We start from the raw sequence: 42,962 nt of genomic DNA, 5'->3' as shown, positions 1-42,962 counted from the left end.
GGATGCGCTCGCACAGGGCTGCCTCGTCCTGATCCGGATGGGCCAGGACATGGTTCTGGTAATAGAACGTACTGCGTGACAGCTCCGCCGCTTCGAGCAGAAGCGACAGCGTATGAACCTGCCTCAATCCTTGGATGGCTTTCGCTTTGCGTCTTGCGCCGCCTGCTCTTCCCGGATCAAGGCATCGAGTTTTTTTAGGTAGTCGGTCTCCGCACGCAGATAGGCGACTTCCTTGAGCAGCTCATCGCGGCTCATTTCCTCAGGTGGCTTGGACGAACGGGTCTTTTTCATCGGCTTTCGGGGCAGCGGCGGAGGCGGTGCCAACGCTTGGGCACCGCCTTGAGCATACAGGCGCCGCCATCGCCCCACCGCGCCGGCATCACCGATCTGGAAGTAGGTGGTGGCCTCCCGCCCGGACATACCGTCCTGGCTCATTTTTTCCAGGACAGCCAACTTGAACGGGAGGTCATAGAACCGGGCCTGGCGATGAAATCCGCGCCAACCATACAGCCGATAGGTCGCCACCCAGCGCCTGACCGTGGAGGCCTCCAGGCTGTGGCGACGAGCAACGGCTTTGACTGATGTGGAGGTCTTGCAGGCCTCTTTGGCGACCTGCAGTTTGAAACGAGCGTCGTATCTGTTCATGTATCCCTCGGGGTTGGATCTGGCGTCCAACTCCCGGGGGTCACTTCATCCCTGGGGGCTTGGCCGCGGCATCCATGCCGCGGACACTCCCGCAACCGGACCCACCCCGCCTTCGACAGTTTTCCGCGATCTGTTGGAAATTCTCTTTGGGTCAGATCCGTTTTCCGGAGGAAAACGGATCTGACCCAGATCGATTTCGATATCTGACAGATGTGTCGACCAAGGTCGACACCTACCAACAGTCGCGAAGATCTGTCAGAGGTGGGGCGGTGTGGGTGGGCAGGACCGTTGGCGCCATGGATGGCGCCATCGAGCCCCCATGGATGGGTTTACGGCGTGTCCTGCCCACCCACACCGCCCCGCCATCCCACGGATAGCCCGCTGTTGCTGTTGCTTTCGCTGTTGCCGTTGCCTCTGCAGGTGCAGGGCTGCAGGCCCTGCCGAACCCCCTCAAATGTCTGTGGGAGCCAGCCCGTACTGCTCGGCGAAGCGCTTGCTGAAACTCGCCACAGACCGATAGCCCGCGCGTGCGGCCACGGTCTTCAACGGCAGGTCCGTGGTGTAGAGCAGCTGCATGCCATGCGCCAGCCGGGCCTCGGTGAGCAGCTGGCGCAGGCTGGTGTCCTCGGCCGCCAGGCGACGGCGCAGGGTCGCGCCGCTCAGCGCGAACAGCGCTTCCACATCACGCGATTGCCAGTCGCGGGCCGGTTCGGCGGCGATGCGGTCGCGGATCTGTTCGCCCAGGCTCGGCGCCTGCGGCAGCAGCAGGTTGCCGTGGCCCTGCCGGCACAGGGTCAGTACCAACGAGGCCAGGGCCAGCCGCGCTTCGCTGTAACGGCCGTCCTGCAGCGATTGCCGCCACTGGCGCAGCACCGCGCCATGATCGATCAACGGCAGTCGCGCCATCGCATGACCAGCGGCGGGAAGCTCCCCGCTCCACAGCGTGCGTGCGGCCGCCAGCACTTCGGCACACAGCGGCACGATGGCGCTGAGGTAGCGGCCACTGCGTGGGTCGGGGGTGTTGACTACATCGATGCGGCATCGCTGGGTCAGCAGCAGGATGTCGCCGGGGATGAACTCCAGCGACTGGTGGGCGGTACGCACCTGCTTGCGGCCTTCCAGCAGGATCGCGAACTGGGGTTGCGGAATCTCCACCGAGCTGGCGCCATGTTCGCGCCGAGCGGTGATGCACGCATAACCTTCGGCGCGTGCGCAGCCGGCCAGACTGGCCATCTCGGCCAGCAGTGCGGTAACTGGCGGCAGCATGCCGGTCATGTCACCTGGGCGCCGAACAGGCGACCGACGCCTGCAGCGGCGGCCATTGCCAGTGCACCCCAGAACATCACACGCAACGCGCCGCGTACCGGCGGGGCGCCGCCGGCCTGGGCTGCCACCGCGCCGGTCAGGCACAGGCCGAGCAGGGTACTGGCCGTGGTCATCATCGCGACCTTGTCGACCGGCGCGAGCAACGCGGTCAGCACCGGCAGTGCCGCACCGCAGGTGAAGGCGCCGGCAGAGGCCAGCGCTGCCTGCAGCGGGCGCGCGCGCAGGGTATCGGTGATGCCCAGCTCGTCGCGCGCGTGGGCGCCCAGTGCGTCGTGGGCGGTGAGCTGTTCGGCCACCTGCCGTGCCAGCGCCGGCTCCAGGCCACGGTGGCGGTAGATCGCGGCCAGCTCTTCCAGCTCGCTGTGCGGATCTTCGTGCAGTTCGCGCTTTTCCATTGCCAGGTCGGCGTCTTCGGTGTCGGCCTGGGTCTGCACCGAGACATACTCGCCGGCGGCCATCGACATCGCGCCGGCCACGGTGCCGGCCACGCCGGTGGCCAGGATGGTCGCAGCGGAGGCGCCGCTGGCGGCCACGCCGACCACCAGGCCGGCCACCGAGACGATGCCATCGTTGGCGCCCAGCACGGCGGCACGCAGCCAGCCGACGCGCTCGGAGCGGTGCAGTTCGGGGTGTCGTGAATGGCGGCTCATGACGTTGAGTGTACGAGGGTCAAGAGGGCGTCGGTAGGATGCTGAAACCCGTCACCGTCGCATGACGCGACGGGGTGCCACGCTATAGTGCGCCCTTGCGATGGAAGGCCGCGAGCCCCACATCCCCCGCCACCGTCCAGCGAGCCTCTCCCTTGTCGAGCCCCAGCCACGTCGCCGATACCCCCATTACCGACCGCTCGCAGCTGGTGGAGGTGATCGCCTCCGGCGAGAAGCCCCGCGCGCAGTGGCGCATCGGCACCGAGCACGAGAAGTTCGGGTTCCGCCTGGATGACCTGCGCCCGCCGACCTTCGAGGGCGAGCGCGGCATCGAAGCGCTGCTCAACGGCCTGGTCCGCTTCGGCTGGGAGCCCGTGCAGGAGAACGGCAGCACGATCGCCCTGCTGCGCGATGGCGCCTCGGTGACGCTGGAACCGGCCGGCCAGCTGGAACTGTCCGGTGCGGCGCTGGAAACCATCCACCAGACCTGCGTGGAAACCGGCACCCACCTCAATGAAGTGGCGCAGGTGGCCGGCGAACTGCAGCTGGGTTTCCTCGGCATGGGCTTCCAGCCGAAGTGGAAGCGCGATGAAATGCCGTGGATGCCCAAGGGGCGCTACAAGATCATGCGCTCGTACATGCCCAAGGTCGGTTCGCTGGGCCTGGACATGATGACCCGCACCTGCACGGTGCAGGTGAACCTGGACTACGCCACCGAAGCGGACATGGTGAAGAAGTTCCGCGTGTCGCTGGCGCTGCAGCCGATCGCCACCGCGCTGTTCGCCGATTCGCCGTTCACCGAAGGCAAGCCGAACGGCTACCTGAGCTACCGCTCGCACATCTGGACCGACACCGACGCCGACCGCACCGGCATGCTCGACTTCGTGTTCGAGGATGGTTTTGGTTACGAGCGCTATGTCGACTACCTGCTCGACGTGCCGATGTATTTCTCCTACCGCGATGGCATCTACCACGACGCCAGCGGGCAGAGCTTCCGCGATTTCATGCAGGCCAGGCTGCCGGTGCTGCCGGGTGCGCTGCCGACGCTGCGCGACTGGTCGGACCACATGACCACCGCGTTCCCGGAAGTGCGCCTGAAGAAGTACCTGGAAATGCGTGGTGCCGATGGTGGCCCGTGGAGCCGCCTGTGTGCGCTGCCGGCATTCTGGGTGGGCCTGTTGTATGACGACACCGCACTGGATGCCGCCTGGGACCTGGTGCGTGACTTCACCCTGGCCGAGCGCCATGCGCTGCGTGACGGCGTGCCGAAGCATGCGATGAACCTGCCGTTCCGCAATGGCACCGTGCGTGACCTCGCCGGCGAGGCGGTCAAGATCTCGGTGGAAGGCCTCAAGCGTCGCGCCGCACGCAATGCCGATGGCCAGGACGAGAGCAAGTTCCTGGACGTGCTGCAGGAGATCGTCGAATCCGGCCTGACCCCGGCCGAGCGCAAGCTGGCGCTGTTCCATGGCCGCTGGCACGGCGACGTCGATCCGGTGTTCCGCGAATTCGCGTACTGAGTGGATTGCGGTAGTGCCAGGCGGGGGCGCCGGCCAGCGGCCGGCACTACCAGAAAAAAACCCCGGCATTGCCGGGGTTTTTCTTTTTCGCATCTGCCCTGGATCAGGCCGCGTTCTTCATCGTCGCCATGTCGATCACGAAGCGGTAGCGCACATCGTTCTTCGCCATGCGTTCCCAGGCTTCGTTGACGTTCCTGATGTCGATCATCTCCACATCGCTGACGATGCCGTGCTCGGCACAGAAGTCCATCATTTCCTGGGTTTCGGCCATGCCGCCTATCGCCGAGCCGGTCAGGTGCTTGCGGCCGAAGATCACGCTGCCACCGGTCAACGGCGGGTCCAGTTCGGTCAGCACGCCGACCAGGCACATGGTGGCTTCGCGCTTGAGCAGGCCCATGTACGGATTGGTGTCATGGCTGACCGGGATGGTATTGAGCAGGAAGTCGAAGCTGCCGGCGTGCGCCTTCATCTGCGCCGCATCGCGCGAGACCAGCACCTCATCGGCGCCCAGGCGCTTGGCATCGGTGCCCTTTTCCGGGGTGGTGGTGATCATCACCACGTGCGCACCGAGCGCCTTGGCGAACTTCACGCCCATGTGGCCGAGGCCGCCGAGGCCGATCACGCCGACCTTCTGGCCCGGGCCGACCTTCCAATGGCGCAGCGGCGACCACGTGGTGATGCCGGCGCACAGCAGCGGTGCGGCCGCCTTCAGGTCGAGGGTGTCGGACACCTTCACCACGAAGCGTTGCTCGACCACCACGTGGTCGGAATAGCCGCCGTAGGTCGGTGCGCCGCTTTCGCGTTCACGGCCGTTGTAGGTCCAGGTCGCGCCCTCGGCGCAGTACTGCTCCAGGTCGTGCTGGCAGGCGTCGCAGTGGCGGCAGGAGTCGACCATGCAACCCACGCCGGCGTGGTCGCCGACCTTGAAGCGGGTGACGTTGCTGCCGACCTCGGTGACGCGGCCGATGATCTCGTGACCCGGCACCATCGGGTAGATCGAGCCACCCCAATCATCGCGGGCCTGATGCAGGTCGGAGTGGCAGATGCCGCTGTAGAGGATCTCGATGCGCACGTCGTTGGGACCGACCGCACGGCGTTCGAACTCATAGGGGACCAGCGGGGCGGTATGGGAATGGGCGGCGTAACCACGGGCGAGGGACATGGGGAATCCTTGGCAGGGTTTATCGAAAGGCGTTTTACAATACGCCCCGTTCCCAGCGGCAGGAATCGCGGATATCGGCATGATTCATCAAGTGGAACTGCACAATCATGGCCACTGACAACCTCACCCACCTGGCCGCGTTTGCCGCGGTCGCCCGCCACCGCAGCTTCCGCCGCGCCGGTGCCGAGCTGGCGCTGTCGACCTCGGCAGTGAGCTATGCGATCCGCGCGCTGGAAGAACGGTTGGGGGTGGGCCTGTTCCATCGCACCACCCGCAGCGTGGCCCTGACTGAGGCCGGGCAGCGCCTGCTGGAGCGCCTGCAGCCGGCGCTGGGCCAGGTGCATGACGCGCTGGAAGAGATGAACCAGTTCCGTGCCGCGCCGGCCGGCCTGCTGCGCATCAACGCCACCCGCGCGGCGGTACCGACCCAGTTGGGGCCGCGACTGGCGCGCTTCCTGCACGCTCACCCCGACGTGCGGGTGGAGCTGACCGAAAACGATGGCCTGGTCGACATCGTCGCCGAGGGCTACGACGCCGGCGTGCGCCTGCACGAGTTCGTGCCCGAGGACATGGTGGCGGTGCCGATGGGGCCGCCGTTGCGCGGGCTGATTGTCGGCTCGCCGGATTACCTGCGGCGGCGTCCGGCGCCGCAGCATCCGCGCGACCTGGCCGCGCATGAGTGCATCCGCTTCCGCTTTGCCAGCGGGCATCTATACAAATGGCAGTTCGAGCGTAGCGGGCAAGCGCTGGAGATCGACGTGCCGGGCCGGCTCACATTGAGCGAGCAGGGCACCGTGGTCGGTGCAGTGCTAGATGGCATCGGCCTGGCCTACGTGCTGGAAGACACGGCAAGGCCCTACATTGATTCGGGGCAGATGGTGGCGGTGCTGGAAGACTGGAGCGAGCCGTTCGCCGGCTTCGCTCTGTACTACCCGAAGCAGCGGCAGATGCCCGGTGCGCTGCGCGCGTTCGTGGATATGCTGCGCGAATGAGTTGCGATGGATGATGTGGTGCCGACCAACGGACGGCACCCACCACCCACTGTCGTCCATGCGCGGATGGGGCAACCCTACGGCACCCGCAACACCGGCGCCAACAACGCCATGCACTCACGCAGGTGCACCTCCACCGGCGCATCCTCGGCCACCACGCCGATCACGCGTTCGCGCAGCGGCTCGGCCACGGCCATTGCCAGGATCAGTCGCGCCATGCGTGCGGAATCCCCCTCACGCAGCAGCCCACGCTGCTGCTGCCGTTCCAGCCAGTCAGCCAGCAGCGCTCGGCCGCGTTCGATGCCATTGTCCAGATAGGCCTGCAGCAGCGCGTCCTTGCCGGGGAAATCGGTGGCCAGCAGGCGGAACACCTGCACCGCCTGCGCCGACAGCGCCTGCGCGCAGACCGCCTGCAGGATGTCCTGCAACAGCGGCACGACCTCTTCGGCATTGCGCGCATCGCGCTGCAACTGTGGCGCGAAGCCGTCGGTCCATTCGCGCACCGCAAACCCAACCAGTTCCTCGCGATTGCTGGCGTGGCGATACACCGTCTTCTTCGCCACCCCGGCGTGCGCCGCCACCGCTTCGATGGTGGTGGCCTCGTAACCCTGTGCCAGCAGCAGCTCCAGGGTGGCCTGCAGTACCGCGTGGCGGACTTCCGCCTCCGGGCGCGCAGGGCGGCCGCGGCGGCGGGTCGGCGTTGTGGACTCGGACAGGGTCGTGCTGTTCATTGTGCCCATCTTACCGCATCCGGCTAATTGAGAAACGAATAACGTTTCCGTATTGTCGGGTCTCCCAACACCGCAGGAGACCCCGATGGATACCGCTGTGAACGCACGCGCCTGGCTGGACCACCACGATCTGCTCGACCCGGCGCCGATGCACCTGGAGACCGGCATCCAGCGCCGCGAAGACGGCACCCTGCTGGTGGCGGTGCGTAGCGATCTGCACGGCTGCAGGGGCCGCATGCTGGACTGGTGGTTCACCTTCTTCGAGACCACCCAGCACATCCGCTGGTGGCATCCGGTCGATCATGTCGAGCATCGCGGCTGGGACGCGGCGTGGCAGCGCGGGCGCAGCTACCACGGTGCCAGCATCCATGCGGTGGAATCGCTGGCCGACATTCCGCCGGTGGCGGCACGCCTGAAGTTCCATGACCCGCGCACGCTGCTGGTGCCCCAGCGCCTGCAGGCGGCACAGGATGCAGGCGATGTATCGGCGGTGATTGCCGCGCGCATCGGCTTCGGCGACCACGTCCGCCTGGATGCAAACGGTGATCCCTGCGACGGGCAGATGCTGCACGTGGCGCGTGATACGCCGTTTGGCTGTGTGCTGCGCAGCCGCTTCGTGCTCGGCCTGGACAGCGCCGATCCGCACCGCGAGGCCGGCGATGCGGTCGGCCTGGGCCTGCTCAAGCACTGCTATACGGAGTTCAGTTTCCTCTCGCGCTTGCTGCCGTCGCTGTACTACGGCGAGCGTGCCAATGGCGAGGCAGTGCCTTTGCCGTGGTGAGTGGTGCAACGGTCATTCGACCAGCGCGTCGTAGCCTTCAGCACTGAACTGGATCAGGCAGAAGCCGTGGCCGAACGGATCGGCCAGCACGGCGATGCGTCCCCAGCGACGCTCGCGCAAGGACTGCTCGAGCGTCGCTCCGGCTGCGACTGCACGTACCAGCGCGGCGTCGATGTCATCCACTACCCAATCCAGGTGCAGCGGCGTCCAATGGCGCTCGTAGTCGCGCACGTCGCCGTCTTCGGTGGCGGCGCTGCCGGCGTCGTTGTGCAGCAGGTAGAGCGGCGTTGGCCCACCGAGCAGCTCCACGGCACCCGGGCCTAGACGGCGGCCGATGCGCAGGCCGAAGGCCCGGATGTAGAAGTCTTCGGCGGCGGCCAGGTCGGGGACGTCGAGGTTGACGATGAAGCTGTGGGCAGTGGCGTTCATGGCAGCGATGGGCGGCATCCGGTGGTCGCAGTCTAGTCCTGCCGCGTGCTGTGGCCGGTTCATCTCCTGCGCGGATTCGGGCAAGCTGGGCGGTCTCTATCGACAAGGACATCCATGAGCGCGCTATCCGGCATCGAACAGGCCACCGGCCAGTCCTTCCCGCCCCTGTTCAAGCAGCTGCATGCAGCGGGTCGGTTGAGTTGGGGTGCTCCCCATCCGGAATGGTCCGAGGTGGTATTCCCGACGCTGCAGGCGGATCCGCCGGTGCTGCTGTACGCCCAGGACTACGAGCCGTTGGAACACGACGAGCTGCTGGAGGCGTGGCAGGAGCTGACCGCCGAGGATCATTACAATCCCCTGCGTCCCGACCTGCAGCTCCTGCCGTTTGCGCGGACCGGCGGCGGCGACAGCTACTGCTTCTGGAGCAACGCGCCCGGCTTTGCCGAGCCCCCTGTCGTGCTGGTGTGGCATGACGATGATCGTGCCGATGTGCTGGCCGCCAGCTATCAGGATTTCCTGTTCCGCAAGATGGTCGAAGCCGTTGCTGACTACCAGGCGCCGTACACGCTGCTGTCGCACGGCGAGCTGGCCGGCAACCTGCGGCGCTGGCTGCAGTCCCACCAGTCCTTCCTGCGCGGCGACCAGTACGCGGCGTTGCAGCGGCTGTTCGCCCGCGTTGACGATATTGAGGAAGGAAACATCAGCGACGACGACGTACAGGCCATCGTCGCTGAAGTGATCGGTTTCGAGCGTTTGGACGAGTCGTTCGCTTACGTGCGTGAGGATGCCTGAGGGCATGGGTCGGAGCCCCGCCGGCGGCGGGGATCCGACCCCGTGCGTGATCAGCCTGCGGCCGGGTAATCGAGGTAGCCTGCCTCGCCGCCTCCGTAATAGGTGCTGCGGTCCGGCGTGGCCAGCGCGACGTTGCGCTGCAGGCGCTCGACCAGATCCGGGTTGGCGATGAACGGCTGGCCGAACGCGGCCAGGTCGATGGTGCCCGCTTCGACCAGCTGCAGGGCGCGTTCGCGGGTCATGCCACCTGCCAGGATGACGGTGCCGCCGTAGGCCTGCTTGAACTGCCGCAGGAACACCTCGCCTAGTACCGACTGGCCCGCCTGCAGGTTGTCGTTGAGATGCACATAGGCCAGGCCGCGCGTGCCCAGTTCCTCGGCCAGGTACAGGTAGGTGGCCTCGTTGTCGGGGTAGAACGGCATGTCGAAGGTGAGGTTGTTCGGCGCCAGACGCACGCCGATGCGCTGCGCACCGATGCGCTGGGCCATCGCATCGACGGTCTCCAGGATCAAGCGCGCACGATTTGGCAGCGAGCCGCCATAGCGGTCCTCGCGCTGGTTGATGAGCGGGTTGAGGAACTGTTCGAACAGGTAGCCGTTGGCGGCATGCAGTTCGATGCCATCGAAACCGGCGGCGATGGCGTTGTCGGCGCCGCGCGCGAAGTCGTCGACGATGCCGGGGATCTCTTCGGTGGCCAGCGCACGTGCCGGGGTGGGATCGGCGTGGCCGCGGCTGCCGTCGTCCAGATAGACGAACGAGGTGTTCTTCGGTGCGCTGGCGACCGGCCGGGTACCGGCGCTTACCGGTTGACCACCGTCGGGCTGCAGCGAGTAATGCGACATGCGGCCGACGTGCCAGAGCTGGGCGAAGATCGTGCCCTGTGCGGCATGCACCGCCTCGGTGACGAGCTTCCACCCGGCAACCTGCTCGGCCGACCAGATACCCGGCACGTCGATGTAACCCTGGCCCTGCGGCGAGACCGGGGTGCCTTCACTGATGATCAGGCCGGCGCTGGCGCGCTGCCGGTAGTACTGCGCGGTGAGTTCATTGGCCACCGCGCCGGGGTTGCGGGCGCGGGTCATCGGGGCCATCACGATGCGGTTGCGCAGGGCGATGCCTGCCAGATCGAAGGGGCGGAACAGGGCGGCGGTCATGTCGGTCATCTTGGTGCGGGGAGGAGGCGCCAGCGGCGCGATGCACACAGAATGGAGTTGACATGCAGACGCATAAAGAGCTTCGATCTCCCCAGGTGCGGGACTATTTGTCCCCAATGGAGCGCGATAGATGCTGCCGCTGGAATCATTGAATGGCCTGGTCACGTTCGTTACCACGGCCCGCTCAGGCAGCTTCACCGAGGCTGCCGACGCGCTGGGCATCTCACGCTCGGCGGTGGGCAAGGCCATCGCCCGGCTGGAAGCGCGGCTGGGCGTGCGCCTGTTCCACCGCACCACGCGGCGCATCGCGCTGACCACCGACGGCGAAGCGTACTACGCATCGTGTGCGGCGGCGCTGGAAGAAATCTCCGCCGCCGAGGCCTGCCTGGGGTCGGCCGGCCTGCCCAGCGGACGGCTGCGCATCGACATGCCATCCTCGTTCGGGCGCCTGGTGGTGCTGCCGGTGCTGCTGCGCCTGTGCCGGCAATACCCGGACCTGCAACTGACGATGACCTTCACCGATCACTTCGTCGATCCGGTCGAAGAGGGCATCGACCTGCTGATCCGCTTCGGCGGATTGCACCAGGCCGAGCATCTGGTCGCGCGCCGGCTGGGTCGCCAACGACTGGTCACCTGCGCATCGCCAGAGTACCTGCAGGCGCATGGCGTGCCGGCCTCCGTGGAGGATCTGGCGCAGCACCGCAGCGTCGTTGGTTTCCGCCACGGCCAGCCGGTGGCGTGGCGGATCGGCAGGGACGATGCCGAGGGAACGTTCATCCCGAATGCGACCTACCAGCTCAACGATGGTGACGCGGTGATCGATGCGGCCATCGCTGGGCTGGGCATCTGCCAGATGCCCGTTTCACTGGTACGCCGTCATCTGGAATCCGGGGCGCTGCAATCGGTGCTGGATGCGCACATGCAGCGGCATATCGACATCCATGCGCTGTGGCCACCGACCCGCCACCTGCGGCCCAAGGTGCGCTACGTGGTGGATGAGCTGGCGCGGTTGGCGGCTCAGGGCGTGTTTGATTGAGCGTAGGGCATCAGTAGTTGATGGTCCGGGCGGACGTGTCTTCGCCTTCCTGAAGTGCTTCAAACACCTCGGCCAGAAGCGCGATCAGATCGTGCCCATGTGAGGTGACGAAGTAGGTCGCCAGGCTGTCGATGTCGCCAGCGATATCGTCTCCCCACGGTGGACGCTGGGTTCTATCCTCGAACGACCATATGACACGGGCTGGCGCAAGCTCGGCCAGCTCTCGGCGGACCCTATGTAGTTCGGCCAGCGCGGCGGCAGCATCTGATTGCTGCAGTCTGCCGGCGTATAGCTGATTCAAGAGGATTGGGAATCGACTTCCCCAGCCATTCGGCTCCAGGTTGCCGGATATGGTCGAGAAGAAGGCATAGAGAAACGCGCCACTGCCGATCTCATCGGTGATGCGCCCGAGTTGGATGCCAACACCCATTGTCTGGTTGCTGATTCTGCCGATCCTACAGCATGCCCCGATGCATTAACGGTAGAAGCGCAATTTCTGTAATTGATTGATATGAAAGGATTCAACGGCACTATTGCGGAGGCGGGAGATGCCATTTCCGTCACTTTGCCAATACACATGTATACTATCCCCCAGTATAGTTCCGAACTGGCCCGCCATGCCGCATTCCCCCGAAGAGAAGAAGAAGGTCCTGGCCCGCGTGCGCCGCATCCGCGGCCAGTGCGATGCGCTTGACCGCGCGCTGGAAGCCGGCGCCGACTGCGGGCCGGTGCTGCAGCAGATCGCCGCCATCCGTGGCGCGGTCAACGGCCTGATGTCCGAGGTGATGGAGGCCCATCTGCGCGAGGAATTCGGCCAGCCCGCCGCCTCCGAAGAACAACGCGCCGAACGCGTGCGCGACATGAGCGCGTTGATCCGCTCGTACCTGAAGTAAACGACGGCGCAACATGGCGCCGCCCATCCTGTCATTGCCTGTCTCTGGAGAGTCCACCCATGAAATCCCGTGCCGCCGTCGCCTTTGGTCCCGGCCAGCCGCTGCAGATCGTCGAGATCGACGTCGCCCCGCCGAAGAAGGGCGAAGTGCTGGTGAAGATTACCCACACCGGTGTCTGCCACACCGATGCGTTCACCCTGTCCGGTGATGACCCGGAAGGCCTGTTCCCGGTGGTGCTGGGCCATGAAGGCGCCGGCATCGTGGTGGAAGTGGGCGAGGGCGTGACCAGCGTCAAGCCGGGCGACCATGTGATTCCGCTGTATACCGCCGAGTGTGGCGAATGCCTGTTCTGCAAGAGCGGCAAGACCAACCTGTGCGTGGCCGTGCGCGCCACCCAGGGCAAGGGCGTGATGCCCGACGGCACCAGCCGCTTCAGCTACAACGGCGAGCCGCTGTACCACTACATGGGCTGCTCGACCTTCAGCGAGTACACCGTTGTGGCCGAAGTCTCGCTGGCGAAGATCAATCCGGACGCCAACCCGGAACACGTCTGCCTGCTCGGCTGTGGCGTCACCACTGGCATCGGCGCGGTGCACAACACCGCCAAGGTGCAGGAAGGCGACAGCGTGGCGGTGTTCGGCCTGGGTGGCATCGGCCTAGCGGTGATCCAGGGTGCGCGCCAGGCCAAGGCCGGCCGCATCATCGCGGTGGACACCAATCCGTCCAAGTTCGAACTGGCGCGCGAATTCGGCGCCACCGACTGCATCAACCCGAAGGACTTCGACAAGCCGATCCAGCAGGTCATCGTGGAAATGACCACCTGGGGTGTGGACCACAGCTTCGAGTGCATCGGCAACGTCAACGTGATGCGCGCGGCGCTGGAATGCGCGCATCGTGGCTGGGGCCAGAGCGTGGTGATCGGCGTGGCCGGTGCCGGGCAGGAGATCTCCACCCGCCCGTTCCAGCTGGTGACCGGGCGCAAGTGGATGGGTACCGCCTTCGGTGGCGTGAAGGGCCGCAGCCAGCTGCCGGGCATGGTCGAGGACGCGATGAAGGGCGATATCGAACTGGCGCCGTTCGTCACCCACACCATGGACCTGGACAGGATCAACGACGCCTTCGACCTCATGCATGAAGGCAAGTCGATCCGTTCGGTGGTCCATTACTGAGCCGCGTCATGGGCTGGTTCGATGCCCTGCGCCGGCCGCGTGCGGAAGACCCGCGCGCGGCCTTGGTGGCGCCGATCGAGCAGGCGTTGCGCGCGCTGGGCTGGGTCGACGGCGAGGTGGGGCCACCGCGTGCGGTGACTTCGGCCTTCGGCAGCGACGATGGCATGCCGTTCGAGCAGTGGCTTGCGCAGGTATTCCTGCCGCGCCTCTACGAGGCCCGCGCCGACGGTCAGTGGCCACCGCGCAGCGACGTGGCGGTGGCGGCGTATCGCAACCTGGACGGCCAGCCTGGCGTCGAATCGTTGCTGCGCCTGCTGGCACAGCTGGATGAACTGATCAACCAAGGCATCCACGCCGGGCGTGGATAAGCCGACCAAGGTCGGCATCTACCAGAAGCACGCGTGCGCTGACGCGCCGCGCAGGAGAGCACCATGGAACGCATTGAACACCGCGCCTGTTTCGGCGGCTGGCAGGACGTGTACCGCCATCATTCGACCACGCTGGGCTGCGACATGCAGTTCGCCGTGTACCTGCCACCGCAAGTGGAAACACAGAAGCTGCCGGTGCTGTACTGGCTGAGCGGCCTGACCTGCACCGAGCAGAATTTCATCACCAAGGCCGGTGCGCAGCGCTATGCAGCCGAGCACGGAGTAATCATCGTTGCGCCGGATACCAGCCCGCGCGGCGATGATGTGGCCGATGCCGAAGGCTACGACCTCGGCAAGGGAGCGGGGTTCTACCTCAACGCCACCCGTGCGCCCTGGGCGGAGCACTACCGCATGCATGATTACGTGGCGCAGGAGCTGCCGGCGCTGATCGAGGCGAACTTCGCGGTCACCGATGCGCGCGCGATCAGTGGCCATTCGATGGGCGGCCATGGCGCGCTGCTGATCGCGCTGCGCAACCCCGGGCGCTATCGCAGCGTGTCGGCGTTTTCGCCGATCGTCGCGCCCAGCCACGTGCCGTGGGGGCAGAAGGCCTTCCATGCCTATCTGGGCGACAACCCGGCCGACTGGGCGCAATGGGATGCCTGCGAGCTGATCGCTATGGCTGACGAGCGCCTGCCGCTGCTGGTCGACCAGGGCGAGGCGGACGAGTTCCTGCAGACCCAGCTGCAGCCGCAGCGCCTGCAGCAGGCCTGCGCGGCCGCCGGCCATCCGCTGACCCTGCGTCTGCAGCCGGGCTACGACCACAGCTACTACTTCATCGCCAGCTTCATCGGCGAGCACATCGCCCACCACGCCCGCGCCCTGCAGGGCTGAGCGCGTTCCGGTGGTGCCGGCCGCTGGCCGGCACCACCGGAACGCCCAGGGATTCCCCGGGATTGCCGGCCAGCGGCCGGCACTACCATGGTGACGCACGCGGAGTGTCGTTTTGCCGCAGTGGATCACGCCGCTGTGGCGTGCCGGAGCGCTATCGTGCGCTCAGACGGCCTTGCGGATCGGGGGGATGCATGCCGGTAGTGCTGGCGCTGCTGTATGTGCTGTGCCATGGGCTGGTGCTGGCCCTGTGGCCCGGTCCCGCCGGGGCGGGTTCCTTCGTTTTCCTGACCGGCGCCCCGCTGCTGGCTGCGGTCGCCTGCCTGTGGCGGGCCCGCCGCGACCGCGCGGCACTGGGGTGGCGCGCCACGGCGCTGGCCCTGCTGCTGTGGGCCGGCGGCATGGCGTTCAACATGATTGATGCCCTGGGCGCCGGGCGTGCCGATTTCACCCCGCGCGCAAGCCTGTTCCTTTACGTGCTTTACGGTGTGCCCCTGGTGTTCATCCTGGCCCGGGCGCGCCGGGAACGGGTCAGCATCAGCCTGATCGATGCGGCGATGGCGGCGCTGTTGGGCGTGCTGTTCTTCGTGCACGCGCAGTCGTTTGCCGCCCGCGTTGACATCGACGACCACGCGCTGGCCAACATGCAACGCATGTTCGATATCCAGAACCTGTGTATCGCCGCGTTCGCCGTGGTGCGATGGCTGGCCGGCGACGTGCCCGAACGGCGCAGGTTCTTCCGTGCACTGGCGTTGTACGCACTGGCCTATCTGCTGGTGGCCTACTACATCAACCACTACACCTCCGATGATGCGTTCGGTGCGTTCAACGACCTGCTGATCGACGTCCCTTTTCTGCTGATCGCCTGCCTGGCGCTGGACACGGCGCCGGACACAGGCACCACGGCACACCCGCGGCTGGCGAGGACGGTGCAGGCCGCCGGTCCGATCATCCTGCCGTTGCTGCTGCTGGTGGTCGGCACGCTGGTGGTCGATCATGCGCGGCCGTTGGCCGTCGCGGGCTTCGTCGTAGCCACCCTTGGTTTCGGCCTGCGCAGCGTCCTGCTGCAGACCGATCTGCTGGAGCGTCAGGCGGCGCTGGATCAACTGGCGCGGCAGGATGGCCTCACCGGCGTGGCCAATCGCCGCGAGTTCGATGCGCGGCTGACCTCCGAGTGGAATCGCGCGCGGCGCAGCGGCACCGAGCTGGGCCTGCTGCTGGTGGATATCGACCACTTCAAGGCCTTCAACGACCGGCACGGCCATCCGGCCGGTGATCGTTGCCTGCAGGCGGTGGCCGGGGTGCTGAAGGGCGTCGCAGTTCGCGGCGGTGACAGCGTTGCGCGTTATGGCGGTGAAGAATTCGCTGTCATCGTGCCTGGAAGCCCACTGTCGGGCGTGCTGGCGCTGGCCGAGCGCCTGCGCGAAGCGGTCGAAGCGCTGCCATTGCCGGAAGGCCCGGTCAGCATCAGCGTCGGCGTGGGTTACCTGCATCCGCCGGCGCTGGCCAGTGCCGATCAGTTGCTGGCAGACGCCGATGCCGGCCTGTATGCCGCCAAGCGGGCTGGCCGCAACCAGGTGTTCCTGCACGCACACGTGCTGGATGACGAGGGCAACGCGCACGGAACGATGGACTGCTGAGCGGACCAGCCCATGGCGTGCCGCCCGTCCAGGGACATCGCACTGGGTAGTGCCGGCCGGTGGCCGGCATCTCCTCGGTTGCCGGCCAGCGGCCGGCACTACCACGGCGTGGCCTCAACGCACGTCGCGCAGTTCCCAGTGGCTGCCGGCCAGCAGGCGCAGGCGCTGCTTGAACACATCGCTGTCGATGCGGGTGGTGGCGACCAGGTTGATGCGCAGATCCTTCTGTTCGCCGGTCACGGTGGCCTCCGGATCGGTCACGCCCCATTGCGGTTCCACCGCATCCGGGTCGGGTTGCTTGGCCTTCCAGCGCTCGAACAGCGCGCCGCTGCGCAGCGCGTCCTGCAGTTCCTCGGCGAAGCCGGCGGCGCCCTGCGAATGGAAGGACAGGTCAGGGTCGTTGCCGCGGGCCTTGGAGGGATCGGGCAGGCTGATGTGGTACTGCGCAGGCATGGCGTTCTCCTTGAAGTGCGGCAAGACTGGCACAACCGCAGTGGAATCGATGTGCAGATTCCGGCCGTGGCCAGCGCTCATTCGAACCGATGCGGCCCATCGGCGAAGCCTACGGTGACCGCGCCCTTGCCGACGTTGACCATGCCGGTCAGGCTCATCACCGATTCGTACACGGTCACGCCATGGGTGGCGCAGACCTCTTTCAGCTGTGCGTAGCCGGGCAGCGTGCGCAGCTCGTCCAGTTCTCCGCCGTAGCTGACGCACACCGTCGGTGTCATCAGCCCGGCACGCACGCGCTGGCCGACCACCGCGAACAGCTTCTGCACGGCATTGTCGAAGCCCTTGATCTTGGCCACCGGCCCGGTCTCGCCGCGGTAGCCGTGCAGCACCGGCTTGATGTCCAGCGCGCTGCCCAGCGCCGCACTGAGCAGGCCGACACTGCGGTCGCCCTTGTGCCGTGCGCGCGCACGCATGTAGTACAGATCACGGGTGACCATATAGCCGTGCACGTTGCCGGACAGTTCCTCCAGCCGCTCGCGGATCTGCTGCACGCTGGCGTTGCTCTCGCGCAGGCGCACGGCTTCCACCGCCGTAACCGCCTGCGCGGCGAACAGGTTCTGGGTATCGAGCACGCGCAGCGCGAACGGTGAGTTGTAGCCTGCCGCCTGGCGCACCGGCTTGTAGTCGTTGAGGATGGCGAAGCTGGCCTGCAGCGCGTTGTCATGGATCGGGCTGCGGGTCTTGGTGATGGTCATGCAGAACACGTGGTCGTAATCGATCACCAGCTGCTGCAGGAACAGGTCGCGGATCTGGTTGACGCTGAAGGGAATGGTTTCCGCCTCGGCGCCGTGTTCGGCCACGTGCGCGTGCAGGAAGCTCAGCGTGGCCTGCTCATCGCGGTGATCGGCCAGCACGGCTTCGCCGATGCGGACGGTGATCGGCAGCAGCACGATGTTGTGCTCGGCAATGAAGTCCTGCGGCAGGTCGCAGGCCGAGTCGACGACGATTCCGATGCGCATCCGCGGCTCCCCTCCAGGGCGGTTGTAGGTTCGGAAACGTGAAATCTATCTCAAATTCTGGCGTGGCGCGCGAGGGAAATGCGCCAGGCCCTGTTCAGCGACTGCGCTGCACGGCCACCGGAAGTTCGGCCAGGCGCTGCCACTCGGGCTGCTGCAGCAGGGCGGGATCGGCCAGCACGGCGGCCATCAACGGATGGGCGTCGTTGCCCCAGAACAGTTCGTCATCGATGGCCAGGGTTGGTACGCCGAACACGCCGGCAGCAATGGCGGACTCGGTGTTCCTCCGCAGCTGCTCCTTGGCCGCGGGGGCCGCGATGGCGCTGGCGACATCCTCGATCCCCAGCCGCGCAGCCGGTTCGCGCAGGGCCTCGGCGCTATCGGCGGCATTGCCGTCGCGCCAGATCCAGTCGAACAGCACGTCCACCGCCTGCACGGCGCCACCGGCGGCCAGGCACAGCCGCAGGGCAGACAACGGGTTGAACGGGTGGCCCGGCGGGAACCGCAGCGGTGTTCCTTCGGCCTGCGCAGTCCACAGCAGCTGACGGTACATGAAGCGGCGCTTGGCCGGAATCTCGGCCGGCCCGAGGTTGCCCAGGTGATGCAGCACGGCACCGAAGGCGATCGGCACGGTCTGGATCTGTGCGAACTGGGGTAGCTGCTTCAGCTTCTGCCAATGCAGGTAGGAATAGGGCGAGACGAAGTCGAAGTACCAGCGCAGGGTGGCCATGCAGGTTTCCTTGAATAACTGGAGGTCAGGGCTGCGCGTTGCGCTGCAGGTAGCGGTCGCGCAGTTCGGTCTGGCGCGAGCGCATCGGCATCGCCCGGCCGCCCAGCCAGACCTGTTCGGCATAGTGCGCCACGTCCAGCGGGTCGCCCTCCCACAGCACCAGGTCGGCACGCTTGCCCGGCTCGATGCTGCCGATCTGGTCGGCCACGCCGAACGCCTGCGCCGGCACCCGGGTCAGGCCGGCCAGGCCGTCGGCCCAGGGCAAACCGTTGGCCACGGCATTGCCGGCCAGCTGGCGCATCTTGCGGGCGTTGTGCGAGGCGTCGCCACGCTGCAGGAACGAGACCGCCACGCCGGAACGTTGCAGGCGTGCCGCATTTTCCAGCGTGGCGCCGATCTGGTCGAAGCTGGCCGGCAGGTTGGACAACACATCGACGAACACCGGTACCTGTGCGGCGGCCAGCTCCGGCGCCAGCTGCCAGGCTTCGCTGCCACCGGCGATGGCGATCTTCACCTTTTCGCGGGCGGCCCAGCGCAGCAGCTGGCGAATGTCCGCCGCGCGGTCCACCTCCACCACGATGCGGCCGTGCCCGGCCAGGTAGCGGCTGAGCGTGCGGCGCCCGGCCGGCGTCAGCAGCGCGTGCGGTGAGTCCGCGGCAACCTGGCCACGCGCCTCGTCCACCATCTGCTGCAGCAGCATCCATTGCGCTGCACGCGACTGCCCGGTCAGCTCCACTGCGGCCGACCCCAGGCGCAGGAACAGCGCGCGCGGCCCGAGGGGATCGGCGCTGCCGTCCAGCCGCATCACGCCACCCTGGCCTGCAACGAAGCCGCCGCCGGTGGCCGCCCCCAGGGCGGTGAAGCCGATGCCGTCCAGGCGTGCCACCGGGATCAGCACCGAGGCCGGGTTGTACGCCAGGGTGACATCGAACTCGGGGCGCAACGGTTGTTCGCCGATCTTCAACGTGCTGTCGACCGTGCTCGCTTCACCGGAGACCTCTTCGATGCCGATCTCGGTGATGCCCCCGAACAGCGCCGGTGTCAGCGGGCGGCCATCGGCCTCGACCACGCTGGCCCCGGCCGGGGCGGACAGCCCGCTGCCGACTGCGCGGATGATCCCGCCCTGCACCAGCACATCGGCGTGCTTCAGGCTGCCGCGCGTGCTGGCCGTATGCACGGTCGCGTTGCGCACCAGCAGGTCCTGCGCCTGCGCGGATGCGGAGAGGCAGGCCAGCACCATGACCGTAGCGCCGAGCCATGCCCGGCGACGCTTGTTCAACGCGCCCATCAGTGCACCTCCTGGCCAAGCTGGAAGTCGGAACGTGGCGTGGCCGCAGGTGCGCTGCGGTCGTACAGGCGGCGGCCGTCGATGAAGACCTGCTCGGCCAGCGCGTACGAGCTGAAGGGGTTGCCGTTCCACACCACCACGTCGGCCATCTTGCCCGCCTCCAGAGTGCCGGTCTGGCCTTCGATGCCCAGCGCCTTGGCGGCGTTGGCAGTCATCCAGGTGATGGCGTGCTCGGGGGTGATCTCCGGCATGTGGGCGCGGCGCGCGGCGGCGATCACCTTGGCCGCTTCCTGGTTCAGGCGCTGGATGCCTTCGGGTGAATCGGAATGGACGATGGCGCAGCTGTTCTTCGGCCGGTCGACCAGCGCGATGTTCTCGGGAATGCCGTCGAAGGCTTCCATTTTGAAGCCCCACCAATCGGCCCAGAGTGCACCGCAGACGCCGTCGGCGGCCAGCCGGTCGGCCAGCTTGTAGGCCTCCACGCCGTGGTGGAAAGCGGCCACCTTGAAGCCGAATTCCTTGGCCAGGTCGAGCATGGTGGCCATCTCGTCGGCGCGGTAGCAATGGATATGCACGCGGATGTCGCCCTCGATCGCACCGGCCAGCGTGTCCAGCTTGAGATCGCGCTTGCCGCCAGCATCACCGGCGCTGTCGCCCTTGTCGCTGCCGAACCAGCTCCTGCGCTTGGCCGGCTTCGGTTTGTTCTTGGCGATGTAGTCGGCGGCATCGATGAAGGCGGCGCGGTAACCGGCAACGTTGCCCATCCGCGTGGCCGGAGCGACGCCCTTGCCTCCGCCGTACACCCGCTTCGGGTTCTCGCCGCAGGCCATCTTCAGTCCCCACGGTGCGCCGGGAAACTTCATCGCCTGGTAGGTGATGGCGGGGACGTTCTTCAGGGTCACACCACGACCACCGACCAGGTTGGCCGAGCCCGGCAGCACCTGCATGCTGGTCACGCCGCCGGCCAGTGCGGTGGCGAAACCCGGGTCCTGCGGCCACACCGAGTGCTCGGCCCAGACGTTGGCGGTGACCGGCGCGGTCATCTCGTTGCCGTCGCTGTGCGCGCCGACGCCCGGGCTGGGGTACACGCCCAGGTGCGAGTGCACGTCGATCAGGCCGGGTGTGACCCACTTGCCCTGCGCATCGATGCGGGTGACACCGGCATCGGCCTGCAGCTGGCGGCCGACGGCAACGATGCGGCCCTCGCGCAGCAGCACGTCGGCGTTGTCCAAGCGCTGGCCGGTGCCGGTCAGCACGGTGGCGTTCTGGATCAGCACCGGTGCATCGGGGTGTGCCTGGTAGGTGCTGGGGTAGGGATCGGCGACGAAGCGCGAGGCGCCCACCGCCGGTGCCGTGCTCAATGAAACCAGCGCCAGTGCCACCCCGGTGCGCAACAACGTCGATGCCATGCAGTTCCCCTCGCCAGAAACATGAATCCACCGACGCTAGCCGGGGCCGGTGTGGCTTGCCAAGTGACCTTGGACAGGGGCGTGGGGGGTAGGAATTTTCTGATGGAGGATTTGTGAAGGAAATATTAACGTTGGATGAAGCAATGGGCTGATTACGTCTTGCGCTGACCTGTGTCACCAGCTTACGCACCTGCTCCAACGAGGGAGCCGGGCCCGTACCTCTCATGGAATCAAGGACGCAACCGATGACTGCTGCAAAGCTCCGCCGTTCGACCGTTTCGCGCCGTTCCTTCCTCCCCTCGCCGCTGGCGTCGGCCATTGTCGGTTCGTTGCTGGTGGCCACCGCACTGCCGGTACTGGCCCAGGACAGTGACGACGCCCTGGCCCGTTACCAGCTGCAGCGCAGCCTGCAGTCGGCGTTCGCCGCGCAAAGCGGGGTGAGCGCCTCCGCTCCCGCGATGATCGCTCCCTCGGTAGCGATTCCGGTGGCGGCGCTGGCTCCCAGCGCCGGTGCTTCCGCGGAGCCGGTCATGGGCAAGCCCGGCGACGCTGCGAGCTGGCGTACCAGTGAATTCGAACTCGACTGGGGCCTGGCTGCGATCAATGCCGACGTGGCCTATGCGCGCGGGTTGACCGGTGCGGGCATCCGCCTGGGCGTATTCGACAGTGGCACGGGTCTGGACCATCCGGAATTCGCCGGCAAGGACAACCGCAGCATCCGCATCGCCGATCTGATGGCTGACGGCACGCGCTGCACCAACACCACCGCAGTGCGTGGGCCGGCGGCCTGCTTCGCCAGTGATGGCGATGACGTCCAGATCAGCTATGTCGGGTACAACGCCAACGTGCCCGACAACATCCGCAGGATCATCGAGTCGGGCCCCTATGTGCAGCCGGGGATGCAGTTCGAGATCCATGGCACGCACGTTGCTGGCACCATCGCGGCGAACCGGGACGGAAGCGGCATGCACGGTGTGTCCTTCGGTTCGGACCTGACCGTTGGCCGGCTGTTCTCCGACAGCATCCGCGAGTGGCAGCGCACGGCGACTGGCTACTCGGTCGTGACACTGGGCGCGATCGGCCCGAAAGTCAGCGCCTTCCAGGACCTGTATGCCCAGATGAACGCGCAGGGCGTGCGTGCCATCAACCATAGCTGGGGCCTGGTCACGGAACCGACAACAGCGACGGACATGGACGCGATCTACAACGACCCGGACGACCGCCAGTACCTGAACACCTTTGCCGACGGATCGCGTGCGCGCGGGATGATCCAGGTGTGGGCGGCCGGCAATACCAGTTCGGTCATTCCGACGCCTGCGCAGAGTCCCATCGCCGGCCTCTACGCCACGCTGCCGCGCGCATTCGCCGACATCGAGCCGTACTGGTTGAGCGTGGTCAACGTCGGTACCAATCTGACCCTGAGCAATCGTTCCAACAAGTGCGGCCTGAGTGCCAACTGGTGCCTTGCCGCACCGGGTTCGGACATCGTATCGACCGCCTATGGTGATGATTCCAGCCTGGCCGGCAGCGTCGGCATCGACGCCAACGGCAACGTCAGCCTGGACATCCAGCAGCGCGTGCCTACCTATGGCTATGCGCTGCTGAGTGGAACCTCCATGGCCGCGCCCCACGTCACCGGCGCGCTGGGCCTGCTGTTTGAACGCTTCCCCTATCTGGACAGCGCTCAGGTGCGCGATGTGCTGCTGACCACGACCACCGATCTGGGCGCGCCCGGCATCGACGACATCTACGGTTGGGGCCTGTTGAACCTGGCCAAGGCCATCGAGGGTTACGGTTCGCTGCGCGTGGACACCGACGTGGTGATGAACCAGCGTGCCGGTGGCCTGAAAGTGTGGGAAGGCGATGCCTGGGACAACTGGACCAACGACATCGGCGGCCCCGGCAAGCTGACCAAGAGCGGCATCGGCTGGCTGCGCTTGAGCGGCGACAACAGCTTCAACGGTGCGCTGGTGCGCGAGGGCGTGCTCGAACTGGATGGCGTCAATACGCTCACCGGAGCGGTGGACGTGGCCGGCGGCAGCTTCCTGCTCAATGGCACGTTGAAGAACACCGCGCTGAACAGCCAGGGGGGCGCCAGCCACATCAACGCACGCGGTGTGCTGGATGGCTCCGACCTGAACGTCAACGGTGGCGTGGTCATCTTCGACGGCGTGCAGCGCGGCGCCCACACCTCGGTGGCCGCGCAGGGGACGTTCGAATTGAACGGAAGGCTGGAAAACAGCGCGTTGACCAGCCTGGGCAACAGCCGTGTGAATGCAGGCGGGTTACTCGCAGGCTCCGACCTGACCGTCAACGGTGGCGTGCTGTCGTTCAACGGTACGCAGAGCGGTGGTCACACCCTCGTTGGCCGCAACGGCACACTGAAGGGCATCGGCCAGCTGGGCGATACCACCGTGGCCGGTATCGTTGCACCGGGCAACTCGATCGGCACGCTGACCATCAACGGCGACTACGTGCAGACCGCCACCGGTGTGTACCAGGCCGAGCTGGCCCCGGGCGGGCACAGTGACCAGTTGCGCGTCACCGGTACCGCCACCCTGGGCGGCACCCTGATCGCCCTGCCGGAAGCGGGCACCTATTACCTGGGTGAGCAGTTCAACTTCATCCGTGCCGAGGGCGGAATCCGCGGCCAGTTCGCCACCACCGACTTCAGTGCGTTCTCGCCGTTCCTGAAATTCGGGCTGTCCTATGGCACCGGTGGCGCGCGCATTGAAGTCACCCGTGGCAATCCGCTCGCCAGTGCCGCCAGTACCGACAACCAGCGCGCGGTGGCCACTGTGGCCGACCGGCTGGCGGTCAACCAGGGCCTGCCGCGCCCACTGACCCTGCTGTTCCCTCAACAGGTAGGCGCTGCACTGGACGGCCTCAGCGGCGAGCTGCATGCGGCCACCGCGATGGCCCTGGTCGAGGGCAGCCGCTACGTGCGTGATGCCGCACTGTCGCGCCGCGTCGGTGTGCGCGCGCCGGGAGCAGACAGCGACGCCGCCACGGGGGTCTGGGTACAGGCCCTCGGTGGCAGCACCACGCTGGACGGCAATGGCAACACCGCACGCACCGAAGCCAACAGCAGCGGCCTGCTGGTAGGCGTGGACCGCGAGATCAACGGCTGGCAGGTGGGCATGCTGGCCGGTACCGGCCGTACCGATGCCAAGCAGCAGGAAGGACGCCGTGCGCGTGCCAAGGTCGACAATACGCACCTGGGGGCCTATGCCAGTCACGATTGGGGCGCCTTCGGCCTGCGGGGTGGCCTGGCCTGGAGCGAGCATGAGGTGAAGAGCACCCGCGAGCTGGCCTTCTCCGGTTACAGCGATACGCTGGCGGCACGCTATGACGGCCGCACCCGCCAGGCGTTCGTCGAGGCGAGCTACCGCTTCGGCGGCCGCGAGGCGGGGTTGGAACCTTACCTGCAGCTCGCACGTGTGGAAGTGGACATGAAGCGCGTCAACGAACGCGGCGGTGCGGCTGCACTGCAGGGTGAGGTGGACGATCTGCGTACCACCGTGGCCACGGCCGGCCTGCGTTTTGACAAGGGCCTGAAGGCTTCGTTCCAGCAGGACAGCTGGCTGCACCTGCGCGGTGGCGTCGGGTACCGCCATGCCAGCGGTGACCGCGACCCGGCGGCCCGCTTCGCCTTTGCCACCGGCAGCGACAGCTTCGTGGTCAGCGGTGCCCCGTTGGCTGACAGGACGGTGGTGGCCGAACTGGGGCTGTCGGCATGGTTGACCACACGCCAGCAGCTGGAGCTGGGCTATAGCGGCCAGTTTGGCGACGAAAGCCGTGACCACAGTGCCAACCTGCGCTGGTCGGTGCGCTTCTAAGCCACCGGTTCCCGCAGGGAAACCAGGAGGGCGGCCGCAGGGCCGCCCTTCTTCGTTGCCGGCCCAGGTGTGGGTTGGCCCGTGCACGCCTACAATGGCGGCCCCCACGCCGTACCGGACCGCCCATGAAGAGCAAGCAGGAAATCGTCGACAACTGGCTGCCGCGCTACACCGGCGTGCCGCTGGACCAGTTCGGCCAGCACATCCTGCTGACCAACTTCGGCGGCTACCTGCACACCTTTTCCGAGCTGACCGGTGCGCCCGTCATCGGCCTGGACCGGCCGATGGCCAGCGCCACCATCGATGGCATCACCATGATCAACTTCGGCATGGGTAGCCCCAATGCCGCGATCATCATGGACCTGCTGTCGGCAGTGATGCCCAAGGCGGTACTGTTCCTGGGCAAGTGCGGTGGCCTCAAGCGCAAGAACCAGCTGGGTGACCTGGTGCTGCCGATCGCAGCGATCCGTGGCGAGGGTACCTCGGGCGATTACCTGCCGCCGGAAGTCCCGGCGTTGCCGGCGTTCGCGCTGCAGCGTGCAGTCTCGACCATGATCCGCGACCTCGGCCACGACTACTGGACCGGCACCGTCTACACCACCAACCGCCGGGTCTGGGAGCACGACGAGGCCTTCAAGGAGCGGCTGCGGGCGATGCGCTGCATGGCCATCGACATGGAAACCGCCACGGTGTTCGCGGCCGGTTTCGCCAACCACATTCCCAGTGGCGCGCTGCTGCTGGTCTCGGACCAGCCGATGATCCCCGACGGGGTCAAGACCGAGGCTTCCGATGCCAAGGTCAGCTCCCAGTTCGTGGAAAATCATATCCAGATCGGTATCGAGGCGCTTAAGCTTATCCGGCGCAACGGCAAGTCGGTCCGCCACCTGCGCTTCGATGAATGATGATGATGGCCTGGCGCGGCGCGCCGGCCCTGGGGAGTAGGTGATGGACGTTGCCGCGCAAGTGGTGGATTTCTGGAAAGAAGCGGGCCCTGCGAAGTGGTTCGCCCGCGACGATGCGTTCGACGCGCAGTTCCGCCAGTTGTTCCTGGATGAGCATTTCGCCGCCGCTTCGCGTGGGCGTGAACACTGGCTGGGCAGTGCCGAGGGCGCACTGGCGCTGATGCTGCTGCTGGACCAGTTCCCGCGCAACTGCTTCCGCGGTACTGCCCATTCCTATGCCACCGATGGCCTGGCCCGGCACTACGCCATGCGCGCCATCGAGGAAGGCCTGGACCTGCAGCTGGTGCCGAAGCTGCGCGCCTTCATCTACCTGCCGTTCGAGCACTCCGAGGACCCGTTGGACCAGGACCGTTCGGTGGCGATGTTCGATGTGCTGGGCGACAAGGAATACCTGCAGTACGCCGAGCTGCACCGCGACATCATCCGTCGCTTCGGGCGCTTTCCGCACCGCAATGCCGTGCTGGGCCGCATCCCCACCCCGGAAGAACTGGATTACCTGGCCGAAGGCGGTTTCGCCGGCTGAAAAAAGGGGACGGAGGGGATTAAGTCGTTTGTGGCATAAACGACTTAATCCCCTCCGTCCCCTTTTTTTGGGGGCCAGATCCGCTTTCCTCAGGAAAGGGCGCTGACCCCGCGCCGTCAATCAGTACTTCGGCACGCCGTTGTCGACATCTTCCGACCAGGCATTGATGCCGCCGGTGACGTTGAACACCTTGGTGAAGCCCAGCGCACGGAACTGTTCTGCGGCCTGCGCGCTGCGGCCACCGTGGTGGCACATGAAGGCCAGTGCGGTGTCCTTGGGCAGGGCTTCCAGCTCGGCACGGCCGTTGCCGTCGAAGGTCTTGAACGGCACGCCCACCGCAGCGATCTCGCGCTCGTCGGCCGGGCGCACGTCCACCAGGGTGATGTTGCCGGCACGCACCAGGTCGTCGGCATCGCGCACGCTGATTTCCTGCACCGGCTTGGGCGCATTCGGGTTGTCGATGGCCAGGCCCTTGCCGCGGATGTCGTCCACCCAGTCGATGGTGATGCCGTTGGCGCGACGCGCGCTGGCCAGGTCGAACTGCACGCGCAGGCCGTTGGACTCGGCGGCGATGGCGCTTTCGTCGTGGGGGGCCAGCTGGAAGTTGGGCTGGAAGCGGGCGTCGATGGTCAGCTGCAGGGCCGCGCCCGGGGCATCGGCCAGCGCGCCCTTGAGCATTTCCACGGCCGCCGGCGTGACGGTGATGCTCGGCGGGGTACGGTCCGGTGCCGGCAGCCCCAGCACGCTGCTCAGCTCGCCGCTGGCGGCCATCTGCAGCACGATGTCGCTGCCGCCGACCAGTTCGCCGTCGATGTACAGCTGCGGAATGGTCGGCCAGTCGCCATAGGCCTTGATGCCTTCACGGATTTCCTGGTCGGCCAGCACGTTGACGTGGGCGAACTCAACGCCCAGGTCCTGCAGGGCGCCGACGGCCTTGGCCGAGAAACCACACTGCGGCATCGACGGCTGGCCCTTCATGAACAGCACGACGCGGTTGGCGTTGAGGATGGATTCGATGCGCGAACGCAGGGCGGGATCGAGGGACATGGACGTCGGGGTTCCGGGAATTCGAATCATCAATTCTACCCCTCATGGCATCATGGGGGATGAGCAACGCAGGAACATTGCATCGCATCCCGACCCGGCCCTGGCGCTGGCTGCCCTGGCTGGTGGCGTCGCAGCTGGCCGTGATCCTGGTCTGGTCGCTGGCGGGCTGGCGGTGGGGCCTGCCGCTGATGGTGACCAGCCACGCGCTCTTTCTGGTGCCGGTGTTCCTGCCCAACTGCCACTTCTACGCACCGGTGCTGAGCCGGGTACCGGAGGCCGGCAACAGCGTCTGGTTGACCATCGATGACGGTCCCGGCCCGGAGACCCGGGCCGTGCTCGATCTGCTGGATCGCCACCAGGCACGTGCCACGTTCTTCTTGGTCGGCGAGCGGGCGCTGGCGCAGCCGGAGCTGGTGCAGGAGATCCTGCGCCGGGGCCACGACCTGGGCAACCACAGCCACAGTCATCCACAGGCGCGCTTCTGGCGGCTGGGCCCGGCAGCGATGCGTGCCGAGATCGAGGGCTGCCAGCATGCGCTGCAGGCGGTGGGCGGTCGCCCGGTGCGCTGGTACCGCTCGGTGGTGGGCATGACCAATCCGTTCGTGGCGCCGGTGTTGAAGGCGCTGGGACTGGTGCGCGTGGGCTGGAGCGCCCGTGGCTACGACGGTGTCGGCTGCACGCCGGAGGGCGTGCTGTCGCGGCTGCTGCCGGACCTGCGCCCGGGCGCCATCGTGCTGCTGCATGAGGGGGCCGCCCACGGCCACAACCTGGCGATCATCGAACGCGTGCTGCAGGCGCTGGACGAGCGGGGGCTGAAGGCGCGGCTGCCGGTTCCGTAACGCCGGGCCCTGGTGGTGTAGAGCAGCCGAGCATGGGCTCGGCGCTACAAGGGGTGGCGATCATCCTGTAGCGCAGCGCCGGCACATACTGCACTCGGCGCTACAACGCGGGGCGTTCGGCCACCAGCAACCAGCTGTTGAACGGCGTGCGCCCATGCAGGGGACGCGGGGGGGGCACCTGTAATCCGGCTTCGACCAGCGTTGCCTGCAGCGCCTGCGGATCCGGGTAATGACGGGGGCGGGTGCCCATCCAGCCGATCAGCCAGGCCAGCCGGTCCGCCACCCGGGTAGTGCGGTCGCGGCCATCGCCGGTAGCGAGCGGCGTGCGCAGCAGCAGGCGGCCACCGCGGGCTACCCGTGCACTGGCCTCACGCAGCAGTGCCTGCTGTGGGCCCGCGTCCAGGTACTGCAGCACATCCAGCAGCAGCACATGCCCGGCCTGCGCCGGCAGCGGCGCCTGCACGTCCAGGCAGTCGAAGCGCACAGCGGGCAGGCCGGTGGCGGCACGCTGGGCGCGGGCGATCTTGCCGGCATCCACGTCCACGCCCAGGTAGGGCTGGGAGCCACCGCGCTGGCGCAGCACGTGGGCGAACAGGCCCAGCCCGCAGCCCAGGTCCAGCACGGGTTGCCCGTCGCCAGGCAGGTGCTGCAGCACGCCGTCATACAGCGGGTCGCTGCCCAGCTTGCTGCGGGTGTAGTAGTAGTCGCGGCGGCTGGCCCAGGCGTGCGCGGGGCGGAATGCCTCGGCGATCGCACGGGCCTGCGGTGCGGCCAGGGGAGTGCAGGGCAGGGGCGGGCCGTTCCGTGGCGTGCCGTCCATCGCCTCAGTCCGTTCCGCCGAGCAGGTGGGCGGCGACCGGCAGCGCGCGCGCGCTCCACAGCGCGTACATCCGTGCTGAAGGGTGCAGGCCGTCGTCGGCGATCATCGCCGGGTTGTCGCCCTGGTCACGGCTGATATCGGTGATGTCGACGAAGGCCACGCCCTGCTGGGTGCTGATCACTTCGGCAGCGGCATTGAACTCGTCGGTCTCGATCTCGATCGCGGCCAGGTCACGGCCGCTGCCGATACCAAACGGGGTTGCACCCCAGTCGGGGAAGGACAGCACCAGCACGCGCCCGGCATCACCGCCGGCGAAGCCGATCGCCCGCTCCAACAGGGCCCGGAACTGGCTGCGGTACTCGTCCAGAGGACGCCCGCGGTACTGGTTGTTGACGCCGATCAGCAGGCTGACGAAATCGAACGGCCCCTGCGGCGCGGCCGCATCGATGCCGGCATCGAGTTCGTCGGTGGTCCAGCCGGTGGTTGCAATGGTCTGCGGATCGGACAGCTCAATGCCCTGCGCACGCAGGGCGGCGGCAAGCTGGTGCGGCCAGCGGCCTTCGACGGCAACCGCTTCTCCGATGGTGTACGAGTCGCCCAGCGCCAGGTAGGACAACGCCACGGCTCAGGCCACCGAACGGCGCGGCTTCAGCGGCACGACCTTGGTGGCGTCCTCGGCACGGCGGGCCAGCACGCGGTCGATGCGTGCGAACACATCGCGCATGACCGAGGCTTCCGGCAGCAGGGTCACGCGGAAGTGATGGCGGTAAGGCACGTTGAAGCTGGAGCCGGGTACGACCAGCACGCCTTCGTTGTTCATCAGGTCCAGGGCGAAGGTGTGGTCGTCGAAGCCCTTGGCGGCGGCACCGACCACGGCCGGGAACGCGTACAGCGCGCCGGCCGGGGCAACCAGCGAAAGGTGTTCGCTGGCCTCGCAGGCCTCGATCACCGCGCGCCGGGTTTCATACAGACGGCCGCCGGGGGCGCACAGCTCGGAAATGGTGTCCGGGCCGTTCACTGCCGCGTCGATGGCGTACTGGCCCGGCACGTTGGCACACAGGCGCAGCGCGCTCAGCAGGTCCAGCGCGGCGCGGAAATCGCCCAGGCGTGCGTCATCGCCACTGAGGTGCGCCCAGCCCACGCGCCAGCCGCAGGCGCGGTGCACCTTGCTCAGGCCGCTGAAGGTCAGGCACGGATGGTCGCCGGCCAGCGGCGCGACCGGCTGGAACACCGCGTCGTCGTACAGGATCTGGTCGTAGATCTCGTCGACCAGCAGCAACAGGTTGTGGCGGCGCGCGATCTCGACCACGCGCTCCAGCAGTTCGCGCGGGTAGCTGGCGCCGCTGGGGTTGTTCGGGTTGATCAGCACGATGGCGCGGGTGCGCGTGGACACCAGCGTCTCGATCTCGGTCGGGTCGGGCTGGAAGCCGTTTTCCGGCGCGCAGCGGTAGTACACCGGGCGGCCGTCGTTGAGGATGGCCGCGGCCGACCACAGCGGGTAGTCCGGCGAGGGCACCAGCACTTCATCGCCCGGGTTCAACAGCGCCCGCAGCGACAGATCGATCAGTTCGCTCACGCCGTTGCCGACGAACACCCGGTCCGGATGCGCATCGGGCGCACCGCGGCGCGCATAGGCGGCGGCAATGGCTTCGCGTGCGACCGGCAGGCCCTGCTGGTGGGTGTAAGGGTCGGTACGGCCCATGTCATCGGCAATCGCGCGCTGCAGGTGCTCGGGCGCACGGAAACCGAAGTTGCCCGGGTTGCCGATGTTGAGCTTGATCAGCTTGCGGCCCTGCGCCTCCAGTTCCCGGGCTCGCCGCGCCAGTTCTCCGCGGATTTCGTAGCGCACTTCGGAAAGGCGCTCGCGGATGGCCAGGGGCTTGGGCGAAGGGGTGGACATGGGGAATGGGCCGTCAAAAGGCATGGGGCTTCCATCCTACCGGAATTGCTGCAATGCATGGCAAGGGCTCCGGGCCCGCCATTGCTGGGCTGGCAGGGCGTCGGCACAGGTAGAATGGCCGCGATGACCCAGACCCCCGATTTCATCGCCCTGCAGACCATTGGCTGGCCCTGGCCGGGCCCGGCGCAGCAGGCCGACTGGCAGGCCGCGATGGCCACGCATCCGCAGGCCCGCCCGGCGCGGGTGATCGAGCAGCACCGCACCCACTACGTGGTGGCCGATGGCCCGGATGCGTCGATCAAGGCCGAGTCGCTGCCGGAATGGCAGCGCCCGCGCTTCCCCAGCCATGAACGGCCGGCGGTGGGCGACTGGGTGCTGCTCGATGGCATCCGCATCGTCGCCCTGCTGCCACGGCGCACCGCGATCAAGCGTGGTGCCGCGGGTGAGCACTACCACCAGCAGGTGATCGCGGCCAACATCGATACGGTATTCATCGTCTGTGGCCTGGACGCTGACTTCAATCCGCGCCGCATCGAGCGCTACCTGCTGCTGGTCGGCGGTGGCGGTGCCGAACCGGTGGTGGTGCTGACCAAGGCCGACCAGACCGAATACAGCGAGGACGCGCTGGCGGTGCTGGAAGAACTGGAGATGCAGGGCATTGCCTTGCATGCGATCAACGGCCTGGACGCCGACAGCGTGGCGGTGCTGCAACCGTGGCTGGGTCCCGGCCGCACGGTGGTGCTGGTCGGCTCCTCCGGTGCCGGCAAGTCCACGTTGACCAACACGTTGCTCGGCGAGCAGCGGATGAGGACCAACGCGGTGCGTGCCAACGATTCGCGCGGGCGCCACACCACCACGCACCGCGCGCTGATGCCGCTACCGACCGGTGCCTGCCTGATCGACACCCCCGGCATGCGCGAGCTGAAGCCGACCGGTGAAGAGACGCTGTCCGAAGGCGGCTTCGCCGATATCGAAGCGCTGGCCGCACAGTGCCGCTTCAACGACTGCAAGCACCAGCAGGAACCGGGCTGTGCTGTTCGCGCAGCGATCGACGCGGGCGAGATCGAAGAGAGCCGGCTGCTGAACTACTTCAAGCTGAAGGAAGAAGTGGCCGTGGCCGCAGCGAAGCTGGCCGTACGCCAGGCCGAGACCGCGCAGGAACGCGGCGGCAGGAAGGGCAAGGGCCAGCAGTTCCGCCCGGCGGGCAAGCCGCGTAGGCGGTAACAAGGCAGCCGAGCATGGGCTCGGCTCTACACTTGGTTCGCGGTGGAATCATTCCCTGTAGCGCCCGGGCCGATGCTCGGGCGGCGGCGCACGGCGCCGGACACGGCAGGGCGTTATAGTCCGCGCATGGAACCGACTGCGACGCTGGACCGTGACGTGGCCCACCATGCAGCGCTCGATGCGCGCCTGGTCGAGGCCGTGGGGGGCATCCGCCTGCTGGGCCTGACCAGCTGGCCGGCCACGGTGCAGGCCCCGTTCCTGGAAAGCGTGGCGCGCGGCCAGCCGGTGCTGCCGAAAGTGGATTACCCCCGGCTCGACTTCAGCGAGGAGCGCCGTGCGCTGGCCGCGATCGCCGGCGACTGCGATGACAGCCACCCGCTGGGCCACTATGTGCAGCAGTCGGCGCAGAGCTGGGATCTGGCCGCGCAGCTGTTGGAGGGGCTGGGCACTGCGGCAGTCGATACCTGTTCGGTGCAGCTGTTCGGCGCACCCGAGCAGCCGCTGCCGGGCAATGGTCCGAGCACGCGCGACGCAGCGCGCCACTTCATCCAGATCGCTACCGAACTCGATCACGAACTGCTGGCGCCGGAAGAGCAGGTACCGGTCTCGGCCATTGCCCTGCAGCTGCAGCTGCAGAACGATCTGGATGCGTTCTTCGAATCGCGCATCATCCAGGTTCAGCTGGATCCGGAGCTGGTGTCCAAGGCCGCTGCCGGACCGACCCGCATCCGCCTGCGTACCAGCGCGCGCTTCAGCGCTTACGACCGCGCGCAGCTGTTCCACCATGAAGCGCTGGTGCATTCGCTCACCGCATTGAACGGTCGCGGCCAGCCGGTATTGCCCAGCCTGGCGTTGTCCTCGCCGCGGGTGACGGCCACCCAGGAAGGGCTGGCTACCTTCGCCGAACAGATCACCGGCAGCATCGACATCGAGCGCCTGAAGCGGATCAGCCTGCGCACCGAAGCGATCGCGATGGCACGCGAAGGCGCCGACTTCATCGAAGTGTTCCGCTATTTCTGCGATGCCGGGCAGAACCCGGAGGAGAGTTTCGCCTCGGCACAGCGCGTGTTCCGTGGCGTGCCGCCCAATGGTGGCCTGGCGTTCACCAAGGACACGGTGTACCTGCGCGGGCTGGTGTCGGTGCATACCTTCTTCCGGCACATGCTGGCCGAGGACCGCCTGCAGGTCTGCCGCTGGTTGTTTGCCGGCAAGATGAGCCTGACCGATGCGATTGCGTTCGCGCCACTGTTCGAAGCGGGTGTGCTGAAGCCGCCGCGCTGGCTGCCGCACTGGGTGAGCCGGGCGAACGGCCTGGCTGGCATGCTGGCGTTCTCGCTGTTCGCCAACCGGATACGGATGGACCAGCTGGCGCCGGAATGAAATGCGTTGGCGGGATGATGCGCTGGCGCCTCGATGGATATCGCTGGGCGGCGGTGGGGCACCCTGGCCAGGACACGCCGTAAACCCATCCATGGGGGCTCGATCGGCGCATCCATGCGCCTTACGGTCCTGGCCAGGGTGCGCCACCGCCGCCAGACAGTTTCCCGCGCGGGCGGCAGCACATCACCGCGCCGAAGGGATTGCGCTTGAAAAGCAAAGAGCCGGGCAATGCCCGGCTCTTTGCTTTTGCTCTTCTTTGCCTTCCGCACCGTGGCGCGGGAAACCGTCGAGCAGGGTCGGATGGGCCGGCGCAGGACCGTTGACGCCATGGATGGCGCCATCGAGCCCCCATGGATGGGTTTACGGCGTGTCCTGCGCCGGCCCATCCGGCCCTGCCCCGCGATGATAATCAAGACGCCGCGGAGCAACGCTTTCGACTTAGAACTCCGCCGCCACCGTCATGAACAGCTGCCGCGGCGCGCTCGCATGGATCGCATACCGCGTGCCCTTCGGATCGGTCGGCGCGAACGAACTCAGCTGGCCGGCATAGCGCTTGTTGGTCAGGTTGGTCGCGTTCAACGACACCCGCACGTTGCGCAGGCCCAGGCCCGGGCCGAAGTCGTAGCCTGCACCAGCGTCGAAGGTGGTCACGCCCGGCACCGACTGGTCGTTGGTGTAGGTGTAGTAGCGCTTGCCGGTGTACTTCGCACGCAGGCTGGCGAAGAAGCCGTCGCGGTTCCAGCTGATCTCGCTGGAGGCCATGCGCTGCGGCGTATCCACCGTGATCTTGCCGGCCACCGGTACGATCGCACCGCCCGAGGTGTAGTCATCCTCGTAGGTGGTCTTGTTCCAGGACAGCGCGTTGTACCACTGCAGGCCGTCGATCGGCTTGAGGATGAAGGTCAGTTCCGCGCCGTGGCTCTTCACCGAACCGACATTGATGAAGCGCGTTACGCACTCCGGACGCGTGCCGACTTCGATGCTGGAACACGGGTTCAGCGACAGCAGGCGGTTGTCGAACTTCACGTTGTAGGCCGCGATCGAGGCCTGGTACTTCTCGCCGAAGGTACGGAAGCCGGCTTCCAGGCTCTTGGACTTCTCCGGCTCCAGCCCGGCGCTGGCCGCGAACGATTCCGGCGACACCTGCAGCGGGCCGCCGCTGCCACCGCCGACGAAGGCGGCGATGTTCTCGGCGTAGGAGGCGAACAGCTCGTTGTTGGCGTTGAGCTTGAAGCCCAGGCCCACCTGCGGCAGCACCGATTCCTTGGCGGTCAGCGTGCCCGAGGCGATGCGGGTTTCCACGCCCGGCTGGGCGGTGGCGCGCATGCGGGTGTTGGGGCTCTTGATGCCCACGTCTACGGTCAGCCGTTGGTCCAGGAAGCGCATGCGGTCCTGCACGTAGAACTGGCGCGTGCGGATGTCGAAGTCCTGGTTGAACAGCAGGCGGTCGGGGTTCTTCAGGTACAGGTCGTCCAGGAACGGGCCACTGATGTAGTAGAAGTTGCGCGACACGTTATGGTCGTTCTGCTCGTACCACAGGCCGGCTTCCAGTTCGTGGATGCCCACCGTCCACGACAATGCGGCGGTCAGGCCATCGCGGTTGATCGTGTAGTTGGTGCTGCGGATCGAGATCGGCAGCATCCTGTCGGTGCCCGGGTAGGATGGCTGGCCCGGTGCCCACCAGTGGCCCTGGCCACGGTTGTCGTGGTGGTAGGCCAGCAGCTTCAGGCGGCCCTGCTCGCCCAGGCGAAGGTCGGCATCGACCGAATAGAGGTTGTCGTCGCGCAATGCGCGGCTCTGGTAGTAGGCATCGTCGATGCTGTTGACGCCGCCGCTGAACTTGCAGCGTGCCTTGTTGTAGGTGCCCGGCGCGCAGTACGCAGCGGCCACGGCGCGATCCCAGTCCGGCGCGTAGATGTTCCAATCCCAGCCCAGGCCACGCGCCAGCATGTCCTTGGACAGGTAGGCGTAGTTGGCCTGGCTGGCGCGCGAGGTGGCCACGAACGCACCGAAGCGGTGGTCGCCGACATTCCACACTGCCTTGGCGTTGAACTGGCGGGTGGTCTGGTTCTGGTAGGGCGCGGCCCACATGTCCTGGTCCTGGTGCACGCCGGACACATAGGCCGAGAAGCCGTTGATGTCACCGGTATCCACGCGCAGGTAGCCACGGCGCTGGCTGTTGTCGCCGACGGTGACGCTGGCGCGGCCACCGAACTCGGTGGACGGGTCCATCGAGAAGTACTGGATGGTGCCGCCCAGGTTGCTGGTCGAGGCCACGCCCAGCGAACCGATGCCCTGCGACAACTCGGCACCGGCCAGATTCTCGGCGATGATCGCGCGGGCGATGCTCAGGCCGTTGTAGTTGCCGTAGCTGTTGTCGCCCAGCGGGATGCCGTCCAGCGTATAGCCGAGGCGGCTCTTGTCGAAGCCGCGCAGGCTGATGGTCTGCGATTCTTCGTTCGCGCCGAAGGCATCGTTGGACTGCACCGACACGCCCGGCAGGCGGTCGAGGATCTTCTGGCCACTGGTGCCTGGAGGCAGCACCTGCTTGTCGACCGCGGTGATGCGCTGCACCTGGCGGGTCTCGCCCTGGCCGATCACGGAGACGGTATCCAGCGTCTGCGCGCTCAGTGCGGCGTCGGTGCTGGCGCCGGTGTCGGCAGCGGTGGCGGCATGGGCGCTGGCGGCGGCGGAGAGCGCGATCGCCACGGCGATCGTCAGGTGTCGGGTCTGCATGGTGGTCCGTTGCATGGGGGGGGGGCACCGGCACGCGTGCGCGGTGCATGGCCACTATGCGAACGGAACATGAAACCTTCTTTACGAAAAACCAACGAACGACGCAGGCCCCCGTGCGTGTCCTGCTACCCGATAGAAAAGGGGCCGGATCCCACTCGCGAACGAAGGTTCACCGGCCCCGCGCACTCCGTGGGGAGGGCTCACCCCATGTACAGGCCACCGTTGACCGGATAGTCGGCGCCGGTCACGTACGAGGCTTCATCCGAGGCCAGCCACGCGCACAGGCCGGCCACTTCTTCGGGGCGACCCAGGCGGCGTACCGGCACCGAGGCTGCCAGCCGGTCCAGTACATCCGGCGGGAAGCTGCTGATCGCCTGGCTGGCGATGTAGCCCGGCGACAGCGTGTTGACGGTGACGCCGCGCGAAGCCACTTCGGCGGCCAGCGCACGGCTGAAGCCATGCATCGCGGCCTTGGCGGTGGCGTAGTTGACCTGGCCGATCTGGCCCTTGTGGGCGCTGACCGAGCCGATGTTGATGATGCGGCCCCAGCCGCGCGTGGCCATGCCGTCGACCACCTGCTTGGTGAGGTTGAACAGCGCGTTGAGGTTGGAGGCGATCACCGCGTTCCAGTCCTCCACCGTCATCTGGCGGAACAGCAGGTCGCGGCTGCCGCCGGAGTTGTTGACCAGTACATCGACCTCACCGACTTCGGCGCGGACCTTGGCGAACGCCGCGCTGGTCGAGGCCCAGTCGGTCGCGTTGCCTTCGGAGGCGATGAAGTCGAAGCCCTGTTCGCGCTGCTCGCGCAGCCAGTTGGCCTTGCGCGGCGAGTTCGGCGCGCAGCCGGCAACCACGGTGTGGCCGCTGCGGGCCAGGCTCTGGCAGATGGCAGTGCCGACACTGCCCATTCCACTGGTGACGTAAGCGATTCGAAGCGTCATTGCAGAAGGCTCCTTGGCAAAGGGTCAGGCGGCAAGGGGATACAGGCCGAACAGCAGGCTGCCGATCATCAGCAGCATCGAGATGGCGATGGCCCACTTCAGGGTGAACTTCTGGTGGTCGGCGAATTCGACCTTGGCCAGGCCCACCAGCAGGTAGGTGGACGGCACCAGCGGGCTGAGCAGGTGCACCGGCTGGCCGGCCAGCGAGGCGCGCGCCATTTCCACCGGGGTGATGCCGTAATTGCCGGCGGCCTCGGACAGGATTGGCAGCACGCCGAAGTAGAACGCGTCGTTGGACATGAAGAAGGTGAACGGCATCGACGCCACCGCCGTGATCACCGCCAGGTGCGGGCCCCACGATTCCGGAATCACGGCCAGGAAGCTGTGCGACATCGCCTCCACCATGCCGGTGTTGTTGAGGATGCCGGTGAAAATGCCTGCGGCGAAGATCAGTGACACCACCGACAGCACGTTGCCGGCGTGGTTGACCACGCGGCGGCGCTGCTCGGCCAGGTTCGGATAGTTGATCACCAGGGCGATGGCGAAGCCGACCATGAACAGCACCGGCATCGGCAGCACGCCAATGATCAGCGCGGTCATCAGCGCCACGGTCAGTGCCAGGTTCACCCACAGCAGCTTCGGCCGCTTGATGTCTTCGGCATCTTCCACGGTCGGCAGCGCGTTGCTGTCGTCGGACACGCTGTTGTCCATCCAGCTGCCGCCCTTGGGCAGGGTCACAACACCCAGGCGACGGCGTTCCTTCAGGCCCAGGTACCAGGCCAGCAGCAGCACGCCGGCACAGGCGATCACCATCGACGGGATCAGCGGCACGAACACGTCGGCCGGGTCCACGTGCAGCGCGGTGGCCGCGCGTGCGGTCGGGCCGCCCCACGGGGTCAGGTTCATCACGCCGCCGGCAAGGATGGTCACGCAGGTCATGTTCAGCGCGTTCATGCCCAACCGCTGGTACAGCGGCAGCATCGCCGAGACGGTGATCATGTAGGTGGTCGAGCCATCGCCATCGAGCGAGATCAGCATCGCCAGCACCGCGGTGCCAAGCACGATCTTCATCGGGTCGCCCTTGACGAAGCGCAGGATCACCCGCACCAGCGGATCGAACAGGCCGGCGTCGATCATCACCCCGAAGTAGAGGATGGCGAACATCAGCATCACGCCGGTGGGTGCGATCTTCTTGATGCCCTCCAGCATCATCTCGTCGATGCCGGCACCGAAGCCACCGATCAGCGCGAACAGGATGGGGATGGTGATCAGGGCGACGAGCGGCGACAGGCGCTTGCTCATGATCAAGTACATGAACGTAATGACCATGCCAAAGCCGAGGATGCTCAGCATCATCTGCGGACTCCTTGCGAAAACAGGACGTGGGGAGTGGAAGGGGCCCGGGCGGAATGCCCGGAATGTCGGGCCTAGAAGTCGTACTGCAGGCGGCCGGTGACCGCGCGCGTGCGGTCCACCGTCACCCCGGCCAAGCGGTCGCGGTTGCGGCTTTCGATCACGTTGAGCATGAAGCGCAGGTTGTCGCGCAGGTACCAGTTGCCACCCAGCGTCCAGGCTTCGGTGCTGCCGCGACGCAGGTCCGGCGCACCGTCGAGATGCTGCGCGCCCCACATCTGGTCGTAGCGCAGCGCCACTTCGAAGGCCCCGGCCTTGTGGCGGATGTCCTTCACCCGCGCGAAGCGGCCGGTCTTGCGATCGTAGGCACGGCTTTCGCCGGTGACGAACCAGCTGAGCATGCCGTAGGCCGCCATTACATCGCCACGCTGGGCGCCGTCGTCGAAGGTGGCGCCACTGAACTCGCCCTGCCACGACAGCGGGCCGCGCACCTGCGCGTATTCCAGCGACCACTTGTTGACGTCGGTATCGCGGCCGGCGGAGAAGTCGACCAAGGTCAGGCGGCTGTTGTCGGACAGATGGCCGGCCGGGCGCGGGCGGATACGCAGGCCGGGCACGCCGTTGGCGCCGGGATTGTCGTAGGCCTCGCGGGCCAGCGACAGGCCCAGGTGCAGCACGTCGCCGTCGCTGGGCGAGGGTGCCCAGGTGACGCGGCCACCCGCCGCACGGCCCTTCACCTGCCAGGCGTCGATGCTCTCCAGGCTGTAGAGGCTGGCCGCCCAGGTGAAGTCACCGGGGTTGGCCTGCCAGGACGCACCCAGGCGGTACAGCGGCGCCAGCGTGGTGCCGGCGTTGCCGCGCTCCAGGAAGCTGCCGTAGTTGGAGCTGGTACGGTCATCCAGCGAGAAGTACTGCTTGAACTGGCCGACGGTGAGCTTGCCGGCCTTGCCGAAGCTGCGCGCCAGGTACACGTCCTTGGCCTCGACGCGGTCGCCGGAGAAATCGGCTTCCAGCTTGTAGTCGACCACGAAGAACTTGCCGGACACGTCAACCCACGCACGGCGGATTTCGGTGTCGTCCTTGTTCGGGGTGCCCCGGTTGTCATTATCGAAGGTGGCGAAGTCCAGGTGCAGGCGGCCACCCAGGGTGGCGGTGACCGGACGGTCGTCTTCGGCAGCGAAGGCCGGCGCCGACAGGACAGCCAGCGCCATCATGGCGGCAGGACGCCGCCAGGCAAACGTGAATTCCACAAACCCTCCCAGGTGCGCGCCAGGCGCGCGGCAATCGTGGGCACCGGACGGTGCGCGGCCGCAGTCTGGGTCGCCGTAGCTGTCATCGTCCTGTCAGCGGTTTGTGCGGTGCAGCGTAAATGGTCGCCAGGCATGGCCCGGCGGGCGGCCCCGGCGTCATGCGGTAGCATTCGCTTCCCCTCCCACCATCGTGCCCATGCGCCTGCTGCTGGTCGAAGACAACCCGGATCTGGCCGATGCGATCATCCGCCGCATGCGCCGCAGTGGGCACGCCGTGGACTGGCAGGCCGATGGCCTGGCCGCCGCCAGCGTGCTGCGCTACCAGAGCTTCGACCTGGTGGTGCTGGACATCGGCCTGCCCAAGCTCGATGGCCTGCGCGTGCTGGCCGGCATGCGCGAGCGCGGTGACAGCACGCCGGTACTGATGCTGACCGCGCGTGATGGCATCGAGGATCGCGTGCAGGCGCTGGATGTGGGCGCCGACGACTATCTGGGCAAGCCGTTCGATTTCCGCGAGTTCGAAGCGCGCTGCCGTGTGCTGCTGCGGCGTGCGCGTGGCCAGGCCAGCGAAGTGGTGCAGATTGGCGGCTTCCAGTTCGACAACGCTGCGCACCGGGTCAGCCTCGACGGCGAACCGATCGAACTGCCCAATCGCGAGTACCGCCTGCTGGAGATCCTGGTCGGCCGTCTTGGCCAGGTGGTCGGCAAGGACGAGATCGGCAACGGCCTGTTTGGTTTCGATGACGAAGCGGGCCCGAACGCCATCGAGTTGTATGTTGGCCGCCTGCGGAAAAAGCTGGCCGGCGCACCGCTGCGCATCACCACGGTGCGCGGTGTCGGCTACCTGCTGGAAGCCAGCGATGGCAGCGCCGACGCCGATGGCTGACGCACGCGCTGCGAACGCCGCACCGGGTTCGCTGCGGCGCACGCTGCTGCTCTACCTCGGCGCGCTGCTGGCGGTATTCGCGGTGGCGCTGCTGTTCGCCGCGCGCGACTATGGCCAGCGTGCGGCAAACCGTTCCTACGATCACCTGCTGGTGTCTTCGGCGCTGTCCATCGCCGATTCGGTGGCCCTGGTCGACGGCCAGTGGCAGGTCGATCTTCCCTATGCGGCGCTGGACCTGCTGGCGATGGCCCCGGAAGACCGCGTGTTCTATCGGGTGGCCGACAGCCGCGGCAACCTGATCACAGGTTATGGCGATCTGCCGTCGCCGCCGCGCCGTCCGGGCACGCAGCCGCAACTGTTTGATGCGGCGTACAGCGGCGAGACCGTGCGCTTCGTGGTGGTCGGCCGCAGTTTCGCCGCGGCCTCGGCGCAGGGCGAGGTGCAGGTGCAGGTGGGCCAGACCCGGCGTGCGCGCGAGGCCGTCGCGCAGGACATGGTCAATCGCGCACTGCTGGCGATCGGCGTGCTGTCCGGCCTGCTGCTGGCGCTGGTGGCGTTCGGCGTGCATCGCGCATTCCGGCCGCTGGTGCGGGTGGAGCGCGAGCTGTCGCGACGGGAGCCGTCCGACCTGAAGCCCCTCGACGCGCGCGTGCCGCGCGAGATGGACCAGATGGTGGCGGCGTTGAACCGCTTCATGGAACGCCTGTCCAGCAGCAACGAGACACTGCGCGCATTCATGGCCGAGGCCGCGCACCAGATGCGCACGCCGTTGGCTGCCCTGCGCGCGCAGGCACAGCTTGCGCTGGACGACGACGACCCCGAAGACATGCGGCGCAGCCTGCAGGCGATCGAGCGCAATGCCACCCACATGAGCCGGTTGCTGAACCAGCTGCTCAGCGATGCCAGCGTGATCCATCGTTCGCATCTGCAGCGCTTTGCAGCGGTGGACCTTGCCGAGACCGTGCACCAGGCCCTGCATGAAGCGCTGCCGCAGGCCGGTCCGGCGCCGCGCGTGCAGTTGGCGATGACCGCCGAACCGGCACTGGTGCACGGCGATGCGCTGCTGCTGCGCGAGGCGATCAAGAACCTGGTCGACAACGCACTGAAGTACGGCGGTGACGGCGACCTGCAGATTGCCCTTACCGTGGAAGGCGAGCAGGCCGTGCTGACCATCGCCGACCACGGCGCAGGCATCGCCCCGGCCGATGCCGAGCGCGTATTCGAGCGTTTCGCACGTGGCGAAGGCGCGCCCTCAGGTGGTGCCGGGCTGGGCCTGGCCATCGTCAAGCGCGTGGTCGACAGCCATGGCGGCCGCATTGACCTGAGCAACCGCCCGCAGGGCGGGCTGGTCGCCACCATCCGCCTGCCACGGAGCAGTCCATGATCCGCCTGTTCGCTGCTGCCGTTGCCTTGCTGCTGGCCCTGCCGGTACTGGCCGCGCCCGGCGACGTACGCCGTTTCCCGGCCCAGGCAAAGGCCACTGCGCAGCTGCGCATTCACGGCACCACCGACATCGAAGTGTTCGCGGTGGTGATCGCCGATTACCAGCGCCTGCATCCCGGCACCGAGGTGGTGTACGAGGACATCATCACCCAGGACCTGTACGCGCGTTACCTGCACGACCGCGCCGGACCGGCATCGCCGGACCTGCTGATCTCCAGCGGCATGGATCTGCAGACCAAGCTGGTCAACGATGGCCACGCGCTGTCACACCGTTCGGCGCAGACCGCCGCACTGCCGGCCTGGGCACAGTGGCGCAACGAGGCGTTCGGCATCAGCTACGAGCCGGTGGTGATGGTCTACAACACCCGCATGCTGCCGGCCGCGAAGGTGCCGCACACGCGTCGGCAGCTGCTGGACCGGCTGCGCGCCGAGGGAGCACCGCTGCGCGGCAGGGTCGGCACCTATGACATCGAGCGCAGCAGCGTCGGCTACCTGCTGTCTACCCAGGATGCGCAGCGTGGCAGCATCGCCGGTGCGTTGCTGGGCGCGCTGGGTGACAACGACGTGGTGCGCGAGGAGCGCACCGGCGTGCTGCTGGACAAGGTGGCCAGCGGACAGCTGTCGCTGGTCTACAACGTGCTCGGCTCCTACGCGCAGGCGCGCGTCGACGCGGGTGCCCCGCTCGGCATTGTGGAGCCCGAGGACTACACGCTGGTGGTGCTGCGTACCGCAGTGATCCCGCGTACC

Annotated in this window: 39 protein-coding genes and 1 pseudogene (1 of these 40 cut by a window edge); 19 read left to right on the top strand and 21 right to left on the bottom strand. The window is 67.1% G+C overall.

Annotated features, from left to right (window positions below; genetic code table 11):
- The 3 genes and pseudogenes from AC5P7R_RS16610 to AC5P7R_RS16600 form a co-directional block, all read right to left on the bottom strand.
- A pseudogene (locus tag AC5P7R_RS16610) lies at positions 1-645 on the bottom strand (transposase); the annotation flags it as partial.
- 450 nt (positions 646-1,095) lie between these two features.
- Complete coding sequence (locus tag AC5P7R_RS16605; protein WP_134735873.1) at positions 1,096-1,920, bottom strand: helix-turn-helix transcriptional regulator; 825 nt, start codon at positions 1,918-1,920, stop codon at positions 1,096-1,098.
- Complete coding sequence (locus AC5P7R_RS16600) at positions 1,917-2,621, bottom strand: VIT1/CCC1 transporter family protein (RefSeq protein WP_021203944.1); 705 nt, start codon at positions 2,619-2,621, stop codon at positions 1,917-1,919. Before AC5P7R_RS16600 ends, AC5P7R_RS16605 begins: the two co-directional genes overlap by 4 nt.
- Positions 2,622-2,773: 152 nt before the next feature.
- Here AC5P7R_RS16600 and AC5P7R_RS16595 point away from each other — a divergent pair, with 152 nt between their 5' ends.
- Entirely contained in the window at positions 2,774-4,138 is a 1,365-nt protein-coding gene (locus AC5P7R_RS16595; protein ID WP_019662096.1) for a glutamate--cysteine ligase, read from the top strand.
- Positions 4,139-4,241: 103 nt separating this feature from the next.
- Here AC5P7R_RS16595 and AC5P7R_RS16590 read toward each other — a convergent pair whose 3' ends face one another.
- A complete protein-coding gene (locus AC5P7R_RS16590) occupies positions 4,242-5,300 on the bottom strand; it encodes an NAD(P)-dependent alcohol dehydrogenase (RefSeq protein ID WP_227852070.1) in 1,059 nt (352 codons plus the stop codon).
- A gap of 107 nt (positions 5,301-5,407) precedes the next feature.
- Here AC5P7R_RS16590 and AC5P7R_RS16585 point away from each other — a divergent pair, with 107 nt between their 5' ends.
- Positions 5,408-6,292 carry a LysR family transcriptional regulator gene (locus tag AC5P7R_RS16585; protein ID WP_021203941.1) on the top strand — a complete coding sequence of 295 codons (885 nt, stop codon included), beginning with the start codon at positions 5,408-5,410 and terminating at the stop codon, positions 6,290-6,292.
- A gap of 77 nt (positions 6,293-6,369) precedes the next feature.
- Here the strand turns inward: AC5P7R_RS16585 and AC5P7R_RS16580 are convergent, their stop codons facing one another.
- The gene (locus tag AC5P7R_RS16580) at positions 6,370-7,032 is read right to left on the bottom strand and encodes a TetR/AcrR family transcriptional regulator (RefSeq protein ID WP_227854280.1); all 663 of its coding nucleotides are present in this window, start codon (positions 7,030-7,032) and stop codon (positions 6,370-6,372) included.
- Between the two features lie 76 nt (positions 7,033-7,108).
- On the opposite strand from AC5P7R_RS16580, the gene AC5P7R_RS16575 reads away from it, so the two are divergent.
- The gene (locus tag AC5P7R_RS16575) at positions 7,109-7,804 is read left to right on the top strand and encodes a DAPG hydrolase family protein (protein WP_227854279.1); all 696 of its coding nucleotides are present in this window, start codon (positions 7,109-7,111) and stop codon (positions 7,802-7,804) included.
- A 12-nt stretch (positions 7,805-7,816) separates the two neighbouring features.
- Here the strand turns inward: AC5P7R_RS16575 and AC5P7R_RS16570 are convergent, their stop codons facing one another.
- Positions 7,817-8,233, bottom strand: coding sequence for a VOC family protein (locus tag AC5P7R_RS16570; protein WP_026347277.1), 417 nt, complete (start codon positions 8,231-8,233; stop codon positions 7,817-7,819).
- A 114-nt stretch (positions 8,234-8,347) separates the two neighbouring features.
- Here AC5P7R_RS16570 and AC5P7R_RS16565 point away from each other — a divergent pair, with 114 nt between their 5' ends.
- Complete coding sequence (locus AC5P7R_RS16565) at positions 8,348-9,025, top strand: SMI1/KNR4 family protein (RefSeq protein WP_021203938.1); 678 nt, start codon at positions 8,348-8,350, stop codon at positions 9,023-9,025.
- A gap of 50 nt (positions 9,026-9,075) precedes the next feature.
- Here AC5P7R_RS16565 and AC5P7R_RS16560 read toward each other — a convergent pair whose 3' ends face one another.
- Positions 9,076-10,179, bottom strand: coding sequence for an alkene reductase (locus AC5P7R_RS16560; protein WP_031270535.1), 1,104 nt, complete (start codon positions 10,177-10,179; stop codon positions 9,076-9,078).
- A gap of 130 nt (positions 10,180-10,309) precedes the next feature.
- Between AC5P7R_RS16560 and AC5P7R_RS16555 the strand changes: the two genes are divergently transcribed.
- The gene (locus AC5P7R_RS16555; RefSeq protein WP_061479599.1) at positions 10,310-11,215 is read left to right on the top strand and encodes a LysR family transcriptional regulator; all 906 of its coding nucleotides are present in this window, start codon (positions 10,310-10,312) and stop codon (positions 11,213-11,215) included.
- A 10-nt stretch (positions 11,216-11,225) separates the two neighbouring features.
- Here AC5P7R_RS16555 and AC5P7R_RS16550 read toward each other — a convergent pair whose 3' ends face one another.
- Entirely contained in the window at positions 11,226-11,645 is a 420-nt protein-coding gene (locus AC5P7R_RS16550) for an Imm70 family immunity protein (protein WP_021203935.1), read from the bottom strand.
- Positions 11,646-11,832: 187 nt separating this feature from the next.
- Between AC5P7R_RS16550 and frmR the strand changes: the two genes are divergently transcribed.
- From frmR to AC5P7R_RS16525, 5 genes are all read left to right on the top strand, one after another.
- Positions 11,833-12,108: a formaldehyde-responsive transcriptional repressor FrmR gene (frmR, locus tag AC5P7R_RS16545; protein WP_021203934.1), complete on the top strand. Its 276-nt coding sequence runs from the start codon at positions 11,833-11,835 to the stop codon at positions 12,106-12,108.
- Positions 12,109-12,167: 59 nt separating this feature from the next.
- Entirely contained in the window at positions 12,168-13,277 is a 1,110-nt protein-coding gene (locus AC5P7R_RS16540; RefSeq protein WP_019662086.1) for an S-(hydroxymethyl)glutathione dehydrogenase/class III alcohol dehydrogenase, read from the top strand.
- An 8-nt stretch (positions 13,278-13,285) separates the two neighbouring features.
- Entirely contained in the window at positions 13,286-13,645 is a 360-nt protein-coding gene (locus AC5P7R_RS16535; protein ID WP_021203933.1) for a YqcC family protein, read from the top strand.
- A 63-nt stretch (positions 13,646-13,708) separates the two neighbouring features.
- Positions 13,709-14,539: an S-formylglutathione hydrolase gene (gene fghA / locus AC5P7R_RS16530; protein WP_019662084.1), complete on the top strand. Its 831-nt coding sequence runs from the start codon at positions 13,709-13,711 to the stop codon at positions 14,537-14,539.
- A gap of 191 nt (positions 14,540-14,730) precedes the next feature.
- Positions 14,731-16,176 (top strand): GGDEF domain-containing protein, encoded by a 1,446-nt coding sequence (locus AC5P7R_RS16525; protein WP_227854278.1) that lies wholly within the window; start codon positions 14,731-14,733, stop codon positions 16,174-16,176.
- 114 nt (positions 16,177-16,290) lie between these two features.
- Here AC5P7R_RS16525 and AC5P7R_RS16520 read toward each other — a convergent pair whose 3' ends face one another.
- The 5 genes from AC5P7R_RS16520 to AC5P7R_RS16500 form a co-directional block, all read right to left on the bottom strand.
- A complete protein-coding gene (locus AC5P7R_RS16520; protein ID WP_111104260.1) occupies positions 16,291-16,629 on the bottom strand; it encodes a hypothetical protein in 339 nt (112 codons plus the stop codon).
- A 77-nt stretch (positions 16,630-16,706) separates the two neighbouring features.
- On the bottom strand, positions 16,707-17,648 hold the full coding sequence (locus tag AC5P7R_RS16515; RefSeq protein ID WP_021203930.1) for a DegV family protein: 942 nt from the start codon (positions 17,646-17,648) through the stop codon (positions 16,707-16,709).
- Positions 17,649-17,742: 94 nt separating this feature from the next.
- Positions 17,743-18,375 (bottom strand): 2-hydroxychromene-2-carboxylate isomerase, encoded by a 633-nt coding sequence (locus AC5P7R_RS16510; protein ID WP_021203929.1) that lies wholly within the window; start codon positions 18,373-18,375, stop codon positions 17,743-17,745.
- Positions 18,376-18,400: 25 nt separating this feature from the next.
- On the bottom strand, positions 18,401-19,663 hold the full coding sequence (locus tag AC5P7R_RS16505) for an amidohydrolase family protein (protein WP_227854277.1): 1,263 nt from the start codon (positions 19,661-19,663) through the stop codon (positions 18,401-18,403).
- On the bottom strand, positions 19,663-21,072 hold the full coding sequence (locus tag AC5P7R_RS16500; RefSeq protein WP_227854276.1) for an amidohydrolase: 1,410 nt from the start codon (positions 21,070-21,072) through the stop codon (positions 19,663-19,665). Before AC5P7R_RS16500 ends, AC5P7R_RS16505 begins: the two co-directional genes overlap by 1 nt.
- Positions 21,073-21,317: 245 nt before the next feature.
- Here AC5P7R_RS16500 and AC5P7R_RS16495 point away from each other — a divergent pair, with 245 nt between their 5' ends.
- The 3 genes from AC5P7R_RS16495 (at position 21,318) to AC5P7R_RS16485 (ending at position 26,396) form a co-directional block, all read left to right on the top strand.
- Positions 21,318-24,911 carry an autotransporter domain-containing protein gene (locus AC5P7R_RS16495; protein WP_227854275.1) on the top strand — a complete coding sequence of 1,198 codons (3,594 nt, stop codon included), beginning with the start codon at positions 21,318-21,320 and terminating at the stop codon, positions 24,909-24,911.
- A gap of 125 nt (positions 24,912-25,036) precedes the next feature.
- Positions 25,037-25,813, top strand: a complete 777-nt coding sequence (locus tag AC5P7R_RS16490) for an AMP nucleosidase (RefSeq protein ID WP_005414446.1) — start codon at positions 25,037-25,039, stop codon at positions 25,811-25,813.
- Between the two features lie 43 nt (positions 25,814-25,856).
- Positions 25,857-26,396: a DUF924 family protein gene (locus tag AC5P7R_RS16485; protein WP_019662077.1), complete on the top strand. Its 540-nt coding sequence runs from the start codon at positions 25,857-25,859 to the stop codon at positions 26,394-26,396.
- Positions 26,397-26,516: 120 nt separating this feature from the next.
- Here AC5P7R_RS16485 and grxD read toward each other — a convergent pair whose 3' ends face one another.
- On the bottom strand, positions 26,517-27,443 hold the full coding sequence (gene grxD / locus AC5P7R_RS16480) for a Grx4 family monothiol glutaredoxin (protein WP_026347276.1): 927 nt from the start codon (positions 27,441-27,443) through the stop codon (positions 26,517-26,519).
- 59 nt (positions 27,444-27,502) lie between these two features.
- Here grxD and AC5P7R_RS16475 point away from each other — a divergent pair, with 59 nt between their 5' ends.
- The gene (locus tag AC5P7R_RS16475) at positions 27,503-28,282 is read left to right on the top strand and encodes a polysaccharide deacetylase family protein (protein WP_019662075.1); all 780 of its coding nucleotides are present in this window, start codon (positions 27,503-27,505) and stop codon (positions 28,280-28,282) included.
- Between the two features lie 100 nt (positions 28,283-28,382).
- Here AC5P7R_RS16475 and AC5P7R_RS16470 read toward each other — a convergent pair whose 3' ends face one another.
- Genes AC5P7R_RS16470 through AC5P7R_RS16460 form a run of 3 tightly spaced genes read right to left on the bottom strand, consistent with a single transcriptional unit; the run spans position 28,383 to position 31,002 of the window.
- Complete coding sequence (locus AC5P7R_RS16470) at positions 28,383-29,102, bottom strand: class I SAM-dependent methyltransferase (protein ID WP_188250325.1); 720 nt, start codon at positions 29,100-29,102, stop codon at positions 28,383-28,385.
- A 4-nt stretch (positions 29,103-29,106) separates the two neighbouring features.
- Positions 29,107-29,724 carry an SGNH/GDSL hydrolase family protein gene (locus AC5P7R_RS16465; RefSeq protein WP_019662073.1) on the bottom strand — a complete coding sequence of 206 codons (618 nt, stop codon included), beginning with the start codon at positions 29,722-29,724 and terminating at the stop codon, positions 29,107-29,109.
- 3 nt (positions 29,725-29,727) lie between these two features.
- Positions 29,728-31,002, bottom strand: a complete 1,275-nt coding sequence (locus AC5P7R_RS16460; protein WP_111098056.1) for a pyridoxal phosphate-dependent aminotransferase — start codon at positions 31,000-31,002, stop codon at positions 29,728-29,730.
- Positions 31,003-31,116: 114 nt separating this feature from the next.
- Between AC5P7R_RS16460 and rsgA the strand changes: the two genes are divergently transcribed.
- The gene (gene rsgA / locus AC5P7R_RS16455) at positions 31,117-32,226 is read left to right on the top strand and encodes a ribosome small subunit-dependent GTPase A (protein WP_021203922.1); all 1,110 of its coding nucleotides are present in this window, start codon (positions 31,117-31,119) and stop codon (positions 32,224-32,226) included.
- Positions 32,227-32,352: 126 nt separating this feature from the next.
- Positions 32,353-33,606 (top strand): flavohemoglobin expression-modulating QEGLA motif protein, encoded by a 1,254-nt coding sequence (locus AC5P7R_RS16450; protein ID WP_346483727.1) that lies wholly within the window; start codon positions 32,353-32,355, stop codon positions 33,604-33,606.
- A gap of 438 nt (positions 33,607-34,044) precedes the next feature.
- On the opposite strand, the gene AC5P7R_RS16445 is transcribed toward AC5P7R_RS16450, so the two are convergent.
- The 4 genes from AC5P7R_RS16445 to AC5P7R_RS16430 all read right to left on the bottom strand — a co-directional run bounded on the left by AC5P7R_RS16445 (position 34,045) and on the right by AC5P7R_RS16430 (position 39,850).
- Positions 34,045-36,342, bottom strand: coding sequence for a TonB-dependent receptor (locus AC5P7R_RS16445; protein ID WP_197575521.1), 2,298 nt, complete (start codon positions 36,340-36,342; stop codon positions 34,045-34,047).
- A 200-nt stretch (positions 36,343-36,542) separates the two neighbouring features.
- A complete protein-coding gene (gene phbB / locus AC5P7R_RS16440; protein WP_005419193.1) occupies positions 36,543-37,283 on the bottom strand; it encodes an acetoacetyl-CoA reductase in 741 nt (246 codons plus the stop codon).
- Between the two features lie 24 nt (positions 37,284-37,307).
- Positions 37,308-38,636: a CitMHS family transporter gene (locus AC5P7R_RS16435; protein ID WP_227854059.1), complete on the bottom strand. Its 1,329-nt coding sequence runs from the start codon at positions 38,634-38,636 to the stop codon at positions 37,308-37,310.
- Positions 38,637-38,710: 74 nt separating this feature from the next.
- Entirely contained in the window at positions 38,711-39,850 is a 1,140-nt protein-coding gene (locus tag AC5P7R_RS16430; protein WP_227854058.1) for an OprO/OprP family phosphate-selective porin, read from the bottom strand.
- 232 nt (positions 39,851-40,082) lie between these two features.
- Between AC5P7R_RS16430 and AC5P7R_RS16425 the strand changes: the two genes are divergently transcribed.
- The 3 genes in view from AC5P7R_RS16425 to AC5P7R_RS16415 are tightly spaced (each overlapping or abutting the next) and all read left to right on the top strand, a layout consistent with a single transcriptional unit that may run on beyond the window.
- Positions 40,083-40,772 (top strand): response regulator transcription factor, encoded by a 690-nt coding sequence (locus AC5P7R_RS16425; RefSeq protein ID WP_019662067.1) that lies wholly within the window; start codon positions 40,083-40,085, stop codon positions 40,770-40,772.
- Positions 40,765-42,156, top strand: a complete 1,392-nt coding sequence (locus tag AC5P7R_RS16420; RefSeq protein WP_031270791.1) for a sensor histidine kinase — start codon at positions 40,765-40,767, stop codon at positions 42,154-42,156. Before AC5P7R_RS16425 ends, AC5P7R_RS16420 begins: the two co-directional genes overlap by 8 nt.
- A protein-coding gene (locus tag AC5P7R_RS16415) for an ABC transporter substrate-binding protein (protein ID WP_021204358.1) crosses the window boundary here: on the top strand, positions 42,153-42,962 show its 5' portion. It continues 246 nt past the right edge of the window; the window shows 810 of its 1,056 coding nt (coding positions 1-810); its start codon is at positions 42,153-42,155; its stop codon lies off the right edge, out of view. The genes AC5P7R_RS16420 and AC5P7R_RS16415 overlap by 4 nt, the downstream gene beginning before the upstream one ends.

Source organism: Stenotrophomonas sp. YJH_SMC_27 (genome assembly GCF_059369815.1).
The sequence above is the reverse complement of the archived record's forward strand: the minus strand, read 5'-3'. Positions and strand labels throughout refer to the sequence as shown.

Bases quoted from the DNA above. Each gene is read 5' to 3' on its own strand.
- AC5P7R_RS16450 (WP_346483727.1), top strand. From the start codon at position 32,353: ATGGAACCGACTGCGACGCTGGACCGTGACGTGGCCCACCATGCAGCG.
- AC5P7R_RS16475 (WP_019662075.1), top strand. From the start codon at position 27,503: ATGAGCAACGCAGGAACATTGCATCGCATCCCGACCCGGCCCTGGCGC.
- AC5P7R_RS16515 (WP_021203930.1), bottom strand. From the start codon at position 17,648: ATGCGCATCGGAATCGTCGTCGACTCGGCCTGCGACCTGCCGCAGGAC.
- AC5P7R_RS16510 (WP_021203929.1), bottom strand. From the start codon at position 18,375: ATGGCCACCCTGCGCTGGTACTTCGACTTCGTCTCGCCCTATTCCTAC.
- AC5P7R_RS16485 (WP_019662077.1), top strand. From the start codon at position 25,857: ATGGACGTTGCCGCGCAAGTGGTGGATTTCTGGAAAGAAGCGGGCCCT.
- AC5P7R_RS16525 (WP_227854278.1), top strand. From the start codon at position 14,731: ATGCCGGTAGTGCTGGCGCTGCTGTATGTGCTGTGCCATGGGCTGGTG.
- AC5P7R_RS16520 (WP_111104260.1), bottom strand. From the start codon at position 16,629: ATGCCTGCGCAGTACCACATCAGCCTGCCCGATCCCTCCAAGGCCCGC.
- rsgA (WP_021203922.1), top strand. From the start codon at position 31,117: ATGGCCGCGATGACCCAGACCCCCGATTTCATCGCCCTGCAGACCATT.
- AC5P7R_RS16565 (WP_021203938.1), top strand. From the start codon at position 8,348: ATGAGCGCGCTATCCGGCATCGAACAGGCCACCGGCCAGTCCTTCCCG.
- AC5P7R_RS16430 (WP_227854058.1), bottom strand. From the start codon at position 39,850: ATGATGGCGCTGGCTGTCCTGTCGGCGCCGGCCTTCGCTGCCGAAGAC.
- AC5P7R_RS16590 (WP_227852070.1), bottom strand. From the start codon at position 5,300: ATGTCCCTCGCCCGTGGTTACGCCGCCCATTCCCATACCGCCCCGCTG.
- AC5P7R_RS16505 (WP_227854277.1), bottom strand. From the start codon at position 19,663: ATGGGCGCGTTGAACAAGCGTCGCCGGGCATGGCTCGGCGCTACGGTC.
- fghA (WP_019662084.1), top strand. From the start codon at position 13,709: ATGGAACGCATTGAACACCGCGCCTGTTTCGGCGGCTGGCAGGACGTG.
- AC5P7R_RS16425 (WP_019662067.1), top strand. From the start codon at position 40,083: ATGCGCCTGCTGCTGGTCGAAGACAACCCGGATCTGGCCGATGCGATC.
- grxD (WP_026347276.1), bottom strand. From the start codon at position 27,443: ATGTCCCTCGATCCCGCCCTGCGTTCGCGCATCGAATCCATCCTCAAC.
- AC5P7R_RS16420 (WP_031270791.1), top strand. From the start codon at position 40,765: ATGGCTGACGCACGCGCTGCGAACGCCGCACCGGGTTCGCTGCGGCGC.
- AC5P7R_RS16470 (WP_188250325.1), bottom strand. From the start codon at position 29,102: ATGGACGGCACGCCACGGAACGGCCCGCCCCTGCCCTGCACTCCCCTG.
- AC5P7R_RS16605 (WP_134735873.1), bottom strand. From the start codon at position 1,920: ATGACCGGCATGCTGCCGCCAGTTACCGCACTGCTGGCCGAGATGGCC.
- AC5P7R_RS16585 (WP_021203941.1), top strand. From the start codon at position 5,408: ATGGCCACTGACAACCTCACCCACCTGGCCGCGTTTGCCGCGGTCGCC.
- AC5P7R_RS16535 (WP_021203933.1), top strand. From the start codon at position 13,286: ATGGGCTGGTTCGATGCCCTGCGCCGGCCGCGTGCGGAAGACCCGCGC.
- AC5P7R_RS16555 (WP_061479599.1), top strand. From the start codon at position 10,310: ATGCTGCCGCTGGAATCATTGAATGGCCTGGTCACGTTCGTTACCACG.
- AC5P7R_RS16495 (WP_227854275.1), top strand. From the start codon at position 21,318: ATGACTGCTGCAAAGCTCCGCCGTTCGACCGTTTCGCGCCGTTCCTTC.
- AC5P7R_RS16490 (WP_005414446.1), top strand. From the start codon at position 25,037: ATGAAGAGCAAGCAGGAAATCGTCGACAACTGGCTGCCGCGCTACACC.
- AC5P7R_RS16445 (WP_197575521.1), bottom strand. From the start codon at position 36,342: ATGCAGACCCGACACCTGACGATCGCCGTGGCGATCGCGCTCTCCGCC.
- AC5P7R_RS16600 (WP_021203944.1), bottom strand. From the start codon at position 2,621: ATGAGCCGCCATTCACGACACCCCGAACTGCACCGCTCCGAGCGCGTC.
- AC5P7R_RS16460 (WP_111098056.1), bottom strand. From the start codon at position 31,002: ATGTCCACCCCTTCGCCCAAGCCCCTGGCCATCCGCGAGCGCCTTTCC.
- AC5P7R_RS16550 (WP_021203935.1), bottom strand. From the start codon at position 11,645: ATGGGTGTTGGCATCCAACTCGGGCGCATCACCGATGAGATCGGCAGT.
- frmR (WP_021203934.1), top strand. From the start codon at position 11,833: ATGCCGCATTCCCCCGAAGAGAAGAAGAAGGTCCTGGCCCGCGTGCGC.
- phbB (WP_005419193.1), bottom strand. From the start codon at position 37,283: ATGACGCTTCGAATCGCTTACGTCACCAGTGGAATGGGCAGTGTCGGC.
- AC5P7R_RS16580 (WP_227854280.1), bottom strand. From the start codon at position 7,032: ATGGGCACAATGAACAGCACGACCCTGTCCGAGTCCACAACGCCGACC.
- AC5P7R_RS16570 (WP_026347277.1), bottom strand. From the start codon at position 8,233: ATGAACGCCACTGCCCACAGCTTCATCGTCAACCTCGACGTCCCCGAC.
- AC5P7R_RS16540 (WP_019662086.1), top strand. From the start codon at position 12,168: ATGAAATCCCGTGCCGCCGTCGCCTTTGGTCCCGGCCAGCCGCTGCAG.
- AC5P7R_RS16575 (WP_227854279.1), top strand. From the start codon at position 7,109: ATGGATACCGCTGTGAACGCACGCGCCTGGCTGGACCACCACGATCTG.
- AC5P7R_RS16560 (WP_031270535.1), bottom strand. From the start codon at position 10,179: ATGACCGCCGCCCTGTTCCGCCCCTTCGATCTGGCAGGCATCGCCCTG.
- AC5P7R_RS16435 (WP_227854059.1), bottom strand. From the start codon at position 38,636: ATGCTGAGCATCCTCGGCTTTGGCATGGTCATTACGTTCATGTACTTG.
- AC5P7R_RS16500 (WP_227854276.1), bottom strand. From the start codon at position 21,072: ATGGCATCGACGTTGTTGCGCACCGGGGTGGCACTGGCGCTGGTTTCA.